This window comes from Porphyromonas sp. COT-108 OH1349, from assembly GCF_000768755.1.
Taxonomy (GTDB): Bacteria; Bacteroidota; Bacteroidia; order Bacteroidales; family Porphyromonadaceae; genus Porphyromonas_A; species Porphyromonas_A canoris.
This window is the reverse complement of the sequence record NZ_JRAH01000031.1, coordinates 173015-230685: the sequence shown is the minus strand read 5'-3', so window position 1 is coordinate 230685 and position 57671 is coordinate 173015. Positions and strand designations below refer to the sequence as shown.

The following is a 57671-nucleotide window of genomic DNA, read 5'->3' as shown; positions in this document are numbered from 1 at the left end:
AGAGCAGCAGCTGGGCTTTGGGATCTCAATATTGGTCTTCCAACCCCCACAAGAAAGGGTACAGTGCCGAGTTTGGTATCCTGCTCGACATGGTCGGATCCAAGAACGCAAAGTTTCACAGAGAGTTCTACTCGCAGGAGAATGCCGGACGGCTCACCTCCACGATCTGGTCCAAAGCCGCCTCTTTAGGCTACGGCAACTATTTTATAAACAAAATGGGAGGTCCTATCATGGATGACCATGTCTTCGTAATGCTTGGGCTGGGTATTCCGTGCGTGGACATCATCAATTACGACCCCAATACCGAGAAGGGTTTTGGGCACTACTGGCACACCCACAACGATAATATGGAGGTCATCGACCGCAATACGCTCCAAGCCGTAGGCAATGTGGTGTGGGAAGTGCTTCGGGACAAAGAAAACGGCAAATAGCATACATCATATATGAGTACTATCAATCAGAAGCAAGACGAGCTTATAGAAGAATTTTCACTTTTGGACGACTGGATGGACAAATACGCTCTTATCATAGAGATGGGGAATGATCTCCCTCCCATGGACGAGAGCTTTAAGATACCGCAATACCTTATAGAGGGATGCCAGAGCAGGGTATGGATCGCTCCCGAAACGATGCCCGACGGCACTATTCACTATCACGCCTCAAGCGATGCCGTGATAGTCAAAGGCATTGTATCCATGCTGCTCAAAGTGTTGGACGGGGAGAGAGCGGAAGATATTGCCAAGGCAGATCTCTACTTTGTCGATCGTATCGGACTCTACCAACACCTCTCTCCCACACGGAGCAACGGTCTCTCTGCCATGCTCAAGCAGATGAGGCTCCACGCCATAGCCGAAGCCGCAAAATAGAGACTCCTGTCATGTCCGGACGCATAAAGATTTTGGCAGAAAGCTCCGTGCCTTACCTTCGTGGAGTATTGGAGCATCTTGGGGAGGTTACCTATCTCCCCTCTTCGGAGTTTACCCCCGAAACGGTAAGAGATAAAGATTGGCTCATCATCCGAAGCATCACCAAGTGTACAGCCAACCTCCTGAAAGGGAGCAGCGTGAAGCTCATCACGACGGCGACAATCGGCTTCGACCACATCGACACAGCCTACTGCGATGTCAATGGTATAGCTTGGCGCAACTCCCCCGGCTGTAATGCCAACGCCGTAGCACACTTTCTATCTTCCGCTCTGGCGCTCTATGCGCTCCACTCCGGATACGACCTCAAAGGAAAAACGATGGGTATCGTCGGAGTGGGACACGTAGGCTCTCTCATGGCGAAGTACGCCGAAGCATTGGGGATGAAAGTTCTTCTCAACGACCCCCCACGAGTAGAAAAAGAGGGCGGTGCGGATTTTGTGGAGATTGCACAGATATATGGCGAAGCGGATATTATCTCTTTTCATACGCCACTGACCAAAGCGGGAAGATATGCCACTTATCACCTCTTCGACTCTTCTGCCCTGCCGCTTCTTAAGAGAAAGCCCATCATCATCAATGCCTGCCGTGGAGCGGTAACCGAAACGGAAGCACTGCTGGAGGGAATCCGCACGGGGCAGATCTCCAACGTGATAATAGACTGCTGGGAAAACGAGCCGAATATCTCCGACCGCCTGTTGGTAGAAGCCCTTATCGCCACTCCCCATGTCGCCGGATTCAGTGCGGACGGTAAGTGCAACGGAGCTATCGCCTGCGTGAAGAACGGATGCGACTTCTTCGGAATAGAGGGTTCGCACCTGATAGAGCAGATGACGCCTCCCCCTCCGGCAGACGAAACCATCACGTTAGACGCCAACGATCCAGATGCGATACTGCATGCTCTGCTCCGCACACTCGATCTCACCGAGATAGACAGGCGGATGAAGGAGAAGCGGATGCCGTTCGAGCAGCAGCGCAAAGCGTATTTCTATCCTCGCGAACCGCATGCCTACACCGTTGTAAGCAGAGAGATGTCGGCAGATGTGGAAGAGAAGTTGCGCTCGATAGGCTTTAAGACTCTTTCCGAACCTGTTTGAAAGTTCTGCTGAACGCATTTACTTTCTCCTCTATCCATATTAAGAAACAGAAATCGGGGCTTGGTTGGTACCAATCAAGCCCCGATTTTTTAGATGCAAAGCACGACTTCCGCCAATCGTGCCTTGATTTCAAAAATTATACACGGATAGAGTATCTTTTAATACCGTTCAATGTCATTTGTAAACGCTTCGGATCAGAACAGGTAACCCACACTGATGGAGAAATTTTGCAGGCTCACTGTTCCTCCCGAAACGATAAACTTTTTCCCATTAACCTCTGTCGTCCCGATCTCTCCTCCCAGTCCGACAATGATCTTATCGTTATTCGTATAGAATCCAACCCTTAGTCCGGCATCGAATCTGTTCAGGAATTGATCTCCGAAAGTGTTTTTATTGACAGGTGTTTCCGATATGGAGTATTTGCCTGCCACGCCATAAGCGAAATAGAGTCCGAGTCGAGGCTCCAGGTTCCACCCTCCCAAAGTGAAAGAGTACCCTGCTTCCAACGGGAGTTGCAGGTAACCAGCCCGAACCGTAAGCACACTGCTGCTGCCCGTAATGCCTGCGGAAAATCCTTTCAAACTCATCTCCAGACCGGAATGAAGACGCCACTTGGGATTGAAAGCATAGGCAACGGAGACCCCTGCCAATGCTCCCACTACACTTTTACTCTCCAAGCTCCCTCCTTCGGACTTCTCAAAGCTGAGCTGTGAAAAGTTTATGCCCCCTTTCACGCCCCATTGAATCCGTTTGGTAGAGCTCCACCCACCGGACTGTGCATAGATACCACCGAGTCCGATCATCACGCATACCACTGCCGTAAGTACTCTGCGTGTGAGAGCCGCAGGCAATGATGTTTTTCCTTTTTTCATAATTATGTTCTGTTTTTATCCCGTCTGTGGGAGAGGTTAAACAATAATCACTTCACAAATACACTGTGGAGATAAGCTGCGGGCCAAGGCTGTTTTTCTCCATCTATCCAGATGCCGTCATTGCTGACCGCATACACTTTTCCGGCATACACATATACGGAGCGCACCAACGCACTTCCCAAGGTGCTTATCACCGTTCCGTTCTTCCACACCGTCCCTTTAGGACCATAGCCGGAAGCATAGAGATCGTTCCCGGAAACAAATATGGAGTAGATGCCACCCTGCTTGCCCCAGACGAAAGGTACATTATTTTTCCATATCAGAGGCTTTCCTGTATCTATCGGTTTATCTTGATAGATAGCCGCTCCACCTATATAGATGTCGTTTCCCGATACAAACACGGAGTAAGCATCCGTCTTTTTGCTTCCATCGGGAGATGCAAGATCCACCCTTGTACCGTTTTTCCAAAGCACGCCACCGCCATAGTCTCCCACGACATAGACATCCGTTCCGGAGACGAATACGGATCGGGCTTCGGGTTCTGCCGAAGGGTTGTCCTCAAGGGTCTGCATCTTCCCGTTCTTCCACAGCACTGCACGCTGGTAAGTGCTCTGATAGTTGGGACGCTTTGCCACTTCGTACCCTGCGACATATACGTCTCCATTGGTGATGAAGAGCCCTTCAGAAAAAGCCATGATGCCTTTGCGCTCCATCTTTTTAGAGTCTGTCTCGAATGTTCCACCGGGTAGAGGAGATTTTATTTTCATGACATAGAGATCCTTGTATCTCGTTCCGCCATAATTCTCACCTCTGTTCCCTGTAACGTATATATCCCCATCGTAAACGAAAACAGAGGATTTGATGGTCGCATCCGGAGCGTAACTTCCAAGGTTGAAATCCTTCCCGTTTTTGAGCAAGACCAGTCTGCCGTCATAATCTTTTCCCACAGCCAGTACGGAATAGGCAACACTCACACTGCACGTTGCGCTTTTGTTGCCTGAGGTTGCAGTGATTACCGCCGAACCTTCTCCTGTTGCCGTAACCACGCCATCCGCATCTACCTTGGCAACCTCCTTATTGGAGCTGCTCCAGGACACCGCTCCCTTATTCCCGCTTACGGATAGACGCTCTCGGTCTGTTGTACGTAGCGTCAGCGTTGTCTTGTCTATGACGAGATCTTCATCCGGAGACTCCTCTTGCCATTTAGCCTTTAGAGTAATGTCTTTGGTAACGGGAGTTTGGAAGTCATAAGCATTCGTCCCATCCAAAGACCAAGCAACAAACAGAAAGTTTTGCTTGGTCGGCGCAGGAGAAGGCACGGTTGCCGTCTTCCCTTTTTCCACTCTCTGAGCAGGAGGAACAGGCGTACCGCCATCCGCATTAAAGGTTACGGTGTAGTAGGTCTTCACATCTTCTCCCGGATCGTTTTTGCTCTTGCAGGAGGTAAAGCATATCAGTACAATGCCCAACAGGGCTATGAAGTGTATCTTTTTCATCTTTGTTTTCATGTTTATCGTTTCAGCACCTAAACTTGTGAGAAGTTTCATTTTTAGAATTGCTATAAACCGCCCCAAAAAGATTTTACTCTCTCGAAGAGATAAACTCTCTCGGTGATGGTTGTTTTAGTATTTCTTCTGCCTTTTATTCCTTTATGAAAATGTGACGAGCAACTGAAGAGGAGTTACCTAATATGGTCTTTGTTCCATTTTTCCACATTACGGCACGAGTCTGATCCTCTCTTATATCGGATTCATATCCTGCCACGTAAATATCTTTTCCCGATACAGCAACAGAAGATGCCTTTGCCTTGTATCCCAGCTTGGTTATCTTATTGTTTTCCCAAAGGATAGCATAAAATTCACTAATGCCTTTTCTCGCCTCTCCCACAATATAGACATCACTGCCGGAGACAGATACAGACCTTGCGACGAGGTCGTCAAACTCTCCCTTCGGAAGAGGTACGGGCACACTGTTTTTCCATAAAATTGCTTGAGGAGAACCGGAGGTTTCTTCTCCTACAACATAGACATCTTTCCCCGCAACGTAAACAGAGTGGGCTCTTGCAGCGGTCTTGCCGTCCGACAATTCTACGAGTTGGTTATTTTTCCAAAGCACGGCTATATCTTTTTTGCCGCTACTCGATAATAAATAACCAGCTGCGTAAACATTGTTTCCCGAAACAAAGACCGATCTTGCCCTTCCATTATAATTGCTCTTGCTTGGTAACTTTATCTGTTTATGATTTTTCCACAGACAAGGATCATCATTGGCATCTCCTGCTACATAAATATCTTCTCCCGAAACGAATACGGAGTAAGCACGGGAGTATAGCGGATAGCTTTTGCTCTGATCATCTTCGTAAAACATGGCAGAGTAATACTTTCCGGAACGTATCCCTACCGAGTAAACTTTCTGCGCTCCGACAAAAACGGAAGTACCACGCGTAACATTATCTTCCGGGAAGCGTTTGAATACGTTACCATCTTTCCAAATGGTTGCAACAAGCCCATTCGCCTCTGTACGATCTGTGCCTGCAACATAAACTCCGGGTGCTGTCGGATTGGGCTGAGGTGCTTTCGCTTTCCATTTTGCATAGAGTGTCAAATCGCTTGTAACACCACTGACATTGTACGGAAAGGTGATTTTATTGATGAGTGAAGCCTCTCTATACCAACCCTCAAAGGTATGACCATCTTTTGTCGGAGGGTTTGGCTCTGCTAGTGTTCCTCCTTTGAGGACTTGCGTAGGGTGATTATCGTTTGCTGTCCATGTGCCTCCATTGAGTTCCCAAGCCACCTGCCAATACTCTGCAATACTCTCCTCTTGCCATTTAGCCTTTAGAGTGATGTCTTTGGTAACGGGAGTTTGGAAGTCGTAAGCATTAGTGCCGTCCAANTTAGCCTTTAGAGTGATGTCTTTGGTAACGGGAGTTTGGAAGTCGTAAGCATTAGTGCCGTCCAAAGACCATGCGATAAACAGAAAGTTTTGCTTGGTTGGGACAGGAGAAGGCACTGTTGCCGTTTTTCCTTTTTCTACTCTCTGGGCAGGAGGAACAGGCGTACCGCCATCCGCATCAAAGGTTACAGTGTAGTAGTTCTTTACATCCCCTCCCGAATTGTTCTTGTTCTTGCAGGAGGTAAAGCATATCAGTACAATGCCCAACAGGGCTATGATGTGAATTTGTTTCATGTCTGTATCTACATTTTTATGTATTAGTCCGTATTTGCAACTATTTTATTGGCGTACTTTTTCCACCCTTCTGCTTTCTTATAAGTCTCCACGCTGGATGCAGGAACCTTGATACTCTTTAGAGATACAGGATAAGAGTCCAGTGCCGAGTATCCTAAAGATGGAGGTGTGGTAGGTCTCATGATGAGGATTTCCACCTTTGTGTTGTTAAATGCATAGTCTTCGATATACTTTACTTTAGAAGGGATCTCTACTTCTTTTCCTTTGTTTTTTATCATATAACAGCCTCTAAAAGCCATTTTGCCTATTCTTTCCAATTCCGATGGGAGCTTTATTTCACTAAGAGATTCGCAATCGAGGAAGGCTTCTTCTCCGATAATTGTGATCCCATCAGGGAATTGTAGCGTCTGCAATATCTCGCAACCTCTGAAGGCTCCTTTGTCTATTTGTTTTATACTTTGAGGCAGTGTGACGTGTTGGAGGTAAGGACAGTCCCAAAAGGCGTACCTGCCCACTTTATTAACTCCCTCTTTTATGATAATCGAAGTCAAAGATTGGCAACGTTCAAAACTACTATCCTCCCAGACCGATATAGTACTCGGAATAGTGATAGACGAAATGCTTTTACAATATGAGAAGGCTCGTGCTCCAATGACTCTTAATCCTTCCGGAAGTGAGACCTCTTCGAGTTCGACACACTCCTCAAAAGCATAGCTATGAATCTCTTTTAAACTATTTGGGACTAGGACATTTTTTAGAGAAGTACACTTGGTAAAAGCATACTTGCCAATGTTTTTGAGAGTATTGGGAAGCTTTATCGAAACAAGGGTTTTACAGTCAATGAATACACCGTACGTTATGATAACAGGTCTGCCGGTAGCTCCTTTCTCCTTCTTTTCTTGATAACCATCGGGAATTATCTCTCCTAAGCAGGGAGCCAAGCTCAGATCTACATATTTATTTTGCTTTGTGATGGAGAGTCCCAAGTCTCCCCAGTTGTTCCCATTATCAAGGTTAATAGTTTTCAATCCTACTTTATATGGATTTTGGATTGTATTTGCTGTCTGCTTGTCAAGCCAAGCCTTCATTGCAGAAATGGAGGTAAACATTTTGTAGCCGGATGGATCTTCATCTCCGCCTTCATTTTCTTTCCATTTTGCATAGAGCGTGAAGTCGCTTGTAACACCACTGACGTTGTACGGGAAGGTGATTTTATTGATGAGTGAAGCCTCTCTGTACCAACCCTCAAAGGTATGACCTTCTTTTGTTGGAGGGTTTGGCTCTACGAGTATCCCTCCTTTGGGGACTTGCGTAGGGTGATTATCGTTTTCTGTCCATGCGCCTCCATTCAGCTCCCAAGCCACTTGCCAATACTCTGCAATACTCTCCTCTTGCCATTTAGCCTTTAGAGTGATGTCTTTGGTAACGGGAGTTTGGAAGTCGTAAGCATTAGTGCCGTCCAANCATTTAGCCTTTAGAGTGATGTCTTTGGTAACGGGAGTTTGGAAGTCGTAAGCATTAGTGCCGTCCAAAGACCATGCGATAAACAGAAAGTTTTGCTTGGTCGGAGCAGGAGAGGGAACGGTTGCCGTTTTCCCTTTTTCTACTCTCTGAGCAGGAGGAGCAGGCGTACCACCATCTGCATCAAAGGTTACAGTATAGTAGGTCTTCACATCTCCTCCCGGATCGTTTTTACTTTTGCAGGAGGAGAGTGCCGTTAGTAGTAATATCAGCCCGCAAAGAGGTAGAAAGTACGTTGTTTTCATAGTGGAATGTTGCTTTGTTAGTACTTACGAAAGTATCTCTTTATCTTCTGTTTTTATACCCCATTTGTAGGACTTTTTGCTGTAATATTTTAATTCTCTTGTCTTTGCAATATGTTTCATGAGTAGATTTCGTTACTTTCGCAGTATAATCAATGGAGTGTTTCTGCCTGTATGAAAAGAGTTTTTATACTGATCTTTGTATCGCTTATTTTTTCCCCTCTATCTCTATCCGGGCAAGGTCGGTATGCGGACTCTCTGCTCAATATCCTTGAAAAGGGAGGCTTGTCTGCCAAAGAGCAGGCAAGTCTTTATGCGGATATTACCGAGTCTTTTTCCGGACATGATATGCACAACACCCATAAGTATGGAACTAAAGGGCTGGAGCAGGCTAAGAAATGTGGAGATAAAGAGCTGTTGTTTCGTTTCTACAATTACATAGGGTCTACTTATACTTATCGCTGTCTTTACGATACAGCTAAAATCTATCTCGATTTACAGCTCGAAGCAGCAAAAGCCTCAGACAACTTAAAACTTATACAGAAGGGCTATCAGGCAGTAGGCAATTTTTACGCCCGTCAAGGGCTGTTCATCCCTGCAATAGAGGGCTATCTGAATGTTTTGAAGCATTTTGACGGAGATGAGAGTAGCAGAGACTACATCATAGCTCACGGCAATATAGGAGAGTGTTACCGCAGATTGGGAAACTACAAACAGGCTTTGGGGTATCTGGAAAAGGAGGGCAGGCTGGCAGAGCAGTATAACAATATATCCGGAATGAAACAGTCGTATCGGGAGTTGGGATATGTACATCTTGCTCTGGGCGATGCAGATAAGGCTCTGGAATATATGCAGAAAGTAAAGTATGGAGATACGTGTGCTGCTCCGGTATTTGAAGCAGATATGAATGAAGCACTCATCAAAGTATATCTACTCAAGAAAGAGTATGACAAAGCACTGAAATGTGCCGATGAGTGCCTTAATGCCGCAAACTGTTTGGGAGATCCTTATATCTATACATTGGCTTGGAACTCTTACGCGAATATCTTTCGGGAGCAAAAGCGTTATACAGAGTGTTATGACGCAGCACTGAACGCATGGCAGATAGACTCGCTCTCTCCCGATACTGCTCCCATAACGGCGTTTAATATAGCGTATGCCTCTGCTATGCTTGGCAGGGAAAATGAGGCAGCTTACTTCTTTCGGAAGTATGAACAGATGATGGAAGAGTGTTCCGAAAGAAACTATCAGGAGGCTCTTTCTCGCTTGGAAACTCTTTATGAAACAGAGAAGAAGCAGCAACAGATTGCGGCTTTAGAGAAAGAAAGAGAGCTTTATGTCGTACTTGGGATTTCGGGACTGCTTGTATTGTCATTGATATTGGGTGTGCTCTTCTATCGGCATCTTCTCTCCCGTCAGAAGCGGAAGTTGGCAGAGCAACAAGTGAAACAACTCAAGCAGGAAAAGCAGTTAGTGGCTTCTTTGGCTCTCCTTGACGGAGAAAATGCAGAGCGTTCCAGATTGTCGCAAGACCTGCATGACGGATTGGGTAGTATGATTTCGGTTATTCGCTTGCACCTCCACAGCATCAAGAGCGATGCTTCCATGACGAAGTCGGATATTGAACACTTCTCCAAAGTAAAGCAGATGCTTGACGAATTTATGGAGGAACTTCGCAGGGTTGCACACAATATGATGCCGGAATGTCTTGCCAGAGAGGGGATAAAGACAGCATTGGAGGATTTTTGTCGATCTGTTCCGACCGTCCGTTTTCAGTTTTTAGGAGAAAACCCTCGCTTGGACAGTCGTCTTGAAGTATTGATATACAGGTGTGCTTACGAACTGGTAAACAATGCCATAAAGCATGCAAAAGCATCTCATATAAATGTCCAACTGACGGTAGATAACCACTTGGTCTCACTCTCCGTACAGGATGACGGCGTCGGATTTGACCCTAATACCATTCGTTATGGAGCAGGATTGACCAATATGCAGAACCGAATATCTGCTTATAACGGCAGGATCAATCTGTACACATCCGCCAACAGAGGAACAGAAGTAACGATAGAAATAGAGCTTATGCCATGATAAAAGTACACATTGCAGATGATCACAAAATGTTGGTGGAGGGGTTGCGTTTGGCTATAAACGAGTCTGAAGTCGCAGAAGTAAGCGATGTCTCTTTTTCCCTGAACGAATGTAGAAAAATGCTCACGCAGGCTCTTCCGGATGTCTTACTCCTTGATATATCCATGCCGGACGGTAACGGAATAGAGTTTTGCAGTGAAATCCATGAGAGCTATCCCGGAGTGAAGATCTTGATACTTACCTCTCATGATGAATATACAATGGTTAACAGGGCAATGTCGGCAGGAGCATCCGGATATATACTAAAGAATGCGCTCTCGGAGGAAGTGATAAAAGGCATAGAGACAGTGCTTTCGGGCGAGATCTTTTTAAGTCATCAGATAGATCTTTTGGTTAAGAAATGCACCGGTGATACAGTTTGGCTTACGGTTCGTGAACAGGAACTCCTCTGTCATATCGTAAACGGACTGACCAATCAAGAGATTGCGGAGCAGATGTATCTTAGTGTAGAGACCATAAAGACCTATCGCAAGAATCTGATACAGAAGCTTGGAGCACGCAACTCAATGGATTTGGTCAGAATTGCCATACAGGATAAATGGATATAGTGTCGTAGCTCCTCCCTTAAACATAATAATGAGATCGGGCTGTGTGCCCGAATACCTCTTGGCTCTCTTCGGATAACGAGATAAAGTGTCGATAATAATCTCTAAATTTGTACGAGGATGAAAGAGCAAAGACATACTTGCCGATCGAAGAGAGTCTTCTTTCCGGAGTATCCCGATATGGGGAAGCTGTTGGAAGGGATGGAGCCTCTCTGGCATGGATATACAATTTATGACGAGCGCAATAAGCTGGTGGAATACTCTTTCTCCAATATTCTCTCCGATAAGGTCCTGGTCAAATATTTCAAGAAGACAGGCTTTGTTCGGGGACTTTTTTATGTCTTGCTTGGTAGTTCTAAGGCAAAAAGATCTTTCTTGAATACTCTGCATCTTAACAGATTGGGCATATACGCTCCCACTCCCTACGGATATATTGAAGAGTACAAGTGTGGCACTCTTTATAGAAGCCTGTATGCCTGCGAGATGTTATCCGGATACGATACTGTTCGTGCACTGACAGCCGGAGAGGTAAAAGGTGATGAAAAGCTCTTTTCTGCTTTGGTGGCGTTTGTCTCTTCACTTCACAAGAAAGGTGTTTATAATAGAGATTTATCTCCCGGTAATATTCTGTACAGGGTAGAAGAGAGTGGAGAGATATGCTTTGCTCTGGTAGATGTAAACAGGATGGCTTTTCGCCCTCTCTCTCCTAAGGAACGATGGGAGAATCTGGGCAAACTCTGCTATCCGATAGATATGAGCCGGAGGCTGGCGTCTGCCTATGCAAAAGAGATGGGAGAAGACGAAAGCGAAGTGGCTTGCTACCTTCTCCAAGCCGGTGACAGGTTCTTCGCGGGAAAGTGTTTCAAAGCCATTTTTCGTGAAGAGAAGAGACGAGGAAACTTTTGCTCCGGACTTTTTCGAGTGCTAGCCATTCTTTTCTCTCGAAAGATCCGAGACTTCAGGCGTGGTGGTATATGGGAAAAGCTATTTTCTATTGAGAAAAAGCTGATGAAACCCTACTACTACGAGATGGATTATAGAAACAACTTAAAACAAGAGTATATACAACATGAGACCTAAAAGCGTAGCTGTACTGATCTCTACATACAATTGGCCAAGAGCATTAGAACTGGCACTGGAAGGGCTATTCAAGCAAACCCGTTTGCCGGATGAGATTATCATCGCGGATGATGGCTCCGGAGAGGAGACTCAAAAGGTTATCAAACGGATGAAAGAACAGGTCCCAAAGGGAGTCGATCTAAAGCATGTCTGGCATGAGGATCTCGGTTTCCGGAGATCTATGATACTGAACAGAGGGATTGCGATAGCAGAGTCCGACTACATTATAGAGCTGGATGGCGATTGTATTCCTGAGAAACATTTTGTGGCGGATCACCTTAATGTTGCAAGAAAGAAAGCGTATGTCGCCGGAAGCAGAGTGAAAATGGATCCCGAAGCATCCCGAATCATCCAAGAGAAAGGGCTGCAAAATGTCAATCCCAAAAAGTTTACCAATGCTGCGAATGCTTGGCGCATTCCTTTTGCACAGAATATTCTTGCTCCCTATTACAAGCAGAATAAAATTTTTGCAGTAAGAGGATGTAATCTTGCATTTTGGAGAGAGGATCTTCTGGCAGTGAATGGCTATGACGACAGCTACGTTGGTTGGGGACATGAAGATATAGACTTGGTCAGCCGACTAAAAAACATGGGTGTGCGAAGACGCTTTCTGAAAGCCGGCGGAGTGATATATCATCTGTATCATAAGGAAGAAGACAGAAGCAGAGACTCACTGAACAAACAGAAAGCTCTGGATGTTATCGCTTCCGGAAAGATACGTACTGAAAATGGTGTGGACAAATACATTAACTCTTAAAAAGATTAAGTGAGGTATGCAGCCCCGAAGTGTCGCTATTCTACTCTCTACTTATAACTGGCATAGAGCCTTGGAGCTGGTTTTGGAAGCTCTTTTCCGACAGACACGTCTGCCGGATGAGATTATAATTGCAGATGATGGCTCCGGCGAGGAGACCCTGCAAACTATAAATAAAATGGTAGAAAAAGCACCCAAAGAAGTGGAGATCAAGCACGTTTGGCACGAAGATCTCGGCTTCCGTAAGGCTATGATATTGAATAAAGCAATAGCAGTTATGAAGTCCGATTATATTATAGAGCTGGACGGAGACTGCATTCCTGAAAGACACTTTGTGTCAGATCATCTGAATGTTGCTCGTGAAGGAGCTTATGTAGCCGGAAGCAGGGTCAAGCTATCGCAGGAAGCCTCTACCATCATTCAGGAAAAAGGATTGAAGAAAGCACCTCCGAGAAGATATACAAGCTCCGCAAATGCTTGGCGTATTCCTTTCCTTCAAAATCTGTTTGCTCCTTATTATAAGCAGAAGAGGATTTCAGCCGTAAAAGGATGCAATCTTGCTTTTTGGCGAAAAGATATCATAGCCATAAACGGATACGATGACAGCTATATCGGTTGGGGGCATGAAGATATTGATTTGGTGTACAGACTGACCAATATGGGTATCCGCCGAAGATTTCTAAAGGTGGGAGGTGTTGTGTTTCACCTCTATCATAAAGAGGAGGATAAGAGTTTGGATATTCTGAATGGTGAGAAAGCCTCGGACGTCATCAAGAATAAAAAGATACGTGCCACTGACGGACTGGACAAGTACCTTCCCAAAGCAGATTAGAAGACGGCAAGAGGATGCAACCTTTGGAGATACAATATATAGAGTCGCTACTTCAGGAAGTTGAGAGAAATGGTGATGCCGTGGCTCTTTTCCGCTATCCGAACGAGGCTGTTTTGCATATCGTTCGGTGCAGAGAGGCGAGCATCCTATCTTTTGCAGATATTTCAGATGTGGAGATACCGAATGGAGGAGCTTTTCTCTTTGCTCCTTACGCATCTTCCGAAAGAGAGCCCCTCTTTCTTTTACCTCCGGAAGAGCAGCTTGAAATCTCTTGTCCCTCGAACCAATCAATCTCCTCAAAACATCCTTTCGATCCGAACAGATATGGAGATATTGCCGAATATGAGAGATATTCGGAGATATTTGGAAAGTTTCACCAAGCTGTATCGGAGGGCACTTTTGATAAACTTGTCCTGACACGCAGCCATACCGGAAAGTTTGAGCAGGACTACTCCTTGTCATCTCTTTTTATGAGGATGTTGGAGGGCTATCCCGATGCTTTTGTCTCTCTTGTCTACCTTCCGCAGGAGGGATATTGGCTCACTGCCACGCCCGAACTCCTGCTTGCCGGATCCGAAAAGGGGTGGAAGACCGTTTCTCTCGCAGGAACAAGACCGATAGAGAGCAGCGAAAGCTGGAGCCGAAAGAACAGAAACGAACAGATGATGGTTACCGACTTTATCTCCGATACACTTAGCCGTTTGGGCTGCAATGTATTGCAGCAAGAGACGGAAGGACATAAAGCAGGGCAGATAGAACATCTGAAGACAGAGATAATATTCACATCTCCCCGTAACATATCGGTTAAGACTCTCTTGTCCGAGCTCCATCCCACACCGGCTGTTTGTGGTTTCCCTCGATCGGAAGCACGCTCTTTCATAGAGCAGACGGAGCATCACTCCCGAAGATTCTACTCCGGCTTCTTGGGCTTTATTGCTCCGGAAGGGGAGGAGAGCCGCATCTACGTTAATCTGCGTTGTGTACGCTGTGTGAGAGACAGCTATACGCTCTATGCCGGAGGAGGGATCATGCCGGAGTCCGAGCTTGCATCCGAGTGGGAGGAGAGCTGTTTCAAGATGCACACGATAGGGGCGCTTATATAATACCGAACTTATGTATTCAGATCAACTCAACGTTCAGATTCTTTGCTCTCTACTTAAAGCTCACGGCATTAAACGGCTCATCCTCTGCCCCGGAAGCCGTAATGCTCCGATAATAGAGAGCATCTCAGGAGACTCTTTCTTTGAATGTTACTCTATTACAGATGAGCGCAGTGCGGGTTTTGTGGCATTGGGGTTGATTTTGGAAACGGAGCAGCCGGTTGCTGTATGCTGCACGAGCGGATCTGCGTTACTCAATCTGCACTCTGCCGTATCGGAAGCATTTTATCGCAACCTGCCTCTTCTTGTCCTTTCTGCAGACCGTCCACAAGAATGGATAGGGCAGATGGATGGGCAGACCCTACCGCAACCTTATCTGTTCGGGATGCTTTCTCGCAAGAGTGTTACTCTGCCGGAAGTGCACACTTCTGCGGATCATTGGTACTGCAACAGGCTTGTAAACGAGGCTCTGCTTGCTTTGCAGAGAAAGGACATACAAGGTCCGGTGCATATCAATATCCCCTTGAGCGAACCTCTTTTTGCTTTCAATATTCCGGCATTGCCGGTAGAAAGAAAGATAGAGTGGCTTTTCGATGCGGACGACATAAGGGCGCTTTGGAGCAAGGCGTCCCGAAAGCTGATCATTGTGGGGCAGATGGACTCTCAGCGTGAAGCTTTCTCTCTTATATTCCCGACCTCCGCTGTCGTACTGGCGGATCATCTCTCGAACCGACCGCAAGAAGCTCTTGAGAGTCGCTTCTACAGCTATTGCGAAGAGCTGCAACCCGATATTGTCGTTACGATAGGAGGCAGTATTTTGTCGAAGAAGCTGAAGCAGGATATGCGGAGGTATCCTCCGAAGATGCACTGGCACGTCTCTCCAAGTGGTGAGGTTGCCGATGTTTTCATGTCTCTTACGCATCTGATCCCGCTTTGTCCCAAAGATTTCACCGCGATTATAGCAAACGAAACGGCACGAGAGAGCGATCTTGCTTACAGACAGTTGTGGAAGAAGAACGCCATTGACCCCGTTGCGAGTGCTCCGAAAGAGCCGGAGAGCAGAGTAGTGGCAGAGGTCTTGAAGCAGATACCGCCCCGAAGCGTTCTCCATCTGGGCAATAGTTTGAGTGTCCGCCTTGCTCAGCACTATCCTCTTCCCGCAGATGTCCGAGTGCACTGCAACCGTGGGGTGAGCGGTATCGACGGTTCTCTCTCCGCCGCAGTAGGTGCCGCGATGGCATCGGATACGCTTCATTTCGTCCTGCTGGGCGATCTCAGCTTCTTCTATGACGCCAATGCGTTGTGGAACTCTCACGTACCATCCAATCTTCGGATCATCATCTTGAACAATGGAGAAGGCAGAATCTTCGAGACCATTCCGGGACTTCGAGACTGCTCATCGCTACGTCCGTTCGTTACCGGACAGCACCAATGCTCGGCTCAAGGATGGGTAGAAGGTTTGGGGCTGACCTACATCGCCGTCAAAACCGAGGACCGGCTCGCTCTCGCCATATCAGCCCTCGCCTCCGACCGATGCGATAAAGCCGTGGTAGTGGAGGTCTTTACGCCGCTCTCGGTCTGATCATCTCTCTTCTCACATCCCTACTCCTGTATCCGTATCGCTTTCCGTTTCTTTTCTTGATTTTTGGGAACGGACAGATTGATAATTATCGTTTCTCAGATTAGTAATTACCATTTCTCGGATTAGTAATTACCATTTCTCGGATTAGTAATTACCATTTCTCGGATTAGTAATTACCGTTTCTCGGATTAGTAATTACCGTTTCTCGGATTAGTAATTACTGTTTCGTGGATTAGTAATTACTGTTTCGTGGATTAGTAATTACCGTTTCTCGGATTAGTAATTACTGTTTCTCGGATTAGTAATTACCATTTCGTGGATTAGTAATTACCGTTTCATGGATTAGTAATTACCGTTTCATGGATTAGTAATTACCATTTCGTGGATTAGTAATTACCATTTCGTGGATTAGTAATTACCATTTCGTGGATTAGTAATTACTGTTTCGTGGATTAGTAATTACTGTTTTTAGGATTGGTGATTATCATTTTCTGGAAAGTAGCAAATCCTTTTCCATAAACCTTTAGAGCTTTCTCCAAAAAGATTAGGAACTTTTCTCTGAAACCTTTGGAGCTTTTTGCATGTCCCTGTATAGGCTCTTGACTTTAGGAGAGAAAATAACAATCGCCTGCCAAGAAGAAAGCTCTCGGCAGGCGATTATGTGTGTTGAAAAATCTGCGATTTCGGAACAATTCTCTGCTTCGACAAGGCAAAGGCAGCTCCTTATCGACTCTTTACTTCTTGTGGAATACTCTGTAATCTTCTATCGGTGCGGATTTCGGAGTGTTATATGACTTGTAAGCCACGCGGTTGTCGTTCCAAAGCGTCGGCCAGCCGCCTTGCACTTTGGCTTGTATTTCGTATTTGATCGAGTGCAGCCCTGCTCCGAGTGCAAGAGCAACATCCTGACGAGAGTAGCGAGGTACTTCTTTGCTGTTGTCAATGACGAGTTCGCCATTGATCCATACTCTGTTCACGTCTGACTGGAAGACGTAAACGCCCGGCTCCGGTATGAGGAAGTATCCTTCTATGATGGTTCCGAAGATGTTGAAGTCGAACGTACCGGGAACAAGATAGCTCTTGTTGGCATCTTTCAATGCGGTGAGGATGCCACTCTCCATGTTGGCAGACTGATGGGAAGCCAAATCTTCTACTTTTCTGACATCCTCTTTGTGGGTGATAAACTTGAGCCCCTGAGCATAAACCCCGCTTGAAGCAAGAGCCACACTGTCTATCGCTTCCACAGGAGCGGTATAGTTGTCCAACTTGGTAAGGGTCAGTGTGCGGACTTTGCTTAATACTCCCGAAGGCAGTACGCTGGCGATCTTGAGCGTTGTAGTCTCGTTGAATGTGAGAGGAGCCGTATATTCCGTACTCTTTTCATTAGGCTCCGATCCGTCGGTGGTGTACACCATCTTCACAGGGCGGGTTGTCTTGAACGGAATGGTAAGGCTGTCGATGAACTGGATGCGGTCGAGAGAGCCGTTTTCTTGCTCCGGAAGCGGAATATGGTAGTTGACATCGTGCATGTCGAGACGCACATAAGTGTTGTTCACACGGCGAGAGAAGTCGTGGAAATCTTTTCTGTCTACAGGTGTCCATCCTATCTCTGCAAGAGCGAACATACGTGGATAAGCGTAGTATTGACGGATGCTTTCATCATACAGATACTCTCCCCAAAGATTGGCTTGTGGTCCGAGTATGAGATGCTGCTTTTCTGCCGGAATCTTATCCGATGCGGGGTTGTAAGAATAGACCCTTTCAAGTGTAGAGTAACCTCCGATGGCGACCGGCTCTACATTATGATCGCCCTGGTAAGCATCAATATAAAGACCGGTAGTCCATGGCGACATGATCACTTCATGATTAAGCTCTGTCGCCGCAATACCTCCCTCTTCTCCTCTCCATGACATAACGATGGCAGATGGTGCCAATCCGCCTTCGAGAATCTCATCCCAACCTATGAGGGCTTTGTTGTTCTCGGCAAGAAAGCGTCCTATTCTGGTGATGAAGTAGCTTTGAAGCTCATGCTCGTCTTTCAGATTCTCCGCTTTGATTCTCGCTTGGCACAGCGGACACTCTTTCCATCTTGTCTTGGGGCATTCGTCGCCTCCGATGTGGAAATATTTTGAGGGAAATAGCGGTATCACTTCGGAGATGACATCTTCCAAGAACTTGAAAACTTCTTCTTTTCCTGCACAGAATACGTCATCTTCCACTCCCCATATATTGCGCACCTTAAAGTCGCGTGGGAAGCAAGCCAACTCCGGATACGCAACAAGTGCAGCCATGGCGTGCCCCGGAAGCTCTATCTCCGGAATGATCTCTACATAGCGTTCGGCAGCATAAGCAACAATATCTTTGATCTCTTCTTGAGTGTAGTAGAAAGGACCATATTCAAATCCTTCTCCTTCTGTTCTCACAGAACCTACCTCCACAAGACGAGGATATTTCTTGATTTCGATACGCCATGCCTGATCTTCTGTCAAGTGCCAGTGTAGCTTATTGACCTTAAGCATGGAGAGAATATCTATGTGCTTCTTCATGTCTTCCACAGTGATGAAGTGGCGACAAGCATCCAAAAGAAGTCCGCGATAGTGGTATCTCGGATAGTCCTTGATGGATACGGCAGGGATCGTCCAAGCCACATCTTCCACTCTTTTGCTGCTTTCTACTTCTGCCGGAAGGAGTTGCAAAAGAGTTTGAAGTCCATAGAATGCACCTTGAGGAGTGGCACCCACGATGTCGATACCTGCTTCGGATGAGTTGAAAGTGTACGCTTCGTGGTTCTCCGAAATAGAAGGATCCACAGAGATACGAATGTAGTTGCTGCTAACCGGAGCAGAAACCAACCCAAACTTGTAGCCGGTGGATGCCATAAGCTTATCGGCAAAAAGCTTGGCTATCCCGGCAAGTGTGTCTCCCTCTGCCACAAAGACAGTATTGCGGTTTAGCGTGAATGCTCCTGAGGTTGTCTCGGTAAGCTCTACCGGCTGAGGAATGATGTTGATGCCTTCGTTATAAGGCTTTACCACATACTCTTTCGGAGTGCATGCAGTAATAAAAAGCGTTGCCAACAGCGCGGCAGCTAAAGCATGAAAGTATTTTCTCATATCTAAAAGTGTGTAGAAAGTTTTCGGACAATAAAGAAGAGTTTAGAAAAAACGGATCAAACTAAGACTCTTAGCCTGATAAATGGTTTTTTCTAAACTCTTATGTAACTGTTCTTAAATGTATCTTATCTCTCTTACCAAGCGAAGATCGGGTAAGATTCCATCATTTCGTTCACCTCTCCACGAACAGCGGCAATCACTTGTTCGTCTGTCGGAGATGTTAGCACACGGTCGATAAGTCCGGCAATGCGTTTGATCTCTCCTTCCTTCACACCACGAGTGGTAAGTGCAGGCGTTCCGAGACGGATTCCGGAAGTTTGGAATGCAGAACGTGTATCGAATGGTACCATGTTTTTATTCACTGTGATGTCTGCCAGAACAAGAGCATTTTCGGCTACTTTACCGGTCAGTTCAGGGAACTTAGGACGAAGATCTACCAACATACTGTGGTTGGATGTTCCGCCGGATACGATCTTGTATCCCATCTCTACCAATGTATCGGCAAGGACAGAGGCGTTCTTCTTCACTTGTTCCTGATATGTGCGGAACTCCGGTTGCAATGCTTCGCCGAAAGCAACAGCCTTAGCAGCAATAACATGCTCCAACGGACCGCCTTGTACTCCAGGAAAAACCGCAGAGTCGAGAAGTTGAGACATACGCTTGATCTCACCTTTAGGAGTGGTAAGTCCCCATGGATTTTCAAAGTCTTTACCAAGAAGGATGATACCACCGCGAGGACCGCGCAAAGTCTTATGGGTTGTGGAAGTAACAATGTGTGCATACTTTACCGGGTTATCCAAAAGACCGGCTGCGATAAGCCCTGCAGGGTGAGCCATATCTACCATAAGAAGAGCGCCTACACTGTCGGCGATGGCACGCATACGAGCATAATCCCATTCGCGAGAATAAGCAGAACCTCCGGCAACAATCAACTTTGGTTTGTGTTCTTTAGCCAAACGTTCCATCTCTTCGTAATCTACGGTTTCATCGCTCTGACGCAAGCTGTAAGCTACAGGGTTGTAAAGAAGACCTGAGCTGTTTACAGCCGCTCCGTGAGAAAGGTGTCCCCCATGAGCGAGATTGAGTCCAAGGAAAGTGTCGCCCGGTTTGAGCACTGCGAGGAATACTGCCATATTGGCTTGTGCTCCTGAGTGAGGCTGAACATTAGCCCATTCCGCGCCATAAAGTTGCTTAAGACGGTCTATTGCCATCTGTTCTGCTTTGTCCACTACTTGGCATCCACCGTAATATCTCTTGCCGGGATAGCCTTCTGCATATTTGTTTGTGAAGCAGCTTCCCATAGCTTTCATTACATTCTCGGACACGAAGTTTTCGGAAGCGATAAGCTCCAAGCCGTGTCTCTGTCTTCTGTCTTCCTCTTGAATGAGATCGAAGATTGGATCGTGTTGATTCATAAAGTCAAATAATGATTATAGTGTGGTTCTAATGTTTGATGTCTATTCCTTTTATGTTATCGGATATTCCGGACGGAAAGATCAGAATGGAAGATCGTCCGTAGGATCGTTCACTATTCCCTGTTGAGGTGTGGCGGGACCGAAATTAACCTGTGTCTGAGTTTGAGGAGCCGGTGCCGGCTGGGGTTGTACACCCATCTGGCTGATGGCTTGAGCCTGTTCGCCGCGAATAACGTTTCTGCATTGTACATCGGTGTACCAGCGTCCGTTAAACTCGCGACTATTCACTTCAAACTCTATGGTGATGATCTCCCCAAGCTTTATGTTCGCCATATTGATACGATCTTCGCCGAAGATGTTAAAGGCTACCGTTCTTGGATAGATATCGTTCGTCTCCATTACGTAGTCTTGCTTCTTCCATGTTGTGCCGGGATTACGTTTGCTCTCTCCCGATATCGGTTCCAATACGTGGGTGATCTTTCCTGTCAAGTAATTGTTCATCTTTATCTCTGTTTTTGTGTTTAGTTCTTTGTAAATGGAATAGCTTCCTACTTATCGCAAAGCAGGAAATCCGATGATCTCTCTTACCTTATCCACTGTGAGGCGAGCACTTTCTCTTGCTTGCTCTGCCCCTTCACGAGCTACACGCTCAAGGTAATCCGTATCCGCAGCTATCTCTAAGATTTTTTCTCTGATAGGAGCAGTGAAAAGGACGATGTCTTCCGCCAACTGCTTCTTCAGGTCTCCATAGCGAACGGAGCAGTCGTTGTACTTATCATTGAAGTAGTTGTAAGTATCGGCAGAAGAGACAATCTCCAAGAGCGTAAACAGATTCTGAATGGCTTCGGGCTTTTCGCTGTTTGGCTCGGTGGGTCCGGAGTCTGTAACAGCCTTCATCACTTTTTGCCTTATGGCCTTTTCGTCATCCATCAGGTATATCGCATTGCCTTCGCTTTTGCCCATCTTTCCGCTGCCATCCAGTCCGGGAATTTTCACTGCCTTGCTACTGAGAGAAAAAGATGCAGGTTCCGGGAAGAAGTCCACGCCATAGATCGTATTGAAACGACGAGCAAACTTCCTTGCCATCTCCATATTCTGCTCCTGATCTTTTCCTACCGGTACTTTGACGGCACGGTGCATCAGAATATCCGCAGCCATAAGTGTTGGATAGGTGAGTAGCCCTGCATTGACGTTGTTAGGCTGTTTGCGGGCTTTCTCCTTAAAGGATGTCGTACGCTCCAGCTCTCCCAGATAGGCGTTCATATTGAGATAAAGATAGAGTTCCAACACTTCTTTCACATCGCTCTGAGCATATATTACTGCCTTGGATGGATCTATTCCGCAAGCCAGATACTCTGCCAATATGGTGCGAGTATTCTTAAGGATGTTGTCCGGATGTGGATGTGTGGTAAGAGAGTGCCAGTCTGCTATGAAGAAGTAGCACTTGCACTCTTCCTGCATAGTAAGAAAGCTTTTGATGGCACCGAAGTAGTTTCCCAAGTGTAGATTACCTGTGGGACGAATGCCACTTACCACGATATCTTTTTTCTCTGATGTCATATCTGTGAAATTATACTGCTATATATACGTTTAGCTCACAAATATAGTCTTTTTCTGTGAGCTAAACAATGCTAAAATCGGATGCTCTCCGATGGTTATACGATGTAAAAGATTGGGATTGGAGATACAAACGACTTCTATTCCTCTTCCATGTCCTGTCCCGGACGGAAGACAAAGCGTCCGCGAATCCGTTTAATAAGATCTATGTTGCCTACCTCCCCTTCATGATTTATATAGCAGTCCTTCAGTGTCAGGATAGAGCGCAGACCGAATAATGTACCTCTGTTCTGCTCTATGCGACAGCGGTCGAATACGATACCTTTATTTCCCTCACGCAGCTCTATTAAATCGAACTCTTCATTATGGTGCATATGGCAATCTTGAAAGAGAAAATTCTTGTTTCCGGGCAGTAGAGAGATAATGCCGTATGTACAATGACAGATGACGGAAGAGATACATCTGAAGTTTCTGCTGTTCTCTGCCAATACACCTATTGTCCCACAGCCGAAAAGCTCACAGTTTTTCACCTCTATGTTGTCGCAGCTGATAAGGTTGAGAACACCTCCTTCGCAATATCCTTCTTCGGTATGTCCTATTTCAAGATTTACCAACTTGATATTGGCACAGTCCTTAAAGTTCAGCACGTTGGCATATCTGGGCGATACCAAAATGCGGGAACGGCTCTCCCCCTCTCCCTCTATCGTGATGTTTTCAAGCCCGTTCAAGATGAGTTCTATACCATCAAAAACTTCAGAACGAAATATTCCGGGGGAAGAATCAAGGGTAAGATACTCTCCTGCACGAAGAGGAGACATCGCAAAAATGCGTCCATCTCCTTCTTTTTCCAAAATATCGCTGAGCATTATGTCCGTATTCTTTGCAATGTAGATACGGCTGTTGCTGTGAAGAGCTTTGATGAAGCTTTCTTCATCCGCGACGCGATACACTTTTACATCCGATTGGGCTTGCGCGTGAAAGGAGACCAAACTAAGGATAAAAGAGAACATTACAGCTCCGAATAGGGATAGTATTTTCATAAAGTTGGTGTTTAAGATGATTATTTACTGCAAAATTAAGAAAAATATCATCTTTCCATGCCGATGCTGAGCCTTTTCACTGCAGGAGGAAAGAGCATTTTCCATAAGTTGGACGATATTTGTATCTTAGCCAAGTATTAAATAACATCATCATAGAAGGTAACATGAAGAAAAGCAAACTATATACAAAGACCGGAGACAAGGGAAAAACATCTCTCGTAGGAGGACAACGCGTCTCCAAATGCTGTTCAAGACTCGAAAGCTATGGCACGATAGATGAACTTAATGCCCATATCGGTGTCCTTATGAGTCAGATTTCGGATGCGCAGGATCTGGATACCTTGAAAGGGATACAGATAATGCTCTTTAACGTCGGGGCTTACCTTGCCACCGATCCTACCGATACATCGTTCCGGCTGCCCAGCTATGTTACACCCGAAGTGATCAAGCAGATAGAGAAAGAGATAGATAGGCTCGACTCGCACTGCCCGCCACTTGAACGCTTTATCCTGCCATCGGGCGGACTCGCAACCTCGCAAGCTCACGTCTGTCGCACGGTTTCCAGAAGGGCTGAACGTAGAATCCTTACAGTAGTAGAGGAGGGAAGCGAAGTGGAGGATGCGGTGTTGAAGTATGTTAATAGGCTTTCCGACTACTTCTTTGCGCTGTCTCGGAAGCTGATCCATGCCGATGGCAACGGCGTAGAGATCTATTGGGAGTCTCCCTCTAAGACATACGACTAAGGCTGTATTGGGGGCTTTTCCGCAGAGATGAGGCAGTTATCTCTTCCCCTGATAGCCCTTACATGAAAAAGCTCTCTATTTGTATCATAAGTAAAATAGTACTACATTTGCATCACGGGATTCGTTCTCACCGAATGGTGAGTTGCTTCCCGTGCCGAATCTCCCGGACTGCCGACAGGTTTTCCGGGATTTTCCTTTTTGCTCTTTGCTGTCAAGATCAAAGAGAGTTGCCTGCAAGACGAGTCCTCTTTCCTATCACCCCTCTTTCCCAACAATGTTAGTTGGCTTGCTTCACGCCTTCAATGCCTTTTCCCCATTAGTCTAAGCAGAGGTAGAGACCGCTTTCAGATACTTCACAAATGGGGTCTCTAAGAGCGTGAAGGGGAAGAGTTGCCGACCTGCTCTCTTTCTCTATTTCCCCATTACCTTTTTTGCATTCCGAAATCCTGTTTCAGGTCTATTTTGGAAGACTGATTTTTATATATTCCATACCGCAAAATGCCCACTTTTTTCTTGCTCTCTATTTTGATCGGAGGGGTTGTTTTCAGAGCATGACCGAACTGTTAAATTGATCTCATTTTATTAACACAAATTCCGATACCTGTTAAGCACAAACGGTAAACGAGCATATTTTGTCGGCTTAACGTGTTTAATTTTTCAACGAACACGTTTAGTGATTTCATTAAACACGTTTACCGGATTCGATTAACGTGTTTAGAAATTTTGATTACTTGGCTGATTGTTAGTGTTTTAGCTGTTTTCTCCCCTTTTTTGCTGTTTTTGCCCACGAAATCACATTAAGATTTATTTGCAAACACGAGTGTTAAAATTCACTCCTATTAACGCGAAAAAGCCCCGTCAAACGGACGAAGAAAAATTTTTTCTCAAATTCGGGCTGGTTTTTATCGGATTGATTGATAGGAGGTTATAGGTGTATTGTCTCTTTTTTTCCGGATTGAGCCGGGAAAGAAGCTCTTCTTCTCGTCCGCATGAGGAGCTCTGTTTTTATATAAAAGTGCGCACAAAAAAAGCTCGGCAAAGTGATCTTTGCCGAGCTTTTTTCTATCGGGAAACGGGCTTCCCTAATGAATATCTTTTTACTTGATGCCCAACTTCGCCTTTACAAGTGGAGTGGCGTCGATGGCAGTAGAGCCGGTGTAGAGTGTTACTCCTGCTTCAAGAATGTATGCAAAGCCATTTTCGTTGCCCACTTTCTTTATAGCGTCCAACACTTTCGCTTGGATCGGAGCCATAAGCTCTTGTTGCTTCTTTTGGATATCCTGAATAGCAGCCTGAGTAAGATCGTCTATTCTCTTTTGGATATCTTCTATCTCTTGTTGTTGGCGAAGCTTGATAGATTCCGGAAGAGTCTTCTCCTTAGAGATATAGTCTTCGTACTTCTTCTTTAGCTCTTCACGCTTGATGAGGAGCGCATCTTCAAACTCCTTTTGTAGCTTCTCTACTTCAGCTTGTGCCTTTTTGGTGTCAGGCATTGCCATCATGATCTCCTGAGAGTTGATTGTTGCAATTTTTTGAGGAGCCTGAGCAACAAGTAGAGCAGGCATCATAAGTAGCACAAATGCTAATAAATAACGTTTCATTTCTTCTTTCTTATCTGTAATGTAATTTGTTTTCTTGAGTGAATCTCTATTTATCTTTCATGGTAGGGTATTGCGAACAAAGATAGGAAGAAAAATGTAAATGGCAAGCCGATAACTTCCACACACAGAACGCAAAACCTCTTTTCAGATTAGCGAGAGACGGAGACTCCGAGCACTTTTAGTACATCGTTGCTGATGTCTATCTCCGGAGTGGCAAAGATGACGCCTTGTGTGGTGGCTCTGTCGAGCACCAAAACGTAGCCTCTTCGCAGTGAGATATGTTTCACAGCCTCATAGATGCCGTCTTGGATGGGCTTCACCTCTTTTTCTTGAAGGGTCGCCATCTCCCCCTTAGGGCCGAAATATTTTTGTTGGAGCTCTTGTACTTTCTCCTCCAAAGCTACGATGGCTTCTTCTCTGGAAGTGCGTAGCTGTTCGGACAACTTAGGTCTCTCTTTGAGGTATTCCTTGTACATGGCTGCCGCTTTCTCCTGTATGCCGGAGATTTCTTTCTGAAACTTTTCTGCCTGCTTCTGCATGTTTTCTGTGGCAGCCTTGTATTGGGGCATCTTGGAAAGGATGTACTCTGAGTCTATCAAGGCGTACTTTTCTTGTGCGTTCACTGCGCAGATGCTGAGCAAAGCTACTACGAGTGCCAATAATCTTGTTTTCATAATATTCAAATTTTTATCTGGTTTAGACTTAAAACTCTTGTCCTATAACGAAGTGGATATTGCTTCCTCCCTTCATTGTGGATCCGTCCGGTGCATCAAAGCCATAACCCCAATCCAATCCCATAAGACCGATCATCGGGATCATGATTCTTGCTCCCACTCCGGCTGAACGTTTGAGCTGGAAAGGATTGAAAGAGGAAGCGTTGGACCAGGCATTACCGGCTTCCAAGAAGCCTATAACCCAAATGCTGGTCTGCTGTTCAAAGATGATAGGATAGCGCAGCTCCAAGGTCATGCGGGCATAAGAGTAAGCATTCTTGCCGTTGGCGCCTGCGATGGAGCCGTTCTTGTATCCGCGAAGTCCGATGGTCTCGTTGAGGAATGCACTATAAGCTCCGCTCATCCCGTCTCCACCCATGTAGAAAGTACCGAAAGGTGAACGCTTGTAGGGGTTGTAAGCACCAATGAAACCGGCTTCGGCTCTCGCCATAAGTACCGGAGTTCTCTTGTATCTGCGTTCATCCAACAGAGGCAGGAAGCTCTCTCCTTTGTATTTCACCTTATAATATTCGATGAACTTGTTTTTCTCTCCGCGAGAGAGCTTAGGATTGGTATAGTCTATGCCGTCCCATAGAGAGTAAGGAGGCGTTGCAGACAGCTCCAATGAGTGTTTGGAACCTCTACGAGTATAGGTCGGGTTGTCTATGGAGATACGTGAGATGGTTGCTGAAAGGTGTACATCGTTTGCAACACCATCGGTCATACCGAAGTCGTAGTAAGGTGAAGACCAGTTGCGAAGTCGGTATAGCGTATAGTTTAATCCTCCTTGAATTTGGAAGTTATCATCGGGCCAGGTCAACCTTTTACCATACATGATGCTACCGCCGATCATATCAAGCAGTTTGTCCGGGTCGTATGCGCTTTCATAGAGAGAGCCCATATCGTAGCCGTAACCACCGTATCCGCCATAACCGCCATAGCCTCCGTATCCGCCGTAGCCACCATAACCTCCGCCATAGTAGGGGTTGTAAAGCTGATTGTAGTAGGCAGACTGAAGTCCTCTGACCTGATTGCTGTAATACTGTTCGTTGATACCTGTTTGGCGTGAATACCAAAGAGAGGCACTGAAATAGTTAGGACGCTTTCCGCCGAACCAGGGATCCGTAAACTGTATGCTGTAACTTTGATAGTAGCGACCGTTGGTCTGTCCGCTCAGCGTAAGTGTCTGTCCGTCTCCGGTAGGCAGAAAACCTTTGTAAGATTTCGGATTGAGGAGATTTTTTATAGAGAAGTTGGTGAACTTCAAAGATACACGTCCTATAAGACCGGTCTGTCCATATCCTGCGGATAGCTCTACCTGGTCGTTAGATTTAGGTGTCAGATTCCATCGAATATCCACCGTACCGTTCTCTTCGTTAGGTATCGGCTCAGGTATTATCTTCTCCGGATCGAAGTGTCCGGTAGCGGCAATCAGACGCATTGAACGGAATATATAGTCTCTGTTGTAGAGTTGTCCCGGTTTGGTGTACAGCTCTCGACGGATGACATCTTCATATAGTCTGTCGTTGCCATCTATTATTACGCGATTGACCGTTGCGGGTCTGTTTTCCACGATACGTATATCGAGCGTAACGGAGTCTCCCTTTATTTCTGTCTCCACAGGGTAGATATAAGAGAAGAGATACCCGTTGTTCGCATAGACGTTAGCCACTGCATCTTCATCGGTACGGAGTCTGCTTTCGAGCTTTTTCTGGTTGTACACATCGCCCGGACTCATTCCCAAAAGGCGTAGAAGGTCTTCGGAGTTGTACTTCGTGTTACCAACAAAGTTGATATCCTTTATATAGTACTTCTTTCCTTCCGCTACCTTGATGTGAATATCCACTTTCTTATCGCTTGCTTTAGCTACCGAGTCTTTAAGGATTTCGGCATCACGATACCCTTTTTCATGGTATGCGGCAAGGAGCAGATCCAAGTCTTCCGTATAGTCTTTCTTGACAAACTTCTTCTGTGAGAATATTTCGAGAATACTTGTCCATGGATTGCGACGGAGAGAGAAGCCCTCATTGGTTTTTTTCATCGCTTTGAGAAGAGTGGCATCGGAGAGTTCTTTGTTTCCCTCAAAGTATATCCGGTTTACTTTAGTCTTATTACTCTTATCGACATTGATGTGCAACTCCACATAGTTATCCCTTGTGGTATCTTTTATCTCCTCGGCTGTAACGGCAACGTTGCTGTATCCTTTTGCATCGAAATGCTTAAGAACCACCTCTTTTGCCACGTCGATGGTATTCGGTGTAAGCTGTGAACCGTCATAAAAAGAGGCCAAAGGACCTTTCACCAGCTCGTCTCTCTCTCCCTTTTTTACGCCATTGATGACGAGCTTGGAGAGTCTGGGACGCTCGACCAACTCTATCGTAAGCCAAACCGAATCGCCCTCTATCTTATCCGCATAGATCTTACAGTCGGAGAAGAGTCCGTTCTTCATGTAGTTTTCTATGGCTTTGCTGAGGATTTCGCCCGGCACTTCCAACGAGAGACCCACGAACAGCCCCGATATTCCAAGTACTACATCTTTATCGTAAGTCTTAACCCCTTCCAGCTTAATGTCTGCTATGGTTTTGGTTACCGGGTACATATAAGATACCACAGGAGCCTGAATGGTATCCTGTATGGCTATCGAGTTGCGAGCAAAAGCCTTAACGGGGATTGATAATACACCTACCGCACAGCAAATCACTGCCGAAAGCAGCACTCTATGCAGAGCAGGGGATAGAGGATTGGTGTTACATCTATTTTTCATTGAGATTGTCTTTATCATTCATTCGATAATAGTTGTGCGCTGGTCTTGCCATACCGACGCTCTCTTTGTGCAAAATCTTCCAACGCTTTATCAAAAGCCTTTTCGTCGAAAGCAGGCCAGGCATCGGGGCAAAAGTATAGTTCGGCATAAGCACCTTGCCAGAGCAGGAAGTTGCTAAGCCTCTGCTCTCCGCCTGTTCTTATGATAAGATCCGGATCGGGTATGCCTGATGTGTAAAGTCTGTCGGTTATATCTTCCTCCGTAATGGCTTCGGCGGAGATCTTATCGGCTACCAACTCTTTCACCGCATGCGTAATCTCCTGTCTTGAAGAGTAGGAGAGAGCCAGCTGGAGAGTGATAACACTGTTGTCGGCAGTAAGGGCAATGGCTTCTTTCAACAGCTCCTGCACATCTGCCGGTAGCTTGTCCGTGTTTCCGATAGTCCTTAGACGTACTCCGTTTTCCATGAGAGAGTCTATCTCTTTGCGCAGTGAGACCACGATGAGTTCCATTAAAGCATCGACCTCTTGTTGTGGTCTGCTCCAGTTCTCTTCCGAGAAAGTGTAAAGAGACAATACCTTTACGCCTCGTTCTGCCGCTCTTTTAAGGATGCGACGAACACTCTCCACGCCATGAACATGACCATAGACGCGCTCTTGTCCCTGAGCTTGCGCCCATCTTCCATTGCCGTCCATGATAATGGCTATATGTGCCGGTATCTGTGTCATTCTGCTATGTGTAGAGGGAGAAATAGGGTTGTTAGTTTTTCTTGATATAACCTCGCCACGCATCTGCCGTGGGTTTGCCTCCGGCTATACCACCAAGGAAGAAGAAAACATCATCTTCGCCATCTGTGGAGATAATGCCTGACATCCCTGACGTAACGTTAAAGCCTGTTGCCTGAGTCTTTTCCTGGGTCATCTTGGTCCAAGATGCGCCGTTGTCGTCGCTGTGGAAAAGATTGAGGCGACTCTTATCGTCCGATATTATGGCATACTCGCCGCCGGCGATATAGATCCTTCCGCCTTTTTCTATCAAGGTTGCACCGCGAACCGGGGCATTGAATCCTTTTCCTCTGAACTTGATCTCTCCCCATCCTTTACCATCTGCGGTGAAGAAGAGATTCTCTACCGGACGACCGAGACGATCTGTCCCGCCTATGAGGTTGGCACGCTTGATGCCTGCTTCCACCACTGTTCTTACGAGTGCGTTACGCACAGGGAAGTGTTCGTTGGTGATGTCTGTGAGAATGGCAGGCATGCTTGCCGGAGCGGCTGTCCATATCTTGTAGGCTCCGTTCATCTCTCCGATTAAAAGCATCTTTACCTCTCCGGTGCTACCCTTCAGGTTGGCATCGTACAAGATGGATGTCCATGCAAGGGTCGCTTCCGGCTTTTGGATCTTTTCCCAAATCTTCAGATCCGAAGAGCTGTATATCTCTCCATCTTTTGCCATACCCCATACTCTGCCGTGAGTATCTTGTGTCAATGTATGCGGAAGTATTGCAGGCATATCTCCTGTGCCTTCCACTTTTCGGAAGTTGTAGCTCTCCACGCTGAGCACTTCGTACAGATGAAACTTGGCGTGCTTGTCCAGAGCAACCCAGTAGAGTGTTTTGTTGAGCGTGATGAACTTGGAGTCTGCCGCCGCAACCGGGAGTACGTTCTCTTTTTTCTCCCATGTGATCACATTGGGATCGTAGCTGTAAACATTGATGTTCATGAGATACTTCTCCGTCTTATTGACGCCATTGATGTTGGCAGACAGGAGCAGCTCCAGCTTTCCTCCCTTTACTTTGACGGACTTGGAGTTCATCTTCTCCACGGTCCAAGGGAATGTCTCGTTTGTCGTAAGGTTTTTGATCTCCACTTTAGTCTCGCTACTGATCATCATCCTTAGGAATACAGTGTCCAGCTCGGTCTTGTATGGCAAACGGACTGAGTTGTATATCTTTCTGTTGAAATGGTCTATCGTAAACTTCGTTTGAGAGAATACGTCGTTCTCTTTAATCTGAATATTCACATAGTGAGGTACTTGCAGTCCGGGATTCGGATCCGGTTTGCGGACACCGGGAGTCTTCTCGTTGCATGCCGAGACGCCGCTAAGTATAAGGAGTACCAAAAACAACCACGAAGTTTTATGGATATATTTCATCTGCTATCTGTATGTCTGTTTCTATGTTTTCTCTGTAAAACTTTCCGACGGATAGAATATAGTCTACCTCAGAATGTACAAATGTAGGAACTTTTTGCCGTATAACCATTTATCGTTTGGTCATAGTGGGCTTTTTTAAGAGAATTTGTGTACCGGAATCTCGTTTTTGAAAGATATTGCAAAAGAAGCGGATAGCACTCTGTCCTCTCATAAAAAAGAGTCTTCTTTTGTCTAAAAGAATCAAAGACTTTTTTATTCCTCTCTGCTCACCTCATTTTTACGAGCATATTTTGTCGGCTTAACGTGTTTAATTTTTCAATGAACACGTTTACTGATTTCATTTAATACGTTTACCGGATTCAATTAACGTGTTTAGAAATTTTCTTAATCTGTTGTTCATGAGGATTTTATCTTTTTAGGGGCTAAAAAGCAGGTTTTTTGCTGATTTTTCTCATTAAGAAATATTTGCGGCTTTGTGTCTCAAATTTTGAGTTTATTAACTCGAAAACGGGGCTTGAAACCGACCGAGAGGAGAAAATTTCCGAGAATCGAGATTTTTGTAGTTGCTTATCGGACAGGTTGTTATGGTTTTTGGCTCTTTTTCTTGACAAAATTCTCTAATCGGACTTGGGCGATTTGAGCTTCAAACTGCCATTTCACTTTTATATAAAAACTCCCTCTTTAAGCCTTGATTTTGGCAGATAATTTTCGTCATCGGAATATTCGGAAAGAGCTTTTGTGATATTCCTAAAGGGGGCTGAAAAGCGAGAAGAAAACCGCCGCTCGTTATGCTTGAAAAAAGGAAAGCGGTGCTGTGGGAACAGGTTTGCCATCCCACAGCACCGCTTAGAGTATATGTAATAAATAATCGCTTTATCGGTTATGCCTCCTTAGAAGCTTCGGGGGCTTCCCAAACGGTGTTGGCAAGTCTCTTGTAGTTGTTATATCTCCACAAAGCATTCTCTTGTGCTGCGGCAAACAGCTCGGCAGCTTCTGCAGGGTACTGCTTTTGAAGAGAGAGATAACGCACCTCGCCTTTGAGGAAGTCTTGGAAGAGATCCCAGTTTGGCTCTTTGGAGTCGAGCGTGAATGGGTTCTTGCCTTCTGCTTCCAGCTCCGGATTGAATCTCCACAAGTGCCAGTATCCGCACTCTACTGCTCTCTTGCCTTCGTCTTGAGTCTTACCCATACCTGCTTTCAACCCGTGAGAGATACATGGGCTATACGCTATCACGATGGAAGGACCATTATAAGCTTCCGCTTCGCGTAGGGCTTTCAAGGTTTGTGCCTGGTTTGCTCCCATGGAGATTTGAGCTACATAAACATAGCCGTAAGTGGTAGCCATGAGTCCGAGATCTTTTTTGCGGACACGCTTTCCTGCTGCAGCAAACTTCGCAATAGCTCCTACCGGTGTGGATTTAGAGCTCTGACCTCCGGTGTTGGAGTACACCTCTGTGTCGAGGATAAGGATATTTACATTCTCTCCACTTGCTATCACGTGGTCGAGACCGCCGAAGCCAATGTCATAAGCCCATCCGTCTCCACCGATGATCCATTGAGAACGTTTGTAGAGGTGAGATGAGTTCTTCACTATTTCGGTACAAACGTGGCAGTCGCACGCTTTTGCCAAAGGCAGGATCTTGTCTCCCAACTCTTTTGCATCCGCAGCATTGTTGCGTTTTTCTACCCATTCGTTAAGAAGAGATTTGAGCTCGGCAGAGCAGCAGCTGCACTCTTGTGCTTCTTGAGCCAGCTCTACAAGTCTCTTGCGAATGGTTTCGGTTGCGATGTGCATACCGAGACCGAACTCGGCATTGTCTTCAAACAGAGAGTTTGCCCATGCCGGACCGTGTCCCTGTTCGTTGGTTGTATATGGAGTGGAAGGTGCCGAGCCGGAGTAGATAGAAGAGCAACCGGTAGCGTTGGCTATCATCTGTCTGTCGCCGAATAGCTGTGTAAGCAACTTCACATACGGGGTCTCACCACAACCTGCACACGCTCCTGAGAACTCGAATAGAGGTGTAGCAAACTGGCTGTTCTTTACATTCGCTTTAGTGTCTACAAGATGCTGCTTGGTGGCAACCTCTTTCACCGAGAAGTCCCAACGAGGAACTTCCACAAGCTGACTCTCGATAGGCTTCATGGCAAGAGCCTTTCCGTTCTTGTTGCCCGGACATACGTCCACACAGTTGCTACAGCCAAGACAGTCGAGTGCATTCACTTGGATACGGAACTGTAAGCCGTCGAACTGCTTGCCGATAGGCTTGAGGGTCTTATATCCTGCCGGTGCTTTGGCAGCTTCTTCTTCATTAAGAAGGAACGGACGTATGGTTGCGTGAGGACATACATAAGCACACTGGTTACACTGGATACAGTTCTCTGCCGTCCATTCCGGTACGTGAGAAGCCACTCCGCGCTTTTCGGATGCAGCCGTTCCCTGTTCCCATACACCGTCTTCACGGCCAAGGAAAGCAGATACAGGCAGGCTGTCGCCCTCTTGTGCATTGATCACACGAACGATGTTGTGTACAAAGTCTGTATCGTCTTCGTGTCTGTCGGCTGTGTCGTCCGGTAGATTTGCCCACTCTTGCTTCACCGGAACTTTGATCACTTCGGCTCCACGATCCACCGCGGCAAAGTTTTTGTTCACAACGTCTTCACCTTTCTTGCCGTAACTCTTTACAATGAACTTCTTCATCTGCTCTACTGCAAGATCGTAAGGAATAACGTTGGCAATCTTGAAGAATGCACTTTGAAGAATGGTGTTGGTGCGGTTGCCCAATCCGATTTCCTGTGCAATCTTGGTCGCGTTGATCATATAGAATGCCACGTTGTTCTTGGCAAGACATCTCTTGACACGGTTAGGAAGATGCTCTTCTACCTCATCCAATCCCCAGATAGAGTTGAGAAGGAATGTTCCATTTCTCTTAAGACCCTTTGTTATATCATATAGACGAAGGTATGCGGGTACGTGACAAGCCAGGAAGTCCGGCGTATTAACCAAATAGGTAGAGCGGATAGGCGTGTCTCCGAAACGTAGGTGAGAACAGGTGAAACCACCACTCTTCTTGGAGTCGTAAGAGAAGTAAGCCTGACAATATTTATCTGTATTGTCTCCGATGATCTTCACGGAGTTTTTGTTTGCACCTACCGTACCATCGGCTCCAAGTCCGTAGAACTTGGCTTCAAACAGACCTGTGGAGAAGTCCAAATCGTCTTCCACTCGAAGAGAAGTAAATGTAACATCGTCCACGATACCTACGGTGAAATGATTCTTAGGCTCATTCATCGCAAGGTTGTCATACACGGCAAGGATCTGATTCGGAGTGGTGTCTTTGGAGGAAAGACCATAACGACCGCCCACAACAAGAGGAGCGTTTTCTTTACCATAAAGACAATCTTTTACGTCCAGATAAAGCGGTTCGCCTGTTGCTCCATGCTCTTTTGTGCGATCCAATACTGCAATGCGCTTAACGTTTGCAGGAAGAGCCGCAAGGAAGTGCTTTGCAGAGAATGGTCTGTACAAGTGTACGCTTATGAGACCTACCTTGCGACCTTGAGTGGCAAGATAATCTATTGTTTCACGGATCGCTTCCGTTACAGAACCCATGGCGATGATCACATGCTCGGCTTCGGGATCTCCGTAATAGTCGAACAGCTTGTAGTGGCGACCTGTGATTTCTGCAATCTTATCCATGTACTCTTGCACCACTTCAGGAACAACTTCATAGAAACGATTTGATGCTTCTCTCGTTTGGAAGTAGATGTCCGGGTTTTGAGCCGTACCACGAGCTACCGGATGATGCGGATCGAGAGCATTGCGACGGAATGCAGCCAATGCGTCTTGATCTATAAGAGGAGCCAAGTCTTCGGTATTGAGAGCTTCGATCTTCTGTATCTCATGAGAGGTACGGAAGCCATCGAAGAAGTGAATGAATGGTATGCGTGTCTTGAGTGTTGCCAAGTGTGCTACCCCGGCAAGGTCCATAACTTCTTGTACGCTACCTGTCGAAAGCATTGCAAAACCGGTCTGACGTGCAGACATGACGTCTTGATGGTCCCCAAAGATAGAGAGTGCCTGTGCTGCCAATGCTCTTGCAGATACGTGGAATACCGTAGGGAGCAACTGCCCTGCTATCTTGTACATATTGGGAAGCATCAATAGAAGACCTTGCGATGCTGTATATGTAGTGGTAAGAGCGCCTGCCTGGAGTGAACCATGAAGGGCACCTGCCGCTCCTGCCTCGCTCTGCATTTCCTGTACTCTTACAACTTCGCCAAACATGTTCTTACGGCCCATTGCCGCCCACTCATCTACATACTCTGCCATAGTAGAGGATGGAGTGATAGGATAGATGGCAGCAACCTCGCTAAACATATAAGAGATGTGCGCAGCTGCTTGGTTCCCATCACAAGTGAGATAAGTTTTTTTTCTTTCCATAAAATAAGTTTCTAACTAATCTCCGTTTTGTGGAGTTGATAATATTCCGCTTTACCTTTTTTCGGACAGAGTCTTCTTGCAGCCCCGTCCGCAAATGTTGTTGTTTCGGTAGAAGTTGTCGCCTTCTACTCTTTTTTTATGTGTATAGTAATACAATGTTATCTCCGCATCTCCTCAGCCAAAATTCTCAATAGAGAAATCCGAACAGCCATGTAGGAATCTCATTCCCTCTTCCTACACTAAGGTGATCTACGGCATAGGTGATGTTTTGCTTCTTTCGTATCTTTCCCGTCTCTTTGACGCTCACCTGTATTTTGTCTTCCACTATAATATCGGCAGACATCTTCCTTATGGGAGTTGCCACTTTATAGTGAGGAGTAAGATGAGACAGCAAAAAGACAAGACGTTCCATCTCTCTGGATGGAATGTGAGGATATAACACTTGTAACAGATTAGTGTTATAAGCAAATACCTGCCCCATTTTCTTGCTGCTGTTCTCCTCTCCCTGCTTCCGAACGAGGTGAATGATGCCTGCGCGAGAAAGGTCAAGGATATAGTTGAGCAGTGTTGCACGAGAAGTCCCGATCTCATTACTCAACAGAGAGATATTAGGCACCTGTCCTCCTTGGGTTGTGAGAATATAAGCCAGTTTACGTAGTTTCCCCAAGTAAGAAGGGTCTACCTGAGCCAAATATATCACATCCACCTCCAGGCTCATATTCAACGCTTTTACGATCTGTTCGTAATACTGTTGTCCATCTTTTGTGGAAGGGTAATAGCCTCTCTTCAAATAATCGTTATAAAATTCCGGAACATTGACTTCTTCCAAAATCTTCGGAGCTATATCTTCATGGTGAAGAAACAGATCCTCCAACGTGATACGAGGCAACGCTTTGCCTGTTCGTGCATTGATGAACTCCCGGAACGAAAATCCCTGCAGCTGATACTCTTGAACCAGACTGCTTATGGGTTCGATCTCTGTCAGGGATGGAGTTACCGCTGAAGTGGTAAAGACGATAGAAAGTTCAGGACATTGATCCAGAAGCATCCGTATCTCCTCTGCCCATGTCGGGTATTTGAACACCTGATCTAAGAGCAATCTCTTTCCCCCGGCTGCATAGAACTCCCTGCCGAAGTCCAATATCGTTCTATCTGCGAAGTAGAGGTGGTTCAGGTTTACATACAGACACTCTCGGTTTTCCTCGCTATGGTATAGTTCTGCAATCTGAAGCAACAAGGTGGTTTTGCCTACACCTCTTGCTCCACGTATGCCTACCAATCTGGCGGAGAGATCTATCTCATCCAATAGTCCTCGACGAGTCCTTGTTGGTCCATATTGACCTACAAGAGTCTTATGTATCCTAAAAAATATTTCCACTGTCTTCTCTTACTTCCGATAGTCATCCCCAAAGTTAGGTATTTATTTCTTACCACAATACATTTTGTGTTCAAATTGTGCATTAAACATTGCAATTTGGGTTGTTTTTGCATTGAAATTCTCGTTTTATAGCTTCTTGCGCATATCGTGAACATTGCTTAACTTCGCAGCTCGGAAGGTGTAAAATAGATTTAAGAATCTAAAAGCCTACCGAAAGATGCTTAGGGGTGCTTACAATGGAAGAGTTGTGGCTGAGATCAGACCCTCACAAGTTGACCTGTATGGGTAATGCCATTGCAGGAAAAGCACGTAGATCTATTTCTTTGGCTTGCTCTACTTTGGGAACTCTCCTGACCATTTCATATCACCATTATTTATATTCATTATTATAGCAAGCCATGAAAAAATTCATCTTGTCTTTAGTCGTTGCTTCTGCTCCGATATTTTCCGTAGCCACAATGGCTCAGAAAAATGTCCGTACCTATTCTTTATTAGATTCGGTTATGGTAATAGGGGTACGAGCTACGGCAAAAACACCTATGACTGTTCAAGAAATAGCAGGTTCCAAACTCAAATCCAAAAACTTCTCACAAGATATGCCGGCTCTTTTATCCGGTGCTACCTCTCTTACATTCACATCGGATGCCGGTAGCGGATTGGGTTACACCTCTCTTTCACTTAGAGGAATAGATGCTTCTCGCATCAATATCAACGCCAATGGTGTGCCTGTGAACGACAGCGAGAGCCATTCGGTCTTTTGGGTCAATATGCCCAACTTTGTCTCGTCTCTTAAGAATGTACAGATTATACGTGGTGCCGGTGTCTCCACTCACAGTGCAGGAGCGTTCGGAGGAGCGATCAACATGCAGAGCGAAGACCTTACACTCGCGCCGGGAGGGGATGCACAGCTTACGTATGGTGCGTTCAACACCTTCATGACTCACTTCGGAGCACGCACCGGACGCATTTTGAACAACCGGGTTGCCGCTTCCATACGTCTTTCCAAAGCCAAGAGCGATGGTTTTGTAGACCGGGCATTTGTCAATCTCGACAGCTATCAGCTCCAAGCTGCCTACTATGGGGACAACTCTGTCTATCGCCTCATCCATTTTGGCGGAAGTGAAAAAACGGGTATCGCATGGAATGGTATCTCAAAGGAACAATGGGATAAGCTCGGACCGAGATACAATAACGCCGGCATAATGCCTCCTTTTGAAGGTGCAAGCAAAGATGCATCAAACTTCTATCCAAGTGCGGACAACTACAAGCAGCACCACACTCATTTCATTGCAACCAACCATTGGAGCCGTACTCTTAAAACGCAGCTCACTCTTCACTATACCAGAGGAAAAGGTTATATCAACGAGTATCGTACCAAGAGGAAGCTCGTAGAGTTCGGACTACCGACCTTTGAATCCAACGGCGAAAAGGTAAAAAGAAGAGATCTTATTCGTGAGAAATGGTTGGACAATCACTTTTACGGTGCTATCTTCAACATGGAAAGTAAGAGCAGTAGCAATACCACATCTATTGGAATGGCTGCTAATCATTATGATGGTAAGCACTTCGGATTTGTTCCTTATGTAAGAGATTATCCCGTGGAGGTTGCTCCAAATCATCCATACTATAATAATAAGGCAACAAAGACAGACCTCTCCGTTTATATAAGAGACGAGTGGAATGTATCGAGCAACCTTACTATTTATGGAGACTTGATGCTTCGCCACATCAGATACAACATGGATGGTGTTTCCGACAAGTACAACGATATAACCGGAGCAATGGATATCCTTGATGTGCATCCGAGACATACATTCTTCTTGCCTAAGTATGGTGTTACATGGACGCTGGCTTCGGGTCATCGTCTCTACGCATCTATCTCGACGGCTGCACGTGAACCGAACAGAAAGGCATACATCGAGAGCCCAAGGAGAGACTCTCAAGGCAAAGTGATCTATCCTAAGAGGGAAAAGATGATCGACTATGAGTTGGGCTACACCTTCCGTTCTCAAAAACTGACAGCGGAGATCAACGGCTACTATATGGACTATACCGATCAGCTTGTTCCCGATGGCAGACTGAGCGATGTGGGTGATGTGCTTCTCATTAACATTCCCAAAAGCTACCGCATGGGTGTCGAGATGGCATTGGAATATCGTCCGGTTTCATGGCTGACATATAGTGGGAACCTCATGTTGAGCCGTAACGTCCTCAAGTCTTACGAGCATACACATGCCGTTTACGATGCTGATTGGAACTTTTCGAAGACTGTTGTGGAGAAGTTTGCCAATACTCCGATAGCCAACAGCCCTGATCACATCTGGAATCAGACCCTTGCCCTTCACAATAAGGGCTGGTATGGAGCACTTTCTGCTCACGGACAGGGAGGGCAGTATCTCGATAATACCGGGTCGAGGGATCGCTACATTGCCGGATTTACGACACTCTCCGCACAGCTTTCATACACTTTCCCTCTGCTCTCATCTGCAGAAGCGACCATCTCTTTGCAAGCCAACAATCTGCTCAATGCTTCATACTCTCCGACCGGATATGTGTATGATGCAGGAAAGATCATAGGCAAAGATGGCAAGGAGAGCTATTATGCCGATCTTCGTTACTTTCCACAAGCCGGCAGACACATTATGTCTACCCTTAAAGTAACTTTTTAAGCACACGAGTATATTATATAAATGTAAACAGATAGAATATGGACTTCCCTTTCTCTCAAGCATCTCTCGAACTGCTGGCTGCTGTTTTCGGACTCATTTATGTCTTTCTTGAGATTCGTGCATCCATTTGGCTGTGGCCCGTTGGTATCATTACTCCGCTTCTTTTTATCTACATCTCTTATACAGGAGGAGTGTATGGGAATATGGCCGTAAACATTTACTATCTTTTGGCTTGTATTTACGGCTGGATTCAGTGGTTCAAACATCGGGAGGAAGGGCCGGTCGAGACACAGGTGAGACGACTTTCTCGCAAGACTCTTATGGCTGTACTGGGCATAACGATAGTGATTGCCGGAGCATTGTACCCCATATTCGAGTATGTTACATTTAATTCCAGTCCTCTTCTTGACGCTATTGCCACATCTGCAAGCGTGGTAGGTATGTGGCTTCTTGCTCATAAATATTTGGAAAACTGGTACGCATGGATTCTTTCAAATCTCTTGTACACCTACATTTTCCTCTCTCTCAGCTACACCATTATGGGGCTTTTCTTCCTTGTTTATACCATTATGGCTATCATCGGACTGTCAAGGTGGAAGAAGATGATGCGCTCTCAAGCCTCTTCGGCAGGGGTGTAAAAGCAAATAGCTGTTAATAGAAAGGAGGCTGGAACAGCCTTATCACTAAGGCATAGAGCATGGTCATTTCTCTTTATGAGCCATGCTCTATGCTTTTTTTAGATGATGATAAGTGTATAGGATGGCAGAGAAATATTTTGTTTTCGGATAGCTTTCTTAGAGTTGCTGTTCTCATATTTTCCGAAAGACAGTAGCCGTTCTGCCTTGATCTGGTCTTGCTTCTTGCTCATTCCGAGATTGTTGTCCCCTTTCCTTTCTCTTCAGGGAAAGCAGCCGCAGGAACGAAGGGAAGCAGAGCGATAGAGACGACACGCTGTTGGCGAAAGAGACTCTTTCCGGTTGTGTTACAACACTTTTTCAAGACCATCAATAAGTAGAGATTAAAGATAATCTGCGTTAAAACGGCATCAGATGAGAAGAGAAAGCATATCTTTGTGATGGAGAAAGATATTGCGTTTTTGTCATGTTAGTAAAAGAATCAATACATAAGGTTTTCAAGACCACATTAAGGCTCTCCCTTGCGTTCCTGTTTACTCTTACAGGAGCGGTTGGTTCTGCTCTTGCTTGCAATACGGAACCTCCATCCTCTAAAGACAGAGCAACGGACAGTGCGAGTTCTACCCTCAAAGGCTCTTTGGTTCCACTCTATACCATGCCGAGCGGAGAACGACTGCCAAGCTATACCCTTCCCAATGTTTATGTTTTCGGGCAGAAGTCCAGAATGAGCGAGCGAGAAAAGAAAGCATTCAGCAGGCTGGTTCGGGATGTCAAAAAGGCTTATCCTTTTGCAAAGATTGTCGCCAACACTTTAATGGAGACGTACGAATACATAGAAACACTTCCGGATGACGGCTCTCGTGAGAAGCATCTCAAGCGAATGGAGAAGGAGTTGTACAAGCAGTTCGAGCCTCAAATGAAGAAGCTCACACTGCGTCAAGGCAAAATCCTTATAAAGCTAATCAAAAGAGAGACAGACTCCACCAGCTATGAGTTGGTGGAAGCATACTTGGGCTCTTTTGCTGCATCGTTCTGGAATCTGTTCGCGAAGATGTTCGGAGCTTCTCTCAAGGCGGATTACCAACCCGATGGAGAAGATAGAGCGATAGAGACGATAGTACTGATGATAGAAAACGGAGCGATATGATTCGCTCCGTTTTGCTTTCCTCTTTTCTCTAAATATAGGATCATCTATTGCAGAAATCGAAAAAAGTAGTACCTTTGCACAGTGATTGACTCTCGGATATACACTGAGAAGAGGTTGCGGTCCTATAGCTCAGTTGGTTAGAGCAACAGACTCATAATCTGGAGGTCCCTGGTTCAAGCCCAGGTGGGACCACTTGAAAAGATAGAAGCACTCCTTTTGGGGTGCTTTTTTTATTGTCCGGAGGGATAAAATGGTCGCTTTCGGAGGCTGTTGCCGGTGTGTCTTTTTATATAAAAATGGAGTTGGAGAAAAGGCATAAGAAGAATTATTTCTTCAATCTGAATCGGATGACAAAAATGAGAGATTCTCTCAATTTTCTGTCTGATAGTCTGTTATGGATTTCTCTGATTTCGGAAATTTTTATCTCCCGGTCGGTTTCAGGGCCCGTTTTCGCGTTAATAGGTGTAAATTTTAACACTGTCGTCTGTAAACAAATCCTAATGAAATTTTGTGACCAAAAACAGCAAAAAAAGGGGTAAAAGGTGCAAAGTGTTAATTGTCAGCATTATAAGTAAAATTTCTAAACACGTTTACCAAATCCGGTAAACGTGTTTAATGAAATCGGTAAACGTGTTCATTGAAAAATTAAACACGTTAAGCCGACACAATATGCTCGTTTAGCATTTTGGGTGAACGGGTATCGAAAATGGTGTTAATGAAATGTGGCGAATTTAACAATTTGCTCGTGCTCTGAAAACGCCCCCTCTGATCAAAATAGAGAGCGAGAAAAAAGTGAGCTTTTTTCGGGATGGAATATATAAAAATGAACTCTCGGTCGGAGGGCAAAAAGTTCAGTCTTCCGTCCCGAAAGAGATCCCCAGTTTTTTCCCCTGTATCACCAAAGGATTGTCCTCACGTACCGTTTTCAGTTTGCCCGCAACCTCTTCGAGAGGCAAGTGGGTCATCTGTCCGTTCACAACAGCCACCATCACTCCGAAAATTCTGTTGGAGACCAGCTCTGTGGCGTATCCGCCCAGAAGTGTGGCGAGGTTACGGTCTGCTGCGGTAGGAGATCCTCCTCGCTGTATGTGTCCTAAAACAGTCTCCCGACAGACCAAGTCCGAATGCTCTTCTATATATTTTGAGAGATAGAATGCCGGACGCTCTTTCTCTCCGCCGAGGCTCTTAACGCCCTCTGCCACTACAACGATGGAGTGGAGCTTACCTTTGTTCATCCGTCTGTTTATGGCTTCTATCACTTTGTCGGGGTTATAGCCCAGTTCCGGGATCAGTATCACATGGGCTCCTCCTGCCATTCCGGAGTGCAGGGCAATCCATCCGGCTTTGTGCCCCATCACCTCTACCACCATCACCCGTCTGTGGCTCTCTGCCGTGGTATGCAGCCTGTCTATGCACTCTGTTGCGGTTGCCACGGCGGTATCGAAGCCGAAAGTAACCTCCGTGCCCCATATATCGTTGTCTATCGTTTTGGGTATCCCCACGACGTTGATCCCCAGCGCCCGCATCTTTGCAGCCGTTTTCATGGTGCCGTTTCCGCCTATCGCCACAAGGCAGTCGAGACCCAGGTCGTCGTAGTGTTGCTTCAGTTTGCGCGGAAGATCCTCATCGGAAAAGAGCCTTTTTCTGAACGGCTTCTCTCTGGATGTGCCCAAGATGGTGCCTCCTTTGTACAAGAGACCGCTCAGAGCCACTTCATCCATTATGGTGTAGTCGTTTTCAAGAAGCCCCGAAAAGCCTTTCCGGATTCCGACGACCTCCATATTGTAGTGGAGTATCGCTGTACGCCCTACTCCTCTTATGGTTGCATTGATACCCGGACAGTCTCCTCCGGAGGTGAGTATTCCTATTTTCATGATGGGTTGTGATGTATGGACAAATTATTTCATGCAGATAGTCTGTGCGCCTGTTGAGGCAGGGGATGAAGCAAAACTCTTCTCCTCCGGAGTTCAAAAAGAGCTCTCTGCCCTCCACTTCGATCTCTTCGAGCGTTTCCAAGCAGTCTTGCACGAAAGAGGGACAGATTACGGCAACCTTCTTTATGCCTTCCGCAGGAAGCTGCTTCAGCCTTTCTGCCGTGTAAGGAGAGAGCCAGCGTGTGTGTCCGAGCCTGCTTTGGAAGCTCACTTCTACCTGAGAAGCCGGGAGCGAAGTGTGTTCGAGCAGGAGTCGGTGCTGCTCTTTGCACTGGTACTCATAGTCTTTCTCCTTTATGCCTCTGTACATATCGACATGGGCAAGCGGTATGCCGTGGTATGAGATGAGCAGATGGGCATCTTTCGGAAGGTGCGAAAGGATCTGATCACTCATGGCAGAAAGATATGCCGGATGGTTGTAGTAGGGCGGTATTACCGAACACTCCACGCCGAGATCCTTTGCATTCTGTTTGAAACACTCTACCGCTGTCTCGTAGCTGCTCATCGCATAGTGAGGAAAAAGCGGTAGAGCCACTATATGATTCACTCCTCTGTCAAGCAGAGTCTTTATGCCGGAGCGGATGGACGGATTGCCATACCGCATTCCGACCTCTGCCGGAATAGCCAAAGAGGCTTCCAAGGAGTGAGCCAGAGCCTTGGCATTCACCAAAAGAGGCGATCCCTCTTCTTCCCAGATGGCACGATACTTGCGAGCGGAGCGGTATCCTCGAAATGGGACAATCAGACAGCGAACGATGATCTCTCGCCAGGGAGAGGCAAGAGTGATGATGCGAGGATCGGTAAGAAATTCGTACAGAAACCTTGATACATCTTTTGTGGAATGGCTGTCCGGTGTCCCGGTGTTGAGTATAAGCAGTCCGAATTGTTTCTGCATAAATATTGGGAATATCTTATAAAACATCACAAAGATACGTATTTATCTCGTATCTTTGAGTACAAAAGTAATAGCATGCAACCTATAATCCTCTCACCTCCATTCTCTTCCGCTTCGGGACAGAGCATACAGCTTCCGCTTTCCAAAAGTATCTACAATCGTCTTCTGATCATAGAGGCATTGGGAAGGAGGCAAGACGCTCTCTTGCCTCTTTCTGCCAAGGCTTTGGAGGACAAAGGGAGCTACTATCCGAACGATATTCTGGTGCTGAGCAGGGCAGTTGTTGCGCTCGTTTCATCTCCATCGACCGAAGAGACGATCCTCGTGGATGTGGAAGACTGCGGCTCTGCTCTCCGTTTTGTTGTCGCTTATGCTGCTCTTGCAACGAAGCGTTGCGTGGTAATATCCGGCACTGAGAGGTTGATGCAGAGACCTATGGACGAACTGCTGGTGGCACTGAACCGGCTGGGTGGAGAGGTCGCCTGGGAAAAGGGCGAGGACAAGAGAGACCGGATCGTAGTACGACCCTCATCGCTCAAGAGCGGAAAGATAGATCTGACGGAGAGCAGAAGCTCTCAGTTTATCTCCGCACTACTGCTCATCTCTCCTTATCTGCCCGATGGGCTCGAAGTGGAGTGGGATGCTTCGAGCGTGAGTAAGACTTATGTTTACATGACTTTGTCGCTTATGCGACGCTACGGTATAGAGTGCAGCTATACGGATAAGGAGATAAAGGTGTTGCCCGGCAGGTATCTTCCTGTGAGCACAAGGGATATAGAGGCAGACTGGTCCTCGGCTCTCTATTGGTTTGCATTCATTGCGCTCTCCTCTTTAGGTGCACACCTCAAACTGCAAGACCTTACACTGCCATCTCTGCAAGGGGATGCTTCGGCAGCTGCTCTGTTTCGCCTGATCGGCGTCAAAGCCGAAAGGGATGAGGTGTCAGGCTCTACAACCATTGTCCGAGTGCCTTGTGTGGAGGATTTTCATACCGCTTTTGACGGACTTAATATGCACATCATGCCGGATGCCGCACCTACCATGGCTGTTGTTCTGGCTCTGAGAGGCATCCCTTACAGAATGGTCGGGCTGGAGACCCTGCCTCTCAAGGAGAGCAACCGGCTTGTTGCAGTGAAAGAGGGGCTTCGTCTCTTTGGATTGGATGTCGAATTGACAGCCTCTTCCATACTTTTCCGAGGAGGAGAACCTACTCTTCCTCAAGAGACTCTACACCTTAACAGCCACAACGATCACCGCATAGCGATGTCGTTTGCAGTGGCTTCCGCAATGGGTTATGAGATTGCCGTGGACGATCCTTCGGTGGTAAACAAAAGCTATCCTCTCTTTTGGCGAGAGCTGCAACAGGTATTGAACCCGGAAGAGAAATCCGAATAAAAGTTATACAAACGAGACCATTGCATCTGTTAATTCCCTTGTTTTAAGTCTATTTCTTAACCGGTTCTTAATCTTTTCCTCGTAAAGTTTTTGTAAATTTGTGGTGAGAATGTGTTTGAAATCAGGCTAAACTGTACACAAAAGAAGAAATAAGTATCACTTTATAAACAACATTGAATCCTATGAAATTGAGAATCTCATTTCTATTTGCTCTTATTCTTTTCACTTTGAGCACTGTGGCAGCCACTGCGCAGGTGAACGTGAAGGGGAAAGTATTGGAGAAAGGGACAGATAATCCTCTTGGAGGAGTAAGAGTATCTGTCGGTTCGACAGGAAATATTTCCAATCGCCAAGGCGAGTTTACGCTAAGCGTGCCTGAAAACAGTACGCTTCTGTTCAGATATATGGGTTACCTGGACAAAAAAGTAAAGATTGGCAGAGGTCCTTCAGTGGATCTTGGTGCCGTCTATATGGAAGAAGACGTTAGAGGTATCGAGGATGTTGTGGTTATCGCATCCATCATTCCTAAAGATCGTATAACTCCCGTTCCGGTGTCTAACGTTAGTATTGATGTGATTGAGACGAAAGCTCCTAACATCGAGTTCCCTGAGCTTCTTAAGCAGACTCCTTCTGTTTATGTAACCAAAGGCGGCGGTGGTTTCGGAGACTCTCGTATCAATATGCGCGGTTTCGATAGTAACAACCTCGGTATCCTCATCAATGGTGTGCCCATCAACGATATGGAGAGCGGAAAAGTGTACTGGTCCAACTGGGCAGGTCTGTCCGATGTGTCAAGCTTCATTCAGATTCAACGCGGACTAGGTGCTTCCAAGCTCGGTCTCTCTTCTGTCGGAGGTACCATGAACATGGTTACCAAGAGTACGGATGCCAAGAAGGGCGGATCTTTCTATACCGGTATCGGTAACGACGGATACAACAAGATGGCATTCAATGTATCCACAGGTCTTATGGATAACGGCTGGGCTGTATCGCTTGCCGGTGCTCGCACTTCGGGCGACGGATATGTAAGAGGTACTGCTTTCCAAGGATGGTCTTACTTCGTTAATATCTCGAAGATCATCAACGAAGATCACCGTCTTTCGTTTACTGCATTCGGAGCTCCTCAGTGGCACAACCAAAGAGGAACGATGTACACGATAGAAGATATAAGAGAAAGCGGCTTCGGCGCACGTCATAACATCGGTTACGGCTACATCAACGGACAAGAAGTGGGCGGAGCTTATGGTCGCAACTTCTACCACAAGCCTCAAATGTCGCTCAACCACTATTGGGAGATCAGTCCTAAGAGCAAGCTCTCTACTTCTCTCTATGCTTCTCTTGCTCGTGGAGGCGGACGCCGTGTTCGTGGAGCAGAGGGTACAAACTGGTTGGGTATAAATAATACGACAGGAAAGCCCAGCAATCCGCTTACGATAAAGCAAACACCTGAAGGCCTATTGGACTTCGATGCCGTGATGAGAGAAAACAGAGCTTCGGACAATGGTTCCAAAGCGATCTTCTCCAATGCAATGAACTCTCACAACTGGTACGGTATCCTATCTTCTTTTAACCATAAACTTTCGGATGCTCTATCTCTTACAGCCGGATATGATGCCAGATTCTATCAAGGTTTGCACTACGAACAGATAGAAAATCTTCTTGGTGGAGACTACTATGTAGAGCCTCAAACAAGTGCGAAGAAGCTGATGTATCACAAGCCTAATCAACCTTTGAAGGTGGGCGATAGAATAGAGTACGATAACATTGGTGAGGTTCTTTGGAACGGTATATTTGCTCAAGCAGAAGCAAAGAGCGAGAAACTCAATGGTTTTGTCTCTGCTTCTCTTTCCAACCAGGCCTACAGATATGTGAACCTTGGCGGTACAAACGAAAAAGCTCCTTTGGCTGAAGGTCAGAGCAGATATGTTTCCGAATGGGCAAGCTATCTTCCATGGAGCGTGAAGAGTGGTTTGAGCTATAAGCTGAACAACCAAAACAACTTCTTCGTGAATGCCGGTTACTTTACCCGTGCACCTTATTTCCGCAGTGTATTCTTCAACTACAATACAGAAATCAACACCGGAGCGAAGTATGAAAGAGTACTTACCGGCGAGGTCGGTTACGGCTTCATCAGCGAGGTGTTGAAGGTGGATGTCAATGCTTACTACACCAAGTGGATGGATAAGGGTATTACTCGCAGAATCGGAAATAATGAGCTTGCCAACATCACAGGTCTTAACGCAAGACATATGGGGGTAGAGCTTGAAGCTACCTACAAACCGACAAAGAGGTTTGAACTTAAAGGTATGGTTTCTGTGGGAGACTGGATCTGGACAGATGACGTAAATGCAGCCATCTTTAACGAAAGCCAACAAAAGATAGCTGAGATACAAGCCTTCATCGCAGGTGTACACGTAGGAAACTCTGCACAGGTTACGGCTTCTCTAAGCTCTTCTTATGAAGTGTTCAAGAACTTCCGTATATATGGCAACTTGAACTATGCCGGAAAGAACTTTGCAGACTTTGATCCGACAAACAGAACAAAGGAGAGCGACAAGGTAGATGCTTGGCAGCTTCCAAACTACTACACATTGGATCTCGGAGCAAACTACAAGTTCAACATCGGCTCTCTAAATGCTACTCTCTACATGAATGTGGATAACGCTACAAACGTAGAGTATATAGCAGATGCACGCGACGGAAAGAAGCACGACATGAAGACATCGCTTGTTTACTTCGGTTTCGGTCGTACTTGGGCAACAGGTTTGCGCATCAACTTCTAAAAACAGGTCTTACATAAATACGTCATTACAACAATGAAAAGAGTACAATATATATTAGCATTCGTGGCTCTTCTGGGGCTTGTTGCGTGTAATCCTACAAAGGGAATATACGAAGAGTTGGACAAGGAAGAGAAGCATGTGACTAAGACAAAAAGCATTGTCCTTTCGGATGCAGAGTTTAAGAGCATCATAGATGGACATATCTCTTCTATGGTTGCAAAATTCCAAGGAACTCCCGAAGAGAAGAAAGCCTATAAGGCTCAACTCGAAAAAAATCTTAGAGACGAGAGAACTTACTCTGCTTTCAGTGATAAGTTTACAGCTGCAGAGCATCTTACTCCTTTTGCCGCAAAGGCAAATCCGGAATGGGGTAAGGACTCCAGACTCACCATTGAACATAAAGAACTTCTTCCTGCTTCTTCAAACCTTAAAGCAATAGGTTTTGCTGCTTTTGTGGAACTCAAGAAGGCAGACTTTGAAGGATTGGGTATAACCTCTATCGTAAAGCTTAAGGCAGACGAACTGAACAAGGTGATAGAGCTTGCTAAAAGCAAAGCACAGAACAACCCTCGCTCTTTGGTGATCAGAGGATCTTTCAACTCCGATAATGTTACATGGTTCGTGATCAATGGCAAGCTTGCTGATGCAAAGAAGTATCATGCAATCACGATGGAAGAGTACAAGAGCATGGGAGCAAACTATGGTAACTTCTCTTCTTCCATGCCGGCTGAAAACTATATCCCTGCTCTATTGGCCGTGAAGTATCCTTATGCTCAAGCAGGCGACAGTAAGGTGGTTGTATGGTTGTTCTACAAGGACAAAAAGACTTCTGTTCACTACGAAGACTATACCTTCAATGGAACAAAGTGGGTTGTAACAGAGAGAACAACTCCGGTTACATCCCAGTTCATTCAAAATGGTAAGGGATGGGTATATGATCCAACCATTAAGTTTGCATTTGAAAAAGCAGACTTCCAATATCTTTTTGAATGGGTGAAAGCAAATAAGCCATCTTATATCAGCAAAAAGTATCCGACGAATGAAGAGTTCTGGTTCGGAGGAAGCAGCTATTATAACAACTTCAACCTCGATGGCGGAGAGACACAAGGAGACAGACCGGAAGAGAAAGGTTTGGATTCTGCAGCTCTTCTAAAGGCGAAGTATGAGCGTATCAAGGATGGTCTTAAGCTCGTATTGGCTCATAAATATCCGGAAATGCCGGCTCTGACAAATGGTATAGAGCAACGCTACATCATTAAGGTAAATATCCGTGTGAACAGAGCTAATGCAGACTTTACTTATCAGTTCAAAGGTCTCGGTAACGGAAACTTTGAATACGAAGCAGGTCCGACAGAGATTTAAGAAGAACAGACAGACTTCTCTTCTAAGCATAGAGAGAAGGTGAAAATAGCAAACATAGCCATCGGGAGATAAGATTTCCCGGTGGCTATGTCGTTTCTGTTGGAGAGGATAGCTTTGTCCGAACTTTTCTTTTTAGCTATCTTTGCAGATGTAAAAACGTTTTTAAGAGAACAGAGATGAAAATAGGTGAGGCTCTGCTCTCTTGTTTGTTATGCTTACAACATTTGTAAAAGGCTTAATTATAGGTGTTATCGTCTCTGCTCCCATGGGTCCCGTAGGAGTGGAGTGTATTCGTCGTACGCTTACCAAAGGTCGCCAAAGCGGTCTGCTTACAGGTCTTGGTGCCACAGCAAGCGATATCTTTTATGCTGTTGTAACGCTTATAGGGGTAAGTAGCTTTATTTTCTTTATTAAGCAGTACTCTCAAGAGCTTCGATTCTTCGGCTCTATCTTCATCGTGGCATTTGCTTTTTACGTGATGAATTCGGGCTCTTCCATAGAAGAAGAGGGAACATCTGAAGAAGAGGATGTCCCGACGGAGCATCCTTACTGGAGAGATTTTACTTCCGGCTTCTTTCTTACTTTACCGAATATCCTTATAGTGTTGCTCTACGTGGGTCTGTTTGCTCAGTTTTCTTTTCTTACAGATGTAGATACAGAAAATCTTTGGCCGTTGTTGATCGGAGTGGCAGGGATTGCCGTAGGAGCCGTTTTATGGTGGACTCTCATAACCGGAACAATCACTAAAGCCAAGCAGTGGTTTAACATTAAAAGCATACGAGGGATCAATAGAAGTATTGGGTTGATTCTGCTTTGCTGCGGGTTGATAGGCGCTCTTGTTGGCTTAGCCGATTTGATGTAGGTCTCTTCTTTTCTCCTCCAAAACAGGGGGAGTTGTCTGACAAGTCAAGCTTTTTAGTTACTTTTGTGCAGAATGCGAGGGCTCACAGGCTCTTTTTCATTCAGTAGAGAAATAACGTATAACACAAAATCAGTATCATGAAAAGATTATTCTTAACCATTGCAGCTTGTTTTTTGTTGCTACCTTTTGCTCTTGAGTCTAATGCACAAGAGACTTCATTCAAGAAAGGGACTGGTATTTGGAACTTGGGGGTGGGATTAAATAATGCCTATTCTACACTTCCTCCTCTTTCCGCATCATTTGCATATAGTATATCGGACTATGTCTGGGACAGTAGAAGTGCCCTTGGTATGGGAGGTATAGTTGCCATTGCCGGAAACTCCTACACAACAAGTATTCTTGCTGCTCCTCGTATCTCTCTTCATTACAGTTTCATCCCGAAGTTGGATACCTATGTTGCAGGATATGCCGGAGTAAGATTCCAAAGTATAAAAACAGAAGCCAATGAAACAAAACACAGAAATGCCTTTGATTACGGCTTCAATGTCGGTACGAGGTACTTCTTTACACCGATGTTTGGTGCTTTCTTGGAGCTTGGATATGGTGTAAGCTATGGTAACATTGGAGTTTCTCTAAGATTATAATAGAAGATTTCTACAAAGAAAAAACCTCGGTTCGCAACAGCAAACCGAGGTTTTTCTTTTTCTCTTCAAAAGACTAAGCGTACATAAGAGCTTCTCTAATTTTTGCCATATTATATTCCTTGGTGTTTTGAGAGACAAGGAACCAGTCAATAATAGTCCAGATACCGCAACCTCCACCTGTTAAGAGCTTGAGGACTCCAAGACCAACTTGTCCCAACATAAAACGGTCGATACCCAAAGTACCTCCCAAAATGGAGATTACAAGCATAATCATCGGATCTCTGAGCTCAATTCCTTGCAGGCGAGATAGGACAGAGTCGTCTCTTGATGATAGGTGTTCACGAAGTTCATTCAAAGCATAAGGCTCAATGTACTTAGAGATGCTTAAAATGTAGTAGTCTAATCTTTGCTGATCCATTCCTGTATGTATTTATGTTTAAAGTCTTTCGGATGCCCATCTTGCACCTTGTGTCAAATGTAGCAATATTTTTTTAATGTTTGGGCAAACTTTTTGGTGCTCTTTGGTAACAAGTAGAGGCAACTCCATTTATTTGTTTTTAGACATACCGTACTCGATCCAAAAGAAGATGAAGCTGAGCAGATAAAGAGCTAATGTCCAGATGATAATAGAAATATAGGATTCTTTAAGTTGTTCTATAAATCTTCCGGAAAAGATGAATGTGAATAGAATCGCTCCCAAGACAGTTAAAGGATACTGTATAGCGCGATAGAGTGCGTAGCGAGTTCTGCTTTTTTTCATAATGAATTAAAAGTTGGATTGTGTGATATCATATAAAATAGGAGTTCTGCCGGAGAAAACCTCTCTTATCAGAACTCCTATTTGTAGTGTGTTAGAATGCCAATATAATAGGAAGGAACTTTTCTGCAGAGAGAGAAGCTCCTCCGATAAGACCTCCGTCAACATCCGGCTTGGCAAACAGCTCCGGTGCATTGCCTCCATTGCAGCTACCGCCATAAAGGATGGTGAGATCATTGGCTACATTTTCTCCATACTTCTTAGCAACAATGCTGCGAATATGGGCATGTATCTCTTGTGCCTGATCACTTGTGGCTGTCTTGCCTGTACCGATAGCCCAAACCGGCTCGTAAGCAAGAACGATCTTACCGAACTCTTTTTCACAAAGGTGGAAAAGGCTTTCTACAATTTGCTTTTCTACGACTTTAAAATGGCGGTTGGCTTCTCTTTCTTCCAATACTTCGCCAATGCAGAAGATTGGAGTAAGACCTTGTGCAAGTGCCAAATCGACCTTTGTCTTCAGGATCTCTTCTGTTTCATGGTAATAGCTGCGACGCTCGGAGTGTCCAATGATAACATGGCTTGCTCCGGTACTTGCAATCATTTCTACAGAAACCTCTCCGGTATAAGCTCCGGAGGTATGATCGGCACAATTTTCTGCTGCAACCTTTACAGCAGATCCTTTTACTGTCTCAACCACAGAAGCCAAATGTGTAAAGGGAACACCAAGAATTACCTCACATTTGAGGTCTTTTCCTTCTATTGCCTTTTTTACATCTTCTGCCAACTTAACACCTTCTTGCAGGCTGGTATTCATTTTCCAGTTTCCTGCCACAATGTTTTTTCTCATATCTAAATTATTGTTTTTGTTGTAATATGGCTTTCCTCTCTTTATCTCTGTTTTTTATATCCACAAAGAGAAGAATGAGAAATATCACAAAGGTAATGATGCTTCTCCACCATGTTAATAAGAACTCTTTCCATGCATTACTCTTTGGAAGAGGATCAAATGGATGTTCTGAAAACTCTTCATCCTCTATAAGATCATAGAGGTCTGAAAAGCTTACCTTGCGACGAATGATGCTGCCATCCAAAACAACCAATCCGGGATTGGATCGTATTACTGTCTTAGCTGTAGTCTCATCAAGGTAGGCAATAGAGTATTCCGGATTCAAGTTGCTGATGATATTTTTTATCTCACCGGACTCCATATCATTACTCATAAGGAGTATTAAACTTCCTCCCTGCTCTCTGGCTATACGGTTAAGAGAGTTTAGCAGAGAGGTCTCTTTCAACTGCATCTTTCTGATATCGGGTGTTATCAGAAGCATTATCTTGTTGTCCGGAGAGAGAACATCGGGGGTGATTTCAATTCCATCTCTATTGATGATCATAAAATCTGTTGCCGGGGCAATGTCTCCTGCAGATATTAGTTTTGATGCGTCTCTTACGTACGTCCATGTAGAATCAAGATGCTCTATTTCATCAATGTTGAACGTCATCTCAACCTCTCCTTTTTTGTACACAAACTTGTAGTCGTATTCCGCTTGCTTGAGGGTCGAGTCTGCTTCGTATCCTTTCAGTTTTGCGAGAGACTTGCCTACCTTATAGGGTCTGAAGTCCAATGCCGGCAGTTTGCGATAGTTGGTATCGGCAAAGGAGAGAAAGAATAGAATAAATAAGAAAAGATTGATGACATCTGAATTTTTTACTCTTAGCACACGAGGGCGATCTCTTCCGAGAAAGATAAGGACAGAAAGGAAGAGAAGGATAAGATTCTTTGCCAGAGTTGCCGAGTTGGGTACATGAATGACATCTCCAAAGCATCCACAATCGGTTATCGGATTGGCTATGCTGATATAAGCGGCAAAGAGGGAAAAGAGAGTCATCAGCATGAGCGTTATCCATGCTGTAAAAAAAAGAAATGTCCCGGTAAGCAGGCATGCTCCAATGGTAAATTCTGTCGTAGAGAGAGCAATGCTGCCAATGAGGGAAAGCGTTTCATCCACCGGAATCCCAAAGGCACTACCATACTCTTCTATTTTATATGCTGTCCCCAGTGGGTCTATCCCTTTCATCAATCCTGAAAGAAGAAACAAGACTCCGACCACAAGGCGAGCGATTCGTATAGCAAAAGTAGGTATAGGATTACGATACCTGTCCAAGGTATCTATGGGTTGGCTCATTTCTGTTCTTCTCCCTCTAAGATGATGCGGATGAGCGCAAAGATCGAATAGTTGATAATGTCATAATAGTTGGCATCTATGCCTTCCGATATTTTGGTTACCCCCGGATGATCTTCTAACTGCTTGGTTCTGAAAATTTTTGTGAGCATCAAATCTGTCAATGAGCTTAAGCGCATATTGCGCCATGCTTCACCATAGTCATGATTCTTTTTCTGCATCAAGGACTTTGCTTTGCCCAGATAATCATCGTACCATTCGAGAGCCTGATCTGATGAAACTTCTTCAGGAGTGGCACGTACGCCATGCTCTAAAAGAATGAGGCCAATGGCTCCATAGTTTACGAGAGCAATCAACTCTCCGGTAGAGCTTTCGTTGACAAGATTAGTCCCCGTTTCTTCTATTGTTCTTATCCTATTGAGCTTGATGAACATTTGGTCCGTAATAGCAGTGGGACGCATGATGCTCCAAGAAGCTCCGTAGTCAGATAGTTTAAGTTCAAAAATCCTACGACACTGACGCACTATTTCGTCGTACTGGTCAGAGGTATTAGCTGCAGTCATAAGAGGTAAACAAACGTATTATGTTACAGGCACAAAGATAATAAAATATCCACTTTCACTATCTTTGTACAAGATGGAAAACTTACTTCAAACCTCTATTATGTATCTTCCCGGAATGGGGGATGTTCGTGCTTCTACTCTCCGTAGTGAGCTCGGAATTGCTACGTTTGGAGATCTTTTGGAGTACTATCCTTACCGTCATATAGACAGGACACACATTTACTCTACCGGAGAGATTCGTGAAGAGATGCCTTATGTCCAACTCAAAGGAAGCATCATTGACCCACACATAGAAGGAGAGGGAAGAAAGAAGAGGCTTGTTGCAAGATTTTTAGACTCATCGGGAGAGGTTGAACTCATTTGGTTCAACAGCATAAAGTTTATCCAGAAACAGATAAAGCCGAATGTTGAGTATATTATATTTGGTAAGCCATCCCGTTTTGGCTTAGGTTGGAGTATTGTGCACCCGGAACTGGATGACGCTATTTCGCAACGCTTCAAGGCGGGAACTCTTTTCCCTGTTTACTCCGTTACGGAGAAGATGAAGAAGGTCGGGATAAGCATTAAGGTTCTTAGGGATGCGATCTCAAGGCTTATAGATATTGTGCGTACCAATCATTTACCTGATACTTTGCCGAATTATATCACGAAAGGTTATAATATGCTTTCTCGTTGGGAAGCATTGGAAGCCGTACATTTTCCCACTGATGAAGACAGACTTCGGCGTGCCATAATGAGACTCAAAGCGGAAGAGATCTTCTGGATACGGCTCAGGATGCGTTACATCGCAGAGAAGCGTCATACCGAAGAGGCAGGTCTTCCCGTGCATGGAGTGGGACACTTTTTCAATAAGTTCTTCAATGAAAAGCTTCCATTCCCTTTGACCAAAGCACAAGAGAGGGTTGTACGGGAGATATATGACGACATGAGGAGCGGAAGCCAGATGAACAGGCTTTTGCAAGGAGACGTTGGAAGCGGAAAGACTATGGTGGCTCTTCTTTCCATGCTCATTGCGGCAGATAATGGTTACCAATCTTGCCTGATGGCGCCGACAGAGATTTTGGCAATCCAACACGCCGCAACGATACGTTCTCTCTTGGGAGATCTTTCTATCAATGTGGCTTTGCTTACCGGCTCCACTCGAAAGAAAGAGAGAGAAAAGATCCATCAAGGTCTTCGAGATGGGAGTGTACATATTATTATAGGAACCCACGCACTCATAGAGGAGAACGTGCAGATGAACCGGCTCGGTTTGGCTGTCATTGATGAGCAACACCGTTTTGGCGTGGAGCATCGTTCCAAGTTGTGGGACAAGAATCGTATTATTCCTCCGCATGTTCTCATCATGAGTGCCACGCCCATACCTCGAACTCTGGCAATGACTCTTTATGGAGATCTTGACGTTTCGGTCATTGATGAGCTTCCTCCCGGACGGACTCCCATAGAAACAACACATCGCTACCCTGCTCACAAATCGGAAGTGTATCGCTTCATGGAACAAGAGATTGACAATGGCAGGCAGGCATACGTGGTCTTTCCCCTTATTGAGGAGAGCGAGAAAACAGACATGAAGAACCTTCAGACCGGTTATGAAGAGCTCAAGAGCCGCTTCCCGAATATCCCCATTGGCTTCGTGCACGGCAAGATGAAGTCCAAAGATAAAGAGGAGGCGATGAAAAGATTTGTTTCTGCCCAAGACAAAATATTGGTCTCCACGACCGTAATAGAAGTGGGAGTGAATGTCCCGAATGCCACAATCATGTTGATAGAAGATGCCAATCGCTTCGGACTTTCCCAGCTTCATCAGCTACGAGGACGAGTGGGCAGAGGAGCTGCAAAGAGCTACTGTATATTGATGACGGACTACAAGCTTTCCGATAATGGAAAAAGGCGTATGGAAATCATGACGGAGAGTACCGATGGATTCTTTATCGCAGAGCAGGATCTCAAGCTTCGCGGGCAAGGAGATTTGGAAGGGACGCAGCAGAGTGGTGTGGGTGGAGTGCTCAAAATGGCAAATCTGGCAAAGGATGGACGGATTGTACAGTTCGTCTCCAATCTGATAGATGAAATCTTGAGTAAAGATCCGACGCTGACGGCTGATCCTCTCAATGCACCGTTGCATAAAACACTCTCCGAATACATGGAGAAAAACAGAGACTGGGGGCAGATCAGTTAGTCTCATTTCTATTTCTCTTCTCTTGAGAGGTTGATTGCCGTTTCTTGCATTGTCAATTATCGTTAGAAGAGTTTCGAAAAAAAGTACCTAATCTTTTTGGGAAAGTACCTAATCTTTTTGCTAAAAGTACCTAATCTTTTTGGAAAAAGTACCTAATCTTTTTTGGAGAAGCACTAAAGGTTTTGGGTAAAAGCACTAAAGGTATTTGTCGTTTTGTCCGGAGATAATTTTTTCTTTTGTTTATACTCTGAAATAAAGGAAGGGGGAGGAAGCCGGGCTTGAAGCCTTTGTGAATTTTGATTTTTAGAAGAAATGCTTTACCTTTGAGAGGAAGACACACAGCGTGAACACGTTATAAACCTTTAAAGAATAAATGATCATGAAAAAATTACTAACATCTTTTGTGTTTCTCCTGTTGGCTACACTTGCTGCCGGCTGCGTCAATTTTGGAGACATCGACTCACAGCGGTCTTTAACGCAGGGAGAATTGGTAGGTCGGCAGATACAGATGATTGTAAAGACCAAGAACATCCGCTATTTCCATTTTGCAGATTTACCTGATCACGAACAGAGAGCACACAGGTTTACGGTCAATAGAAATATGCTGGTCTATAAACCTTACAACGGGGAGAATGAGCAGATTTATGTCAGCCTTGAAGGCGTGAAGGGACTCCGTATCGAGCTGGCACACTCTTCCTATCCGGATGATGCAAGAAGTGTCTGGAGCATAGGTCTCCTATATGACGATCATAAGTGATAGAGTGCCTTCTTGCAGTGTTTGAACATTTTGTAATCCATCTAATAAAAACAGAAAGTAGTC

At 45.5% G+C, this 57671-nt stretch carries 45 protein-coding genes, 1 tRNA gene and 1 riboswitch (1 of these 47 cut by a window edge); of the genes, 22 read left to right on the top strand and 24 right to left on the bottom strand.

What is annotated here, in order from left to right; all coding sequences use genetic code 11:
- The 3 genes in view from JT26_RS07570 to pdxB are tightly spaced (at most 23 nt apart) and all read left to right on the top strand, a layout consistent with a single transcriptional unit that may run on beyond the window.
- Positions 1–431: the 3' portion of a M28 family peptidase gene (locus JT26_RS07570; protein WP_036848370.1), read on the top strand. 601 nt of this gene lie to the left of the window's left edge; 431 of the gene's 1032 nt are visible here — the last part of the coding sequence; its start codon lies off the left edge, out of view; the stop codon is at positions 429–431.
- 12 nt (positions 432–443) lie between these two features.
- Complete coding sequence (locus JT26_RS07565) at positions 444–866, top strand: SufE family protein (protein ID WP_036848366.1); 423 nt, start codon at positions 444–446, stop codon at positions 864–866.
- Positions 867–889: 23 nt separating this feature from the next.
- Positions 890–2020, top strand: coding sequence for a 4-phosphoerythronate dehydrogenase PdxB (gene pdxB / locus JT26_RS07560; RefSeq protein WP_036848523.1), 1131 nt, complete (start codon positions 890–892; stop codon positions 2018–2020).
- A 194-nt stretch (positions 2021–2214) separates the two neighbouring features.
- On the opposite strand, the gene JT26_RS10250 is transcribed toward pdxB, so the two are convergent.
- From JT26_RS10250 to JT26_RS10245, 4 genes are all read right to left on the bottom strand, one after another.
- The gene (locus tag JT26_RS10250; RefSeq protein WP_052110430.1) at positions 2215–2892 is read right to left on the bottom strand and encodes a porin family protein; all 678 of its coding nucleotides are present in this window, start codon (positions 2890–2892) and stop codon (positions 2215–2217) included.
- Between the two features lie 47 nt (positions 2893–2939).
- On the bottom strand, positions 2940–4388 hold the full coding sequence (locus JT26_RS07550) for an InlB B-repeat-containing protein (protein WP_036848364.1): 1449 nt from the start codon (positions 4386–4388) through the stop codon (positions 2940–2942).
- 145 nt (positions 4389–4533) lie between these two features.
- On the bottom strand, positions 4534–6081 hold the full coding sequence (locus JT26_RS07545) for an InlB B-repeat-containing protein (RefSeq protein WP_036848361.1): 1548 nt from the start codon (positions 6079–6081) through the stop codon (positions 4534–4536).
- 23 nt (positions 6082–6104) lie between these two features.
- Positions 6105–7847 carry a leucine-rich repeat protein gene (locus JT26_RS10245; protein WP_052110429.1) on the bottom strand — a complete coding sequence of 581 codons (1743 nt, stop codon included), beginning with the start codon at positions 7845–7847 and terminating at the stop codon, positions 6105–6107.
- A 171-nt stretch (positions 7848–8018) separates the two neighbouring features.
- On the opposite strand from JT26_RS10245, the gene JT26_RS07535 reads away from it, so the two are divergent.
- From JT26_RS07535 to menD, 7 genes are all read left to right on the top strand, one after another.
- Entirely contained in the window at positions 8019–9932 is a 1914-nt protein-coding gene (locus JT26_RS07535; protein WP_036848359.1) for a sensor histidine kinase, read from the top strand.
- Positions 9929–10540, top strand: a complete 612-nt coding sequence (locus JT26_RS07530; RefSeq protein WP_036848356.1) for a response regulator transcription factor — start codon at positions 9929–9931, stop codon at positions 10538–10540. The genes JT26_RS07535 and JT26_RS07530 overlap by 4 nt, the downstream gene beginning before the upstream one ends.
- Positions 10541–10657: 117 nt before the next feature.
- Positions 10658–11617 (top strand): lipopolysaccharide kinase InaA family protein, encoded by a 960-nt coding sequence (locus JT26_RS10240; RefSeq protein ID WP_052110428.1) that lies wholly within the window; start codon positions 10658–10660, stop codon positions 11615–11617.
- Positions 11607–12413, top strand: a complete 807-nt coding sequence (locus JT26_RS07520; RefSeq protein WP_036848353.1) for a glycosyltransferase family 2 protein — start codon at positions 11607–11609, stop codon at positions 12411–12413. The genes JT26_RS10240 and JT26_RS07520 overlap by 11 nt, the downstream gene beginning before the upstream one ends.
- 16 nt (positions 12414–12429) lie before the next feature.
- Entirely contained in the window at positions 12430–13242 is an 813-nt protein-coding gene (locus tag JT26_RS07515) for a glycosyltransferase family 2 protein (protein ID WP_036848350.1), read from the top strand.
- 23 nt (positions 13243–13265) lie between these two features.
- Positions 13266–14345 (top strand): chorismate-binding protein, encoded by a 1080-nt coding sequence (locus JT26_RS07510; protein ID WP_160217644.1) that lies wholly within the window; start codon positions 13266–13268, stop codon positions 14343–14345.
- A gap of 10 nt (positions 14346–14355) precedes the next feature.
- Positions 14356–15924, top strand: a complete 1569-nt coding sequence (gene menD / locus JT26_RS07505; RefSeq protein ID WP_052110427.1) for a 2-succinyl-5-enolpyruvyl-6-hydroxy-3-cyclohexene-1-carboxylic-acid synthase — start codon at positions 14356–14358, stop codon at positions 15922–15924.
- A 734-nt stretch (positions 15925–16658) separates the two neighbouring features.
- On the opposite strand, the gene JT26_RS07500 is transcribed toward menD, so the two are convergent.
- From JT26_RS07500 to JT26_RS10235, 5 genes are all read right to left on the bottom strand, one after another.
- Positions 16659–19037, bottom strand: a complete 2379-nt coding sequence (locus JT26_RS07500) for a family 20 glycosylhydrolase (protein ID WP_036848344.1) — start codon at positions 19035–19037, stop codon at positions 16659–16661.
- Positions 19038–19171: 134 nt separating this feature from the next.
- Positions 19172–20452: a serine hydroxymethyltransferase gene (gene glyA / locus JT26_RS07495; RefSeq protein ID WP_036848341.1), complete on the bottom strand. Its 1281-nt coding sequence runs from the start codon at positions 20450–20452 to the stop codon at positions 19172–19174.
- Between the two features lie 81 nt (positions 20453–20533).
- Positions 20534–20953, bottom strand: a complete 420-nt coding sequence (locus JT26_RS07490) for a DUF3127 domain-containing protein (RefSeq protein WP_036790979.1) — start codon at positions 20951–20953, stop codon at positions 20534–20536.
- Between the two features lie 51 nt (positions 20954–21004).
- Positions 21005–22012: a tryptophan--tRNA ligase gene (gene trpS / locus JT26_RS07485; RefSeq protein ID WP_036848338.1), complete on the bottom strand. Its 1008-nt coding sequence runs from the start codon at positions 22010–22012 to the stop codon at positions 21005–21007.
- A 137-nt stretch (positions 22013–22149) separates the two neighbouring features.
- On the bottom strand, positions 22150–23049 hold the full coding sequence (locus JT26_RS10235; RefSeq protein WP_052110426.1) for a right-handed parallel beta-helix repeat-containing protein: 900 nt from the start codon (positions 23047–23049) through the stop codon (positions 22150–22152).
- A 164-nt stretch (positions 23050–23213) separates the two neighbouring features.
- On the opposite strand from JT26_RS10235, the gene JT26_RS07475 reads away from it, so the two are divergent.
- Complete coding sequence (locus JT26_RS07475) at positions 23214–23792, top strand: cob(I)yrinic acid a,c-diamide adenosyltransferase (RefSeq protein ID WP_036790983.1); 579 nt, start codon at positions 23214–23216, stop codon at positions 23790–23792.
- 1097 nt (positions 23793–24889) lie between these two features.
- On the opposite strand, the gene JT26_RS07470 is transcribed toward JT26_RS07475, so the two are convergent.
- The 7 genes from JT26_RS07470 to JT26_RS07440 form a co-directional block, all read right to left on the bottom strand.
- Positions 24890–25393, bottom strand: a complete 504-nt coding sequence (locus JT26_RS07470; protein ID WP_036790986.1) for an OmpH family outer membrane protein — start codon at positions 25391–25393, stop codon at positions 24890–24892.
- 149 nt (positions 25394–25542) lie between these two features.
- On the bottom strand, positions 25543–26067 hold the full coding sequence (locus tag JT26_RS07465; protein ID WP_036848334.1) for an OmpH family outer membrane protein: 525 nt from the start codon (positions 26065–26067) through the stop codon (positions 25543–25545).
- A gap of 28 nt (positions 26068–26095) precedes the next feature.
- Entirely contained in the window at positions 26096–28870 is a 2775-nt protein-coding gene (gene bamA, locus JT26_RS07460) for an outer membrane protein assembly factor BamA (RefSeq protein ID WP_081966417.1), read from the bottom strand.
- A 14-nt stretch (positions 28871–28884) separates the two neighbouring features.
- Positions 28885–29661: an isoprenyl transferase gene (locus tag JT26_RS07455; protein ID WP_081966411.1), complete on the bottom strand. Its 777-nt coding sequence runs from the start codon at positions 29659–29661 to the stop codon at positions 28885–28887.
- Positions 29630–31024, bottom strand: a complete 1395-nt coding sequence (locus tag JT26_RS07450; protein WP_036848328.1) for a DUF6242 domain-containing protein — start codon at positions 31022–31024, stop codon at positions 29630–29632. The genes JT26_RS07455 and JT26_RS07450 overlap by 32 nt, the downstream gene beginning before the upstream one ends.
- A gap of 880 nt (positions 31025–31904) precedes the next feature.
- Positions 31905–35465, bottom strand: coding sequence for a pyruvate:ferredoxin (flavodoxin) oxidoreductase (nifJ, locus tag JT26_RS07445; RefSeq protein ID WP_036848325.1), 3561 nt, complete (start codon positions 35463–35465; stop codon positions 31905–31907).
- Positions 35466–35652: 187 nt separating this feature from the next.
- Positions 35653–36843, bottom strand: a complete 1191-nt coding sequence (locus tag JT26_RS07440) for an AAA family ATPase (RefSeq protein WP_036848322.1) — start codon at positions 36841–36843, stop codon at positions 35653–35655.
- Positions 36844–37056: 213 nt separating this feature from the next.
- Positions 37057–37163: riboswitch (TPP riboswitch) on the top strand.
- 78 nt (positions 37164–37241) lie between these two features.
- Between JT26_RS07440 and JT26_RS07435 the strand changes: the two genes are divergently transcribed.
- Both JT26_RS07435 and pnuC read left to right on the top strand, forming a co-directional pair.
- Entirely contained in the window at positions 37242–39512 is a 2271-nt protein-coding gene (locus tag JT26_RS07435) for a TonB-dependent receptor (RefSeq protein ID WP_036848319.1), read from the top strand.
- Between the two features lie 38 nt (positions 39513–39550).
- The gene (pnuC, locus tag JT26_RS07430) at positions 39551–40150 is read left to right on the top strand and encodes a nicotinamide riboside transporter PnuC (RefSeq protein WP_036848316.1); all 600 of its coding nucleotides are present in this window, start codon (positions 39551–39553) and stop codon (positions 40148–40150) included.
- A gap of 98 nt (positions 40151–40248) precedes the next feature.
- Here the strand turns inward: pnuC and JT26_RS11100 are convergent, their stop codons facing one another.
- Positions 40249–40380 (bottom strand): hypothetical protein, encoded by a 132-nt coding sequence (locus tag JT26_RS11100; RefSeq protein WP_255359390.1) that lies wholly within the window; start codon positions 40378–40380, stop codon positions 40249–40251.
- A 233-nt stretch (positions 40381–40613) separates the two neighbouring features.
- On the opposite strand from JT26_RS11100, the gene JT26_RS07425 reads away from it, so the two are divergent.
- Together JT26_RS07425 and JT26_RS07420 are read left to right on the top strand one after the other, a co-directional pair.
- Positions 40614–41294 carry a DUF4294 domain-containing protein gene (locus tag JT26_RS07425; protein WP_235300044.1) on the top strand — a complete coding sequence of 227 codons (681 nt, stop codon included), beginning with the start codon at positions 40614–40616 and terminating at the stop codon, positions 41292–41294.
- A 118-nt stretch (positions 41295–41412) separates the two neighbouring features.
- Positions 41413–41486, top strand: a tRNA-Ile gene (locus tag JT26_RS07420).
- A gap of 659 nt (positions 41487–42145) precedes the next feature.
- Here the strand turns inward: JT26_RS07420 and JT26_RS07410 are convergent.
- A complete protein-coding gene (locus tag JT26_RS07410; protein ID WP_235300047.1) occupies positions 42146–43114 on the bottom strand; it encodes an ATP-dependent 6-phosphofructokinase in 969 nt (322 codons plus the stop codon).
- Positions 43032–44123 (bottom strand): ferrochelatase, encoded by a 1092-nt coding sequence (gene hemH, locus JT26_RS11005; RefSeq protein WP_160217643.1) that lies wholly within the window; start codon positions 44121–44123, stop codon positions 43032–43034. Before hemH ends, JT26_RS07410 begins: the two co-directional genes overlap by 83 nt.
- Positions 44124–44198: 75 nt before the next feature.
- Here hemH and JT26_RS07400 point away from each other — a divergent pair, with 75 nt between their 5' ends.
- From JT26_RS07400 to JT26_RS07380, 5 genes are all read left to right on the top strand, one after another.
- Positions 44199–45518: a 3-phosphoshikimate 1-carboxyvinyltransferase gene (locus tag JT26_RS07400; protein WP_036848306.1), complete on the top strand. Its 1320-nt coding sequence runs from the start codon at positions 44199–44201 to the stop codon at positions 45516–45518.
- A 182-nt stretch (positions 45519–45700) separates the two neighbouring features.
- Positions 45701–48301 (top strand): TonB-dependent receptor plug domain-containing protein, encoded by a 2601-nt coding sequence (locus tag JT26_RS07395; protein WP_036848303.1) that lies wholly within the window; start codon positions 45701–45703, stop codon positions 48299–48301.
- Between the two features lie 33 nt (positions 48302–48334).
- Positions 48335–49663: a hypothetical protein gene (locus JT26_RS07390; RefSeq protein WP_036848300.1), complete on the top strand. Its 1329-nt coding sequence runs from the start codon at positions 48335–48337 to the stop codon at positions 49661–49663.
- Between the two features lie 211 nt (positions 49664–49874).
- The gene (locus JT26_RS07385) at positions 49875–50525 is read left to right on the top strand and encodes a LysE family translocator (RefSeq protein ID WP_036848297.1); all 651 of its coding nucleotides are present in this window, start codon (positions 49875–49877) and stop codon (positions 50523–50525) included.
- Between the two features lie 137 nt (positions 50526–50662).
- Positions 50663–51169 carry a hypothetical protein gene (locus tag JT26_RS07380; RefSeq protein ID WP_036791030.1) on the top strand — a complete coding sequence of 169 codons (507 nt, stop codon included), beginning with the start codon at positions 50663–50665 and terminating at the stop codon, positions 51167–51169.
- Between the two features lie 73 nt (positions 51170–51242).
- Here the strand turns inward: JT26_RS07380 and JT26_RS07375 are convergent, their stop codons facing one another.
- The 5 genes from JT26_RS07375 to JT26_RS07355 all read right to left on the bottom strand — a co-directional run bounded on the left by JT26_RS07375 (position 51243) and on the right by JT26_RS07355 (position 54672).
- Positions 51243–51587, bottom strand: coding sequence for a TM2 domain-containing protein (locus tag JT26_RS07375; RefSeq protein ID WP_036791033.1), 345 nt, complete (start codon positions 51585–51587; stop codon positions 51243–51245).
- Positions 51588–51716: 129 nt separating this feature from the next.
- Positions 51717–51929, bottom strand: a complete 213-nt coding sequence (locus tag JT26_RS07370) for a hypothetical protein (RefSeq protein WP_036848294.1) — start codon at positions 51927–51929, stop codon at positions 51717–51719.
- Between the two features lie 91 nt (positions 51930–52020).
- The gene (tpiA, locus tag JT26_RS07365) at positions 52021–52776 is read right to left on the bottom strand and encodes a triose-phosphate isomerase (protein WP_036848291.1); all 756 of its coding nucleotides are present in this window, start codon (positions 52774–52776) and stop codon (positions 52021–52023) included.
- Positions 52777–52783: 7 nt separating this feature from the next.
- Positions 52784–54112: a BT_3928 family protein gene (locus tag JT26_RS07360; protein ID WP_036848288.1), complete on the bottom strand. Its 1329-nt coding sequence runs from the start codon at positions 54110–54112 to the stop codon at positions 52784–52786.
- Positions 54109–54672 carry a DUF1599 domain-containing protein gene (locus tag JT26_RS07355; protein ID WP_036848285.1) on the bottom strand — a complete coding sequence of 188 codons (564 nt, stop codon included), beginning with the start codon at positions 54670–54672 and terminating at the stop codon, positions 54109–54111. Before JT26_RS07355 ends, JT26_RS07360 begins: the two co-directional genes overlap by 4 nt.
- Before the next feature lie 73 nt (positions 54673–54745).
- On the opposite strand from JT26_RS07355, the gene recG reads away from it, so the two are divergent.
- Both recG and JT26_RS07345 read left to right on the top strand, forming a co-directional pair.
- Positions 54746–56851, top strand: a complete 2106-nt coding sequence (gene recG, locus JT26_RS07350) for an ATP-dependent DNA helicase RecG (RefSeq protein ID WP_036848281.1) — start codon at positions 54746–54748, stop codon at positions 56849–56851.
- 379 nt (positions 56852–57230) lie between these two features.
- Positions 57231–57608 (top strand): hypothetical protein, encoded by a 378-nt coding sequence (locus JT26_RS07345; RefSeq protein WP_152565512.1) that lies wholly within the window; start codon positions 57231–57233, stop codon positions 57606–57608.
- The last annotated feature ends 63 nt before the right edge of the window (positions 57609–57671 follow it).

Bases quoted from the DNA above. Each gene is read 5' to 3' on its own strand.
- JT26_RS07450 (WP_036848328.1), bottom strand. From the start codon at position 31,024: ATGAAATATATCCATAAAACTTCGTGGTTGTTTTTGGTACTCCTTATA.
- JT26_RS10235 (WP_052110426.1), bottom strand. From the start codon at position 23,049: ATGAAAATACTATCCCTATTCGGAGCTGTAATGTTCTCTTTTATCCTT.
- recG (WP_036848281.1), top strand. From the start codon at position 54,746: ATGGAAAACTTACTTCAAACCTCTATTATGTATCTTCCCGGAATGGGG.
- JT26_RS07400 (WP_036848306.1), top strand. From the start codon at position 44,199: ATGCAACCTATAATCCTCTCACCTCCATTCTCTTCCGCTTCGGGACAG.
- JT26_RS07530 (WP_036848356.1), top strand. From the start codon at position 9,929: ATGATAAAAGTACACATTGCAGATGATCACAAAATGTTGGTGGAGGGG.
- menD (WP_052110427.1), top strand. From the start codon at position 14,356: ATGTATTCAGATCAACTCAACGTTCAGATTCTTTGCTCTCTACTTAAA.
- JT26_RS07490 (WP_036790979.1), bottom strand. From the start codon at position 20,953: ATGAACAATTACTTGACAGGAAAGATCACCCACGTATTGGAACCGATA.
- JT26_RS07435 (WP_036848319.1), top strand. From the start codon at position 37,242: ATGAAAAAATTCATCTTGTCTTTAGTCGTTGCTTCTGCTCCGATATTT.
- JT26_RS07515 (WP_036848350.1), top strand. From the start codon at position 12,430: ATGCAGCCCCGAAGTGTCGCTATTCTACTCTCTACTTATAACTGGCAT.
- hemH (WP_160217643.1), bottom strand. From the start codon at position 44,123: ATGCAGAAACAATTCGGACTGCTTATACTCAACACCGGGACACCGGAC.
- JT26_RS11100 (WP_255359390.1), bottom strand. From the start codon at position 40,380: ATGAGCAAGAAGCAAGACCAGATCAAGGCAGAACGGCTACTGTCTTTC.
- JT26_RS07465 (WP_036848334.1), bottom strand. From the start codon at position 26,067: ATGAAAACAAGATTATTGGCACTCGTAGTAGCTTTGCTCAGCATCTGC.
- JT26_RS07385 (WP_036848297.1), top strand. From the start codon at position 49,875: ATGCTTACAACATTTGTAAAAGGCTTAATTATAGGTGTTATCGTCTCT.
- JT26_RS07360 (WP_036848288.1), bottom strand. From the start codon at position 54,112: ATGAGCCAACCCATAGATACCTTGGACAGGTATCGTAATCCTATACCT.
- JT26_RS07520 (WP_036848353.1), top strand. From the start codon at position 11,607: ATGAGACCTAAAAGCGTAGCTGTACTGATCTCTACATACAATTGGCCA.
- JT26_RS07380 (WP_036791030.1), top strand. From the start codon at position 50,663: ATGAAAAGATTATTCTTAACCATTGCAGCTTGTTTTTTGTTGCTACCT.
- glyA (WP_036848341.1), bottom strand. From the start codon at position 20,452: ATGAATCAACACGATCCAATCTTCGATCTCATTCAAGAGGAAGACAGA.
- JT26_RS07355 (WP_036848285.1), bottom strand. From the start codon at position 54,672: ATGACTGCAGCTAATACCTCTGACCAGTACGACGAAATAGTGCGTCAG.
- bamA (WP_081966417.1), bottom strand. From the start codon at position 28,870: ATGAAAAATAGATGTAACACCAATCCTCTATCCCCTGCTCTGCATAGA.
- JT26_RS07370 (WP_036848294.1), bottom strand. From the start codon at position 51,929: ATGAAAAAAAGCAGAACTCGCTACGCACTCTATCGCGCTATACAGTAT.
- JT26_RS07550 (WP_036848364.1), bottom strand. From the start codon at position 4,388: ATGAAAAAGATACACTTCATAGCCCTGTTGGGCATTGTACTGATATGC.
- trpS (WP_036848338.1), bottom strand. From the start codon at position 22,012: ATGACATCAGAGAAAAAAGATATCGTGGTAAGTGGCATTCGTCCCACA.
- JT26_RS07470 (WP_036790986.1), bottom strand. From the start codon at position 25,393: ATGAAACGTTATTTATTAGCATTTGTGCTACTTATGATGCCTGCTCTA.
- JT26_RS07500 (WP_036848344.1), bottom strand. From the start codon at position 19,037: ATGAGAAAATACTTTCATGCTTTAGCTGCCGCGCTGTTGGCAACGCTT.
- JT26_RS07425 (WP_235300044.1), top strand. From the start codon at position 40,614: ATGTTAGTAAAAGAATCAATACATAAGGTTTTCAAGACCACATTAAGG.
- JT26_RS07475 (WP_036790983.1), top strand. From the start codon at position 23,214: ATGAAGAAAAGCAAACTATATACAAAGACCGGAGACAAGGGAAAAACA.
- JT26_RS10250 (WP_052110430.1), bottom strand. From the start codon at position 2,892: ATGAAAAAAGGAAAAACATCATTGCCTGCGGCTCTCACACGCAGAGTA.
- JT26_RS07375 (WP_036791033.1), bottom strand. From the start codon at position 51,587: ATGGATCAGCAAAGATTAGACTACTACATTTTAAGCATCTCTAAGTAC.
- pnuC (WP_036848316.1), top strand. From the start codon at position 39,551: ATGGACTTCCCTTTCTCTCAAGCATCTCTCGAACTGCTGGCTGCTGTT.
- JT26_RS07395 (WP_036848303.1), top strand. From the start codon at position 45,701: ATGAAATTGAGAATCTCATTTCTATTTGCTCTTATTCTTTTCACTTTG.
- nifJ (WP_036848325.1), bottom strand. From the start codon at position 35,465: ATGGAAAGAAAAAAAACTTATCTCACTTGTGATGGGAACCAAGCAGCT.
- JT26_RS07535 (WP_036848359.1), top strand. From the start codon at position 8,019: ATGAAAAGAGTTTTTATACTGATCTTTGTATCGCTTATTTTTTCCCCT.
- JT26_RS07345 (WP_152565512.1), top strand. From the start codon at position 57,231: ATGAAAAAATTACTAACATCTTTTGTGTTTCTCCTGTTGGCTACACTT.
- JT26_RS10240 (WP_052110428.1), top strand. From the start codon at position 10,658: ATGAAAGAGCAAAGACATACTTGCCGATCGAAGAGAGTCTTCTTTCCG.
- tpiA (WP_036848291.1), bottom strand. From the start codon at position 52,776: ATGAGAAAAAACATTGTGGCAGGAAACTGGAAAATGAATACCAGCCTG.
- JT26_RS07390 (WP_036848300.1), top strand. From the start codon at position 48,335: ATGAAAAGAGTACAATATATATTAGCATTCGTGGCTCTTCTGGGGCTT.
- JT26_RS07455 (WP_081966411.1), bottom strand. From the start codon at position 29,661: ATGCGTGGCGAGGTTATATCAAGAAAAACTAACAACCCTATTTCTCCC.
- JT26_RS07565 (WP_036848366.1), top strand. From the start codon at position 444: ATGAGTACTATCAATCAGAAGCAAGACGAGCTTATAGAAGAATTTTCA.